Here is a 43,478-nt window from a genome sequence, read left to right as displayed (position 1 = left end):
CCTGTTTGTAAGTAAAGCCCACTTACGGCACAGGTCTAGGTTAGTGCTCGAGGCTTTCCCGCTCTAGTTCACGCTCTTTAATATTGAAAGGTGGTGAATTTTATGAGAAAGAATATTATTCGTGTGGTTTCAGTGATTATTGGTGCGGCTTTAGGGATTAATCTTTTACCGATTATTTGGCGCTTATTGAAGATACATTCTGGTTTTTTAATTGATACTGGTTTGTCTGGCGTTATTAATGCGGTGATTGGTGCTATTATTTTTTATTTTATTTCATTACTTGTTGACGACTGGATTGTGGCTCGAATTAATAAAATTGAGAATTATTTAAATAAGCAAACGCCGTCTTATTTATTGTTTGGGGCGTTGTTTACGATTCTTGGATTAGTTTTAGCGAATGTTTTGTCTATTCCGCTTTATCGGATGAATGTGGCGTTATTAAACACAGCTTTACCGATTGTTTTAATGATTACAATGGGTTATCTGGGGTTTCGGATTGGGACATTACGTCGAGATGACTGGCGGAAGCTGTTTCAATTACGCCGTAAAGAAAACAGTCTTTCAGAGGACAAAAACGGTACAGATGGACAAATTTTAAATCGTCGTGTAGATGATAATTTTAGAAAATATAAGATTTTGGATACGAGCGTTATTATTGATGGTCGTGTTCATGATATTGCCAAAACTGGCTTCATTGAAGGTACGTTGCTTGTGCCCGAATTTGTGGTCCATGAACTGCAGCTGATTTCGGATTCTTCAGATAGTTTGAAGCGGGCTAGAGGTCGTCGGGGCTTGGATATTTTGAATGAAATGAAGAGTGACGATACTATTTCAGTTAAAATGTACGATGGTGATTTTGAAGGCTTGACAGAAGTGGATACAAAATTAATCAAGTTAGCGAAGTTACTGGATGGTATTGTGGTCACTAATGATTTTAATTTAAATAAAGTCTGTGAATTTCAAAATGTGCCCGTGTTCAATATCAACGAATTGGCTAATGCGTTGAAACCAGAGATTTTGCCGGGAGAAAGCTTACATGTGACGGTGGTTAAATCCGGAACAGAGCGGCAGCAAGGGGTTGCTTATCAAGAGGATGGCACGATGGTAGTCGTAGAAGACGGCCAATTTTATTTGAATCAATCGATTGATGTGATTGTGACCAGTGCGTTACAAACGGCAGCGGGCCGAATGATTTTTGCCCAGCCGGCGCACCATAATCGTGGTATCAGTGATGGCAAATCAACAGAGAACCATCCCAAAAATAATAAGAATTCTAAAAAGAATGGTTAGTTTGATTAGAATGCTTGATAGCAATTGTTTTTTTCAGCGTTTAAAGTTACACTAATTTTGAGAAGTTTTAAAAGAATGAAAGAGGTTAGAAATTTGGCAGACGATAAGATACGTGTGCGCTATGCACCCAGTCCAACTGGACATTTGCATATTGGTAATGCTCGGACGGCATTATTCAACTATTTATTTGCAAGACATCACAAAGGGACTTTAGTATTACGAATCGAAGATACTGATACAAAACGGAATATGGCTGGTGGCGAAGAAAGTCAGATTCAAATGTTGCATTGGTTGGGGATCGATTGGGATGAAGGCCCAGATGTTGGTGGGGAATATGGCCCATACCGTCAATCTGAACGTAAAGATATTTATCAACCATTAATCCAAAAATTGGTGGCTGAAGGCTATGCCTATGAATCTTATAAAACCGAAGCAGAATTAGAAGCGCAACGGGAAGCTCAAAAGGCCCGTGGTGAAATGCCGCATTATGTTTATGAATATGCGGGGATGAGCGATGATGAAAAGGCACAAGCGATTGCAGATGCAAAAGCAAAAGGCTTGACACCAGTTATTCGTTTCCATGTTCCTGCAGACAAAGATTATGCTTGGAATGATATTGTCAAAGGTAAAATTGATATTGAAGCCAATACAATTGGCGGCGACTTTGTTATTCAAAAACGGGATGGCATGCCAACTTACAACTTTGCGGTTGTTGTTGATGACCATATGATGGCGATTACCCATGTTTTGCGTGGGGATGACCATATCGCAAACACACCAAAACAATTGATGATTTATGAAGCTTTTGGCTGGCAGGCACCAGAATTTGGTCATATGACTTTAATTATCAATTCTGAAACTGGCAAGAAGTTAAGTAAACGTGATGAAAGCGTCTTGCAATTTATTGAACAGTACCGTGAATTGGGTTATTTACCAGCCGCTATGTTTAACTTCATCACATTATTAGGTTGGTCACCGGTTGGCGAAGATGAAATCTTTACGCAAAAACAATTCATTAAGCAATTTGATGCCAATCGGTTGAGTAAATCACCAGCGGCTTTTGATCAAAAGAAATTGGAATGGATCAATAACCAGTATGTTAAAAAGACCAATCCAAGTGTGATTGCGGATTTAGCTTTGGACAACTTGATCGAAGCTGGCCGAATTGAAGCACATCCAGATACGAAGACCATTGAATGGGTGCGGCAGTTAGTTAATTTATTCATTGACCAATTGAGCTATGCCCAACAAGTTGTGTCATTATCTGAGATTTTCTTTGATGGAGCACCAGACTTAGACGAAGCAGCTATTGCAGAGTTGAAGATTGAGGGTGCAACAGCTGTTTTGAATGCTTTTAAAGCTAAGATTGAAGCATTAGAAGTATTTACAGCCAATCGTATTCAAAATATTATCTATGATGTTCAACATGAAACTGGCGTTAAAGGCCGGAAGTTATACATGCCAATTCGAATTGCAACAACTCGAGAAATGCATGGGCCACAACTAGCAGAATCAATTGAACTATTAGGTAAGGAAAAAGTATTAGCACATCTAAACGAAACTTTAGAACAAATGGCAAAATGGTAAAATTTAAACCAAGAAGCTACTCAAAAGGATAGGGATATACGAGATGGTCGTGTATAATGTATTTTGAGCAGTTCGTTCTTTAAAGTAGCAAAATGCTAGACCGTAAGGGGCCGGGACAGAACTTTTCGTTTTGTCACGGCTTTTTCTGATGTTTAGGCTGCATTTATTAACTGAAAGTACTAATAAAACTCGAAAGGAGTTGTTCGAATGTTACGTGTTTTTAATACCTTAACTCGTGAAAAAGAAGTCTTCAAATCTCAAAAACCTAATCTGGTGAATATGTATGTCTGTGGCCCCACAGTTTATAACTACATTCACATCGGCAACGCCCGGAGTATTGTGGCCTTTGACACGATTCGCCGTTACTTTGAATATCGAGGCTATCAGGTCAATTATGTATCCAATTTCACGGATGTGGATGACAAACTCATCAATGAAGCCCGCCGTGAACAGACAACCGTTCCAGAAATTGCAGCCCGTTATATTGACGCTTTTAAAGCAGACGTGGCCCAATTGAACGTGGAACCAGCAACGGTTAACCCTAAAGCTAGTGATAATATCCCAGAAATTATTGCGTTTATTCAAAATTTAATTGATAAAGGCTATGCTTATGAAGCGGCCGGTAATGTGTACTATCGCGCTCGTAAGTTTAAAAATTATGGCCAATTATCGGATCAAAATATTGATGAGCTTGAACAAGGGGCTAGCCAGCATGTCGAAACAGAAGAATTATCATTAAAGGAAGATCCAATTGATTTTGCCATGTGGAAAGCAGCAAAACCCGATGAAATTTTTTGGGAAGCACCTTGGGGCAAAGGTCGCCCAGGCTGGCATATTGAATGCTCGGTAATGTCGATCAAATATCTAGGCCAAACTTTAGATATTCACGGCGGTGGCCAAGATTTAGAATTTCCGCATCACGAAAACGAAATTGCCCAAAGTGAAGCTGAGACTGGGCAGAAATTTGCCAATTATTGGTTGCATAATGGTTTTGTAACCATTGGTTCTGAAGACGAAAAGATGTCTAAATCATTAGGCAATTTTGTCACAGTCCACGACTTCGTAGCCCAATCAGACCCACAAATTTTACGTTTCTTAATGGCGACAACGCAATATCGCCGGCCAATTCGGTATTGCCAAGAAAGTCTTGATGATGCCCAGGCTAATTTAAATAAATTAAGTCATGGCTTTATTAATTTGGACTATCGCTTTAAAGACGCCGTAGAAGGCCATGATACTGCAGTGGAAACTGACGCAGAGGCCATTCAAACCGCATTTATTGCTGCAATGGACGATGATTTTAATGCGCAAAATGGGATTATGCAAGTTTATGAACTCGTTAAACTGATGAATCAGTACACTAATCAAGCAGAGGTTAAACAAGAGACGTTAACCTTGTTAAAACAGCTATTTTTAGAAATGACCAATGTCTTTGGTTTGAAGTTCGCCACAGATAGTCTGCTGGACGATGAAATCGAAGCAATGATTCAAGCACGCAACGATGCGCGTAAAAACAAAGATTTTGCAAAAAGTGATGCCATTCGTGATGAATTAAAAACACAAGGTATTATTTTAGAAGATACTCCACAGGGGACAAGGTGGCATCGAGAATGAATCCAAATTTATTAAACGGTATTGACTTAGCCTTTCTCGGCGATTCAGTTTATGAAGTTTTTGTCCGGGAACATTTATTGTTAAAAGGCATTACAAAACCAAGCAAATTACAAAAAACAGCAAAAGAATATGTCTCTGCTAAAGCCCAAAGCGCCTTGATCCATCTTATGGAACAAGACGACTATTTGACAGAAGATGAGTGGGCTACTTTTAAACGTGGCCGAAATGCCAAAAGTTACACGAAGGCTAAAAATACAGATACGACAACTTATCGTCGATCAACAGGCTTTGAGGCAATCTTTGGCTATTTAAAATTAAGCCAGCAAGATGAACGTATTACAGCATTAGCCACTTGGTGCATTGCACAAGTAGAAGCGGGGCGAACACGTGAATAAAAAAGATAAGACTTATCCAGCTAAAAAAGAAAGACACCAAAAGCCACGACAAGGCCGAGAAGATAGAAAACCTCAAGAAGCAAGACCAACAAGCGATGAATTCGTTTATGGTCGTCATGCGGCCATTAGTCTATTGGAAAGTGAACAAAGCGACCGGATTAACAAAATTTTTATGGCAGATAATATTCAGCCAAACTTTGGGCGTCAAGTAGAGACTTTAGCGAAGGCACAGCATTTAATTTTACAAAAAGTGCCTAAAGCGAAGTTAGAACAATTAACACAAGAAAATCATCAAGGGATTATCGTCGCAGTTTCACCAATACCATATGCACAATTGGAAACAATTTTTGAAGCGGCTGAAGCTAAGTCTGAAGATCCGCTGATCGTTATTTTGGACAACTTAGAAGATCCCCATAACTTAGGTTCAATTTTACGAACTTGCGATGCTATGGGGGTTCATGGCGTGATTATTCCAAAGCGCCGGTCCGCTTCTTTGACAGATGTTGTGGCCAAAACCTCTACAGGTGCTGTGAATTATGTGCCCGTGGTACGGGTAACAAATTTAGCCCAGACGATCAATAAATTAAAAGACAAAGGCGTTTGGATTTTTGGCACAGCAATGGATGGTGCTGATTACCGTACTTGGGATAGTAAGGGGCCAACCGCTTTAGTAATTGGTAATGAGGGCAAAGGTATTTCTCCAGGTATTGCCAAATTAATGGATGTAACGTTGAGCATCCCGATGACGGGCCATGTTCAAAGCTTGAATGCCAGTGTGGCAGCTGGCGTATTGCTGTATCAAGCTTATAACGGCAGGCATCCACTGGAGGGATAGCTTATGAGACATGAAATCTTGATTGTGGATGGCTATAATATGATCGGCAACTGGCCGGAATTAAATAAGCTGAAAAAAGAAGACCATCTAAAAGATGCCAGAGACCGACTGTTGGATATTTTGTCAGAATATAAAAAATATGAACCCGATTTACGGATGATCTTAGTTTTTGATGCAATGTATGTACCAGGCATCAAAGAGAATTTTGAACGTTTTGATATTGAGATCGTTTATACACAAGAAGAACAAACAGCGGATAGTTACATTGAAGCGTTGGCAGAAGAACTAAATCTACCGTTGAACCAGGTGACTGTTGCCACAAGCGATCAGGCAGAACAATGGACGGTTTTTTCAAGAGGCGCCTTGCGGGTATCTGCTTATGAGCTGTACCGGCAATTAAAACGGACCCATCAAGAAATTAAGTCCGATGCCAAGCACTATGATGTTTCTAATCGGCGTAATTCTCCTTGGTCACGGCAGCAAATGATGATGCTGGAAAAGATCAGAGATAATATAAATCAAAAAAAGTGAAATATTTACTGAAAATTGACAACAATAATCCCTGCTGTTTACAAAAATGTGATATATTAGAAATCTAGTATTGTGTTTTGGGCAGAATTGGGGAAAACTTTGTCTAATTTTGACGATGAAAATAAGTTGGTGCTACGTGTTAAACTGGGAGATTCGGATGCTTTAACGATCCTGATAGAAAAATATAAGCCTTTAATTTTTAACATGGCAGGACAGTACCGACTTCATTTGTATGATGTGGATGATTGGTTGCAAGAAGCACGGCTAGAGTGTTTTCTAACCGCACAGAAATTTGATCCCAGTAAGGGGTCCAAATTCGGCAGCTTTTTCAAACTCCGCTTTCGAAATAGTACCCTTTCGAAAGTGAGATGGCAGTTGGCCAAGAAACGCAAAGAGAATTGTCAAGCGACATCGTTAGATGGATTATTGGAACATAGTTATGATTTTTTACCACGAGATTTACAATTACTGCAGGATATAGCTGGAGGATTAATGATAGATTTGCCAAGTTACACAGCAAAGCTTTCGATGGTTGAGCTACAAGCATTATTCGTAAGCATTGGGCACAAAGATGCCGAAACGGTTCAAACAGAATATCACATTTCAGCAAAAGCTTTAAAAAGCGCACAGCAACGTGTTCGAGCAAAGCTACGACAGTATTTACAAGCAGAATTCGGCCAATTAAAGTCTGAAAATTAAATTGACTTTGATGGTCGGAACATGTTAGGCTGAAATGTACGATTACAAGTTCCTTGATATTCGGGAGGGCCAGACATGGCAATCAGAAAAGCAGCATTAGCATGTACGGTTTGTGGTTCAAGAAATTACACGATTACGGTTAAGACGGAACGTACAACCCGTTTAGAAGTTAATAAGTTTTGTAAACATTGTGGCAAATATACGTTGCATAAAGAAACTCGATAAGTATTTTAAAGCAGAGGTATCGTAATGAAAAGATTTTCAAATTTTGTTAAAGGTGTTATCGCTGAAATGAAGTTGACGACTTGGCCAACAGCTAAGGAAAATCGTCATGATACATGGACTGTACTTATGACATCTTTTCTATTTGCTGTTTTCTTCGCAGCAGTAAGCTGGGGTTTGACGCGGTTATTGGATCTATTTATTTTAAAATAGATTTAAGCGTAGGTATTTCAGCAGTTATTTGTTATAATAGCACCAGAGAAAACTTCCATTGGTGGAGGTTTTTTATTTTGGATAGAAATTTAAAAGGAGTTCAAATTAAAATGGTTGAGTCAGCAGAAAAAAATTGGTATGTCCTACACACTTATTCTGGTTATGAAAACAAAGTCAAGGCAAACTTAGAATCTAGAGCACATACAATGGGGATGGAAGACTTTATTTTTCGGGTTGTTGTACCGGAAGAAGAAGAACATGAAATCAAAAACGGTAAAGATAAAGAAATCATGAAAAAGACATTCCCAGGCTATGTTCTTGTGGAAATGGTCATGACGGATCAATCTTGGTTTATCGTTCGGAATACACCAGGGGTCACAGGGTTTGTCGGCAGTCACGGGGCTGGTAGTAAACCGGCACCACTTTTAGATGATGAAATCCAAAATATTTTACATCAAATTGGGATGAGTCAACGCCACTCTGATCTTGATTTTGAAGTTGGCGAATCCGTGAAAATCTCTGAAGGAGCCTTCATGGGGATGGTCGGTAAAATTACAGAAGTTGACCATGAAAAGCTAAAATTAAAAGTTAATATTGATATGTTCGGTCGAGAAACAAGTGCTGAATTGGACTTTGAACAAGTGGACAAAATCTAAATTATCTCGCTGGTCGTGAGAATATGTACTTTTTTAATCAATTTTTCGTTATAGCGATTTTAATATTATTTGGTGGCCTAATTTGGGCTGCGCTCGATTTTTGGCGCTTAGGAAAAGCGATCACACGGCCAATTTCGCAGCAATCTGCCATAACCTATACGGGAATACCAACGATTTTTATTCATGGTTATCGCGGTAATCGTTATTCTTTTGGTAGAATGCTGCATCGGTTTTACAAGTTGGGTGCCGCTCAAAAAACACTAGTGATTAAAATTGCCGCAGATGGCACTTGGAAGACGAATGGTAATTGGGTTTTTGAACAGAATAATCCTTGTATTCAAGTATTGTTTTGTAAAAACACAGCCGACGTTTCTCAGCAAGTGCAGTGGCTGACACCGCTAATGGCGGCACTTAAAGCCAAAGGTGTGACAACGGTAAATTTAGTGGGCCATTCAATGGGGGCTGTCACAGCAGTAGCTTATTGTGCCCAGGCGCTGACGGCTAGCCAGCCTAAGATTGCAAAAGTCGTCACGATTGCAGGACCATTTAATGATTTGGAACTGGGCAAGGATACAGCAGAAATTTTGAGTTATCCGCTGACTAAAGATGGCCCGCAGCGCACGACACCGATTTATGAGTATTTGCAGCAGCATATGGCACAAGTACCTTATCCAATTAAGTTTTTAAATTTAGTGGGTAATATTTTGCCAAATAGCCGGGTACAGCATGACGGCAGTGTGGCAACTAGCAGCGGCTTATCCTTAAAATATATTTTGATGCAGACACCGCATATTTATCATCAAGCGGTCCTGCGTGGGGCCAATGCAGCCCATAGTTTATTACATGAAAATAGTTTAGTAGATTGGAATATTATTGAATTTTTATGGCGGCCATCGAAATAAAGTAGAGGGTTGATTAAAGTAAAAGTTCATGATATATTTATCCAGTATGTTTTTCGTACAATGTGGGAGGAGAAATTTTTATCTCCATTTATACCACAACACGGACTAAAGGAGGCAATGTCTCGTGGCAAAAAAAGTAGCAAACGTTGTTAAATTACAAATTCCTGCTGGTAAAGCAACACCAGCACCTCCAGTAGGTCCAGCTTTAGGTCAAGCTGGGATTAATATTATGGGTTTCACCAAGGATTTTAATGCACGTACTGCAGATCAAGCAGGCATGATTATCCCTGTTGTAATCACTGTATACGAAGATCGTTCATTCGATTTCATCACAAAAACTCCTCCAGCTGCTGTTCTTTTGAAGAAAGCTGCTGGCGTAGAACACGGCTCTGGCGAACCTAACACTAAAAAAGTTGCAACTGTAACTAAAGATCAAGTTCGTCAAATCGCTGAAACAAAAATGCAAGACCTAAACGCAGCAGACGTTGAAGCTGCTATGCGCATGGTTGAAGGTACAGCTAGAAGCATGGGCTTCACTGTTGAAGGCTAATCGCTTTTAGTATGACGGATTGACGGTAAAAACCGTTAAATCAAGTGGGAGGGCATTGCCCTGTGACCACATTTGCAAGGAGGAAAATTCAATGGCCAAAAAAGGCAAAAAATATATCGAAGCAGCTAAACAAGTCGAAGCTGGTAAAAACTACGCTGTCGATGAAGCTGTTGCTTTAGTAAAGAAAACAAACTACGCTAGTTTTGACGCAACTGTTGAAGTTGCCTATAACTTATCTGTAGACCCTAAACAAGCTGATCAACAAATTCGTGGCGCTATGGTTTTACCTAATGGTACTGGTAAAACTCAAAAAGTCGTCGTATTTGCTGAAGGCGATCAAGCAAAACAAGCTGAAGAAGCAGGCGCTGACGTTGTTGGCTCTGACGATTTAGTTGAAAAAATCCAAGGCGGCTGGTTAGACTTTGACGTTGCCGTTGCAACACCACCTATGATGGCTAAAGTTGGTCGTTTAGGCCGTGTCTTGGGCCCTAAAGGCTTAATGCCAAACCCTAAGACTGGTACTGTAACTATGGATGTTACAAAGGCAATCAATGATATTAAAGCTGGTCAAGTAACTTACCGTGTTGACAAGCAAGGTATTGTTCATGCGCCAATCGGTAAAGTATCATTTGAAGATGATAAATTAATCGAAAACTTCCGCAGCTTACACGAAACAATCGTTCGTGCAAGACCTGCTTCTACAAAAGGCAATTACATCAAGAGCTTAACATTAACTTCTACATTAGGCCCTGGTGTCAAAATTGACGTTGCTTCTTTCTAATTTGAAGTGTCTATGACGTTAGTTAATTAAAAATGTTGGGCCAGAAGATAACTTTTGGCCCAACATTTTTTGTTTTCTATTGACGCTAGTAGTAATTCATGATATTATATCTCTTGGTTGTTTTTCTGCCGAAGACTCAGGTGACGTAAGTCTTAATATCCTGCCGAGGAGACGTATTGTTTTAACCTCTCTATGTCTTGTGGCATGGAGTTTTTTTATTACTCCAAAGCCGAAAAAATTATTTGGAGGTGAATTCGTTTGGCTAACGCAAAAATTATTGCACAAAAAGCTACAGTTGTTGAGGCTATTGTTGAAAAATTTGGTAAGGCTAAATCTATCGTCGTTGTTGACTATTTAGGTTTAACTGTTGAACAAGTTACTGAATTACGGGCACAATTACGTGCTGAAGGCGTTGAACTAGAAGTTGTTAAAAACACTTACTTGCGTCGCGCTGCTGACAAGGCTGGCTATGAAGGTTTAGATGAAACATTCACTGGTCCTACAGCTATTGCTTTTTCTTATGATGATGTTGTTGCCCCAGCTCGTATTATCGCTAAATTTGCTAAAGACGCTGAAGCTTTAGAAATTAAAGGTGGTATGATCGAAGGTAATGTTGCAACATTAGAAGAAATCGACCAATTATCCAAGTTACCAAGTCGCGAAGGCTTGCTATCTATGTTGCTTTCTGTATTACAAGCTCCAGTTCGCAACGTGGCATACGCTGTTAAAGCAATTGCTGATAGTAAAGACGGCGATGATTCCGCTGCATAATTAAAAAAATAAAAACTGACTTATAAAATGGAGGATTTAAACATGGCATTAGATGTAAATGCAATTGTTGATCAATTAAAAGATGCTTCTGTCTTAGAATTGAGCGACTTAGTTAAAGCTATTGAAGAAGAATTTGGTGTTTCTGCTGCTGCTCCTGTAGCTGCTGCAGGTGCTGCTGCTGGTGACGCTGGCGCTGCTGAAAAAGACGAATTTGATGTTGAATTAACAGAAGTTGGTCAAGAAAAAGTTAAAGTTATCAAACAAGTACGTACAATTACTGACCTTGGCTTGAAAGATGCTAAAGGCTTAGTTGATAACGCTCCTTCAGTTCTTAAAGAAGGCGTAGCTAAAGCTGACGCTGAAAAGATGAAGGAAGACTTAGAAGCTGTTGGCGCTACTGTAACATTAAAATAGTTTCTATTTATAGAATTCAAAGAACCCTTTCGAGGGTTCTTTTTTTTTGCGTGCGTCCGGCATGGGTGCTAACTTGGTGGTGAAAGTCCACTGTGAGCCGTAGTAGTCGAAATCACCCGTGTTGGCTCGCGCTCTGGTTCTAAAACGCGCTCCAAGCTACTGACAATTTACATAACTACGCCTTACTCACAAGCCAAGACCGGGCTTATATCGTAAGTCTAGGTTATGTGCATTGTCAAAACGTAGCTTGTCGCGCTCTTATATAAGCTAACATTGTTGTCACACTGGTGTAATCTAGTATTGTTTCAATAATGCTTACGTTATAATAAGGCTACGAAAGTTGGAGGGATTATTAATGAGAGCCTTATATCAACAATTAAGTGCTGTTTTTGGTAAGCATAAGACAATTTTAAAGGCGATTTTTGTGTTGTCTGTTTTAATATTTGTCATTATTGAAATTGGCCGAATCATTCGAGATATTGATCAAAAAACGTTGTCTGCGAGTTTGCATAGTCAGACGGTGGGATCAATTATTCTATTAACAGTTCTAGGATTAATTTCGGTGTTACCAATGTTGAACTATGATTTTGAGATTCAAAGTTTTTTACCGGAACGGGCGCCTACTAAGTATATTTTAAAGGCGGGGTGGACGGTAAATACATTTAACAATCTAATTGGCTTTGGCGGTGTGTTAGGCGCAACGTTACGGGCTAATTTTTATGGGAAAAATGCGACGAAGAAGCAGATCCTATTTGCGATTTCAAAAATTGCACTATTTTTATTATCAGGTCTTTCTTTATGGAGCGCTGTGTCATTGATTTTAATTTTTACTTTTGGTATTGGGTCTATGTTTGGTAATTATTGGATTTGGCTCGTTGGTGGCGCTTTATATACACCGATTTTATTGTTAGTGACGCATTTACGTGAATCTGAATTTTTCAGTGATTTAACGATTCGTAAAGAGGTAAGTCTAGCCATTGGTTCTTGTTTTGAATGGGGCTTTGCAGGGGGCTTCTTTTTAATTATTGGTCATTTTTTAGGGATCACGCAATTGAGCCATATTCTACCTTTATTTATGATTGCCAATATTGTAGGGGTTGTTTCCATGGTGCCCGGGGCATTAGGCAGTTTTGATGTGTTTATGATTTTAGGGTTGAATGCGGTCGGTATTGATAGTGGGACAGCAGTTGTCTGGTTGCTATTTTATCGTATTTTTTATTATATTATTCCATTTATTATCGGCTTAATTTTCTTTGTTCATGATATGGGCCATAAGATTAATGTTTATTTCCAAGATATTCCACGGCAGGCTTTAACAAAAGCGGCCCATGTTTTTGTTGTATTTATCCTTTATTTCACAGCTATTGTCATGTTAATGGCGGCAACGATACCCAATTGGCTGCGGACAACGCATTTATTTTATGGTGTTTATCCTTATTTATTCGCCTTGATTGATCGAACTTATAATATTATTTTGGCCTTTTTATTGATTGGTTTTGCCAGAGGGGTTGCTGACCGGGTGAAAAAAGCTTATTGGCCGACGTTGATTTTATTAGGTATTGCCATTTTAAATAGTTTGTTACGAGATTTTTCGGTGCCACTGCTAATCATCTTTGGCTTGGCGTTATTGGCGATGCTATTTAGTAAAAAAGAACTTTACCGGGATCGCTTGGAATTGGCCTGGGGGGCACGGTTATTTGATGGTGGTGTTTATGCCTTAACTTTTCTGATGTATGCAATTGTTGGTATTTTGAATTCACCGCATATTCATCATCGTAAACCCGTGCCTGTAGCATTGTTATTCCCGTCTGAGCGACTGTGGTTCACGGGGTTAATTTTAGTATTGCTGGCAGCGTTAATTTTATTGATGATTCAGCATTATTTAAAACAAGGTGAAAAAAGCTTGGATATGGGATTTGATGCGGATCGCATTCGAGCCGTCATTGATCGTTTCGGTGGCAATGAAGTCAGCCATTTGGCATTTTTACGGGACAAGGCCGTTTTTTATTACCAAGCGGAGGACACAGATCAGGTTTTCTTTTTATTCCGTAAAAAAACGGATAAACTGATTGTCATGGGGGAACCTGTGGGGAATCCTAAATACTTGAATGCGGCAATCCAAGCATTTATTAATCAAGCTGATCAGCAAGACTTACATGTGGTTTTTTATGAAGTATCAGATGCCTTTACGATGCGGATGCATGAATTTGGTTTTGATTTCATCAAATTTGGTGAAGAAGGTTTTGTATCATTGCCGGACTTTAATATTTCGGGCAATAAGCATAAAGGACAGCGGGCATTAATGAATAAATTTAAGCGGGAAGGCTATACGTTTGAAGTATTGGCGCCACCGTTTTCGGATCAAGACTTCTTGCAGTTAAAACAAATTTCAGATAGCTGGTTAGATGGTAAAACGGAAAAAGGATTTTCGTTAGGCTTTTTTGACCGTTTTTATTTGGAGCAGACACCGATTGCGGTGATTCGCGATAAAACGGGTAAATTAATTGCTTTTGCCAATAGCATGCCTACTGGCGATCATGAAGTTACGAGTATTGACTTAATGCGCCATCGTCAAGATGCACCTTCCGGAATTATGGATCAAGTTTTTATTAACTTGCTTTACCAAGCTCAAGATCAAGGGTATCGTTATTTTAATATGGGTATGGCGCCGCTGGCTAATGTGGGCATATATAAAAATTCTTTCTTAGATGAACGGGTAGCCCATTTGATTTATCAATACGGCTATCGCTTTTATAGCTTTGAAGGGCTGCGTTCTTATAAGAATAAATATGTGACAAAATGGGTACCGCGATATATTGTTTACCCAAGACAGCAATCTTTAGTCTTTACCATGTTACAATTAATGTTAGTGGTTAATCATCGGATTGATCCAGAAATGTATCATGCCCATATTATGCGGCCGGACTTTTTCACGGATTTATCTGATAAAAATAATTTGTAGGAGTAGTTATGACGGAATATTATTATTCACAAAATCCAACAGCGGATCATCAAGAGTATCATTTTGATTTTGAATTGTTACAACAGACGTTTCATTTTACAACGGATAACGGTGTTTTTTGTAAACACACGATAGATTTTGGTTCAAGAACATTGATTGAGGCCACCGTTAAAACTGATTTTCCAAGTGGCAGCTTATTAGATGTGGGCTGCGGTTATGGCCCAATTGGCTTAGCGCTAGCCCATCATTTTCCTAATCGGCAAGTGACGATGACGGACGTTAATGAGCGGGCTTTAAAGTTAGCTCAGAAAAATGCGGCGGATAATCAAATTAAAAACGTCTCTATTTTTGCTTCTGATGGTTTTAAACAAATCTCTGGAGACTTTGCTGGAATTTATACAAATCCACCGATTCGAGCAGGCAAGGCGGTTGTCAGCCAAATATTAACGGATGCTAAAGATCATTTAGTGCCAGGCGGCAAGCTGTTAGCTGTTTTACAAAAGAAGCAAGGGGCACCTTCAGCTAAAAAACTAATGACGGCTGTTTATGGTAACTGTGAAGTGCTGAGTAAAGATGGCGGTTATTACATTTTACAAAGTGTAAAAAATGATTAAAGGTTTTTAAAGTGCAGTATTGGTCACGAGAAAAGATTATGCTAGAATTAACGTGTGTGTTTTTAAAGTAACTTAAAAAACGTAGAATTCTACAAATTATTGGGGTGGCTATTTATGCAACGAACCGCGAAGTTAGTACTAGGGACAACGGTAGCAGCCGTTAGTGGCGGTGTGCTTTTTGGAGTCAATAAACTTCTGAATACCACATTTGTCAAAAATAAGCGCTATATCCGAAATTTTGTACGTTTTAATTTAAATAATAATTATCATCTATTGACCTTAGTTGAACAGATGTCGCCAAGAGATGTTAAACAACTAAGCGCCATTGTTGCTAAATTTTATCAGGCTGAACCAGAGCCAACGCATTGTTGGAGTGCGTTTCAAGAAGCGATTCAGTGCTAGGAGGAATAACTCATCGTTACAGAACCACAAGCCATTGATTATTATATGTCTGAGGCGATTAACGAAGCTAAAAAAGCCCAGGCATTAGATGAAGTGCCCATTGGTGCAGTGATTGTTTACCAAGGTGAAATTGTTGCCCGGGGTTATAATCGCCGGGAATTAGATCAAAGTGCATTAGGACATGCAGAACTTTTAGCAATTGCTCAGGCCTGTACGGCTAAGAATAGCTGGCGGTTAACAGGCATGGATCTATTTGTGACGCTAGAACCTTGTGTGATGTGTGCCGGTGCAATCATTAATAGTCGCTTAGACAGCGTCTATTTTGGGGCCTTTGATCCTAAGGCCGGTGCAGCGGGTAGTGTGACGAATGTTTTTGCATTGGAAAAATTAAACCATCATCCCCATGTTCAAGGGGGAATTTGCGCTGAAGAAACCGGTCAGCTGCTAACAAATTTTTTTAAAACAATCCGAAAACGAAAAAAGATGCAGCGTAAGGCTGGTAATTTATCTCAAAACGGGTTATAATATTATACGCCGCAAGGCCATGAGACAATGCTCCACATGTGAATCGTGTCAGGTCCGGAAGGAAGCAGCACTAAGTGTGTTGGAACATGTGTCTTATGTTTATATAAAAATTAATTGGGACTGGTTAAAGCAAGTTTTGCCTTCAGTCCCATTTTTGTTAGGTTAAAAACCGAAATAGTTTCAATAAGGCTGTGCTTAACGGTGCAGTCTTACATACAAATCGATAACTTAAAGGGGGCAGAATTTTGAGTTATCAAGCTTTATATCGCGTTTGGCGACCACAACGATTTGACGAGATTGTTGGCCAAACAATGGTCACTAAAACTTTAAAAAATGCAATTATGACGCAACAAACGAGTCATGCGTATTTATTCGCCGGGCCACGGGGAACGGGTAAAACTTCAGCAGCAAAGATTTTTGCCAAAGCCATTAACTGCCCCAATCAAAAAGATGGCGAACCTTGTAACACGTGTGATATATGTAAGGCAATTACAGAAGGTACTTTGAATGACGTGATTGAAATTGATGCGGCTTCAAATAATGGGGTCGAAGAAATTCGTAATATCCGGGATAAAGCAAAGTACGCACCGACTTCTGCAGCTTACAAAATCTATATTATTGATGAAGTCCACATGTTATCTACCGGCGCTTTTAATGCGCTATTAAAGACTTTAGAAGAACCACCGGCTAATGTTGTTTTTATTTTAGCTACAACAGAGCCTTACAAGATTCCAGCGACAATTATTTCTAGAACACAGCGCTTTGATTTTAAACGGATTACGGCTCAAGACAGTTATCAGCGGATGCAGTATATTTTGGAGCAAAAGCAAATTGAATTTGAACCGGCAGCACTGAAATTAGTAGCCCGAGCCAGTGAAGGCGGGATGCGGGATGCGTTATCCATTTTAGATCAAGTTTTGTCTTTTAGTGATAATAAATTAACAGTCGACAATGTTTTAAATGTTACCGGGGATTTATCCCAAACCCAAGTGGACCGGTTGATGACTACTATTGCACAGCAAGATACCAGTAGTAGTTTGGCCACGTTACAAGAAGTTTTAACAGAAGGTAAAGACGAGCAGCAGTTTGTGGAAGACTTGATCGGTTACTGCCGAAATTTATTGGTTTATGCCTCAGCACCACAGATCATTGAGGAAGTAGAGCTAGGCAACGTTACAGAGACCTTCAAACAGCTCAGTACCACTTTTGAGGCGACACAGTTATATCAGATGATTGATATTTTGAATGATGTTCAGCAACAATTACGTTACACCAATCATCCAGATGTTTACTTAGAAGTGTTGTTGATTAAGTTGTGCCACGTCCCAGCTAAACCGGTGGCTGCAGCAGCACCGTCGGTTGAAGCCAGTGCTGAAGAAAATCAGCAGCTGGAAGCGTTAAAGGCGCAAGTTGCACAATTGAGTCAGCAAATTAAAACATTGCCGCAAAGCAGCGGTAAAACTACGGCTCACCGGACAAATTCCGTAAAGCCAAAAGCGCATAAAGTTCAAGTGAATAAAACGGCCATTTATCCGATTTTAGATACGGCAACACGACAAGATTTAAATCGGTATAAGGAAGTTTGGCCAGATTTAATGAGCATGCTGTCAATTACTAAGCGGGCAGTGATGAATGTTTCCCGGCCAGTAGCAGCTAATGCTAAGGGCGTGATTGTTGCTTTTGACTACCAGCTATTTTTTGAAAAAGTAATGAATGATCAAGAATTATTGGATGAGCTAAAGAATGGCTTAAATCGCTTGTTAGGCAGTCCAGCAGAAATCGTGCTAGTGCCTCAAGAAGACTGGCCAGTGATCCGTAAAGATTATTTAGCCACCAATCGTTTGGAGCAAAAAGAAGGCAAGGCCACAACTACTACGGCTCAGCCCTCAGCGACAGCAAAAGCTGAAGTGCCAAAAGTTGTAAAAGAAGCAGTAGCCTTGTTTGGTGAAGATATAGTAGAAGTTAAAAAAGATTAATTTAAAGGAGTGTTTTTTATGCGTGGTATGCCAGGCAATATGCAAAGTATGATGCGTCAAATGCAAAAAGTACAAAAAGAAATGGGTAAAGCTCAAGAACAATTAGCAGTGACGGAATTCACTGGTGCAGCACCAGATGATTTAGTAAAAGTTGTTGTTACTGGGGACAAAAAGGTTAAAGATATTCAAATTGACCCTAAGGCGATTGATCCAGATGATCCAGATATGTTACAAGATCTTGTGATCACTGCGGTAAATGCAGCAATGACTAACGTAGATCAGACTACAGAACAAACGATGGGTAAATTTACTAAGAATTTACCTAAATAATTTCCAGTCAGCTTATGTTCCTGAACATCGGGAGGTAAAAGTGTGCAGTATCCTGAACCAATTGCAAAACTAATTGACAGTTATATGAAACTACCTGGTATTGGCAGTAAAACAGCCACGCGTTTGGCGTTTTATACCATTGATATGCCAGAAGATGATGTCACAGATTTTTCTAAAAGTTTGATTGCTGCTAAAAAAGATCTGCATTATTGTAGCGTCTGCGGTAATATTACCGAAAATGATCCTTGCGATATTTGTCGAGATCAAAGCCGGGATCAAAATTCCGTCATTGTGGTGGAACAGCCTAAAGATGTGATGGCTTTGGATAAGATGGATGATTATCATGGGCTGTACCATGTTTTACATGGCGTATTGTCGCCAATGGAAGGCAAGGGACCAGATGATATTAATATCAAAACTTTGATTCAAAGACTGCAAAAACAGCCTATCAAAGAAGTGATTATTGCCACCAATGCCACGCCTGAAGGTGAAGCTACAGCAATGTACATTTCCCGGCTGATTAAACCAGCGGGCATTAAAGTCACACGTTTGGCCCATGGCTTGTCAGTAGGCAGTGACATTGAATATGCAGATGAAATGACCCTGCTAAAGGCTGTTGAAGGCCGGCAAGAAATGTGAGGACAAACGTGCGGAGCTCAAAAAAATCAAATTTACGGCAGCAAACTGACAGCGAGCTATTGGATTTAGCTTATGAACTGCGTGAAGCTATTTTAGCTTATCAAGAAGCGGATGCTTTGGCAGCTCAAGATCAAAATCCAGTGGATGGGGAACTGCTGCTGCAAAAAGCGAAGTATGATTTCATTTATCGCCAAATACGGATCCGTAAGGTGAAAAGTCAGCGTATTTCACCAGATATGTTTCAATAATTTAGATAACTTAGGGATGTTCAACTTCGACTATAAGCGTTTTCGGTTATCGTTGAAACTTGAACATTCTTTTTTTGTAGCTTTTTAATTGAAGCAATGCACGCATTAAAGTAAAATGAGATTAATGTAGAAAAGGAAGTTGAAGATGGCTGGTTTATTTATCACCTTAGAAGGCCCAGACGGCATGGGCAAAACAACGGTATTAAAGCAACTATTACCGTTGCTAGCGCAAAAAACAGCCCAACCGGTAATTGAAACAAGAGAACCTGGCGGCAGCCAGATTGCAGAACAGATTCGTCAAGTTTTATTAGACGTGAATAATACTAAAATGGATGATCGCACTGAGGCGTTATTATTCGCAGCAGCCCGGCGGCAACATTTAGTGGAGGTTGTTTTGCCAGCATTAGCAGCTGATAAAATTGTTTTATCGGATCGTTTTGTAGATAGTTCTGTGGCTTATCAAGGCGGCGGCCGAGAAATTGGCGAACAGGCTGTTTATGATTTAAATATGTTTGCCACAGCAGGTTTAACACCAGATTTGACGTTGCTGTTAGATGGGCCCGTTGAAGCAGGTTTAGCGCGAATTCAAAAATTTCGTCAAGATCAAAGTGATCGTTTGGATCAAGAAACACTGGCTTTTCATCAACGTGTTCGGACGTCTTATTTACATTTAGCAGCCGAATTTCCAAAACGAGTTATCAAAATAGATGCCATGCAACCCCTAGAACAAGTCGTCGCAGATTGTTTGCAGCAAGTGCAAAATCATCTGCCTGAAACTTTCCAAAGGAGTTAAAACTATGAAATTAATTTTAGCAATTGTTCAAGACAAAGATGCCGGTACATTGAGTAATAACTTGGTGGATGCCAACGTGCAAGCAACGAAGTTATCCACAACCGGGGGCTTTTTGAAATCTGGGAATACAACGTTTATCATTGGGATTGAGGACGAACGGGTTGATGATGTGCTAACCATCATTAAAGAAACCTCTCATGCTCGGGAACAATTCATGGCACCACCGGTCAATATTGATGTGACCGGGGACTCAGCTATGTCTTATCCAATCGAGGTTCAAATTGGCGGCGCCACTGTATTTGTTTTACCTGTCGACCAATTTCATCACTTTTAAGAATGGCTTTTTTAGTAGAACAATTACAGCCCCGCTTAATCCGGCAATTTGAAAATGTTTTAACCCATCAGCGATTAGCGCAAGGTTATCTATTTGCGGGGGCTAGCGGGACTGGCAAGCGAGAATTAGCTCAGTGGTTAGCGCTGAGTCAATTTTGCTTAGAGCCTAGTGCAACGCATCAACCTTGTGGAAAATGTGCAGAATGTCAGCGGATTTTGAGCGGCAATCATCCCGATGTGATCACGGTTGCGCCAGAAAATCAGACAATCAAAATTGAAGCCATTCGGCATTTAAAAAATGAACTTTATAAATCCGGTGTTGAAGGCACAAAACGGGTATTTATTATTGTGTCTGCTGAAAAGATGTCCGTTAATGCTAGTAACAGTTTGTTGAAATTTCTGGAAGAGCCGGTGAGTGATGCCCTCATTATTTTGACAACAACCTCTAAGTCACAGATTTTACCAACGATTCGCTCAAGAATGCAGATGATAGATTTTCACGAGATCAGTGCACCGGCGGCTTTTGAAAACTTCAAGGCACAAGGGCTTATGCCGGCAAATGCGCAGCTCATGAGTTTGCTGACAAGAGATAGCCAGCAAGCTGCTGCTTGGCAGACGGATAATAATTTTAAACCGCTGCTGCAAGGTGTTTTGCACTGGTTTAACAAACTATTCAAAGGTGATCCGGAAGCGTTTGTTTTTGTACAGACGCAATTGGTGCAGAATGCTAAAAATCAAGAACAACAGAGTTTAACTTTCCAAATAATTGTAAATTTTTATGATTTTTTACTGAGACTCAGGTATGATAAGGATAAGGAAATTATTAATCCTGATTTAATTAAATTAAATGAAACGTCTCAGCAAGTTACGGATCGGCAGCTGACGGAACAACTGTCACTGGTGTTGGCTGTTCAAAAGCAGTTACGGGTCAATGTTAGCTTTGAAAACGTGCTGGAAGCTTTAACTTTGAAGTTGCTGGCTGTTTAGCGTTTTAGAAGGTGAAAATTATGAATTTGTTTCAAATTAAGTTTCATGGCGATAATGCCAATAAATTATGTATGTCTGAAGATACTTTTAATATAGATGATCAAGTTGTTGTTTTATATGGCCATGCCAAAATGATCGCAACGGTAACAGAACTCATGGTTACGGATGCTAAGCATGGTGAAATTCCGGCCAATATTTTGTCAGTGAAACATCTGGCTACGCCGGAAGAAATTCAATTAGATAAGGACAATCAAAAACAAGCAGATAAGGCCTTGATTGTGGCCCAACAAAAGGCAGATGATCATCATCTTAAGATGAAGATGATTGCGTCGAGTTATGCGTTAGATTGTCAGAAGTTATTGTTTTATTTTACAGCAGACCAACGAGTAGATTTTCGCGAACTTGTCCGGGATTTAGCAGCGATTTATAAAACAAGAATTGAACTGCGGCAAATCGGGGTTCGTGATGAAGCCAAGATTCTTGGGGGTATCGGTCCTTGTGGCCGGCCACTTTGCTGCAATACGTTTTTAGGTGAATTTGTGCCGGTTTCAATCAAAATGGCTAAGGATCAAAACTTATCTTTAAATCCTACAAAGATTTCCGGTCTTTGCGGTCGTTTGATGTGCTGTTTACAATATGAAGATTCTGTTTACGAAGATGCGAAGGCTAACTTGCCAGACTACGGGGATAAAGTAATGACCAATGAAGGCAAGGGGCGTGTGGTCGGTTTAAACTTTATTTCTGACATTGTTAAAGTTCAGCTGGAAGGCCATAGTGTGCCGATGGATTATGCCAGTGCTGAATTAAAGAGCTTAGAATAGAAATGACAAGGGTCATTAAATCAAGAAGGTGCCGTGGTGGATAACAAGGATCTTTATGACCAGCTGCAAGAACTTGAAGTGAGTCAAACGGCGCAGTTGGCTAAGTTAAAGGGATTACAAGATCATTTAGCACAAATTCTTGAGCAAAATAGCGAACTAAAGATTGAAAATCAACATCTCCGAATTCGGCTGCAGGAATTAGAAGATACAGCGACGGATAAAGATGATCCGACTAAAGGACTGTCTAAATCCCGGAAACATTTGGAAAAGCTTTATGAAGAAGGCTTTCATGTATGTACGTATTTTTATGGTTCTAGACGGGAAAATAAGGAATCTTGTGCATTTTGCTTAGATGTTATTTATGGTGATCATCAATCCAGATAATTTTGATCAAAGGAATTTTTTATGTCAAATCAAACAAATGAAGCGGGGACACTGTATCTTGTACCTACGCCGATTGGAAACTTAGAAGATATTACGTTTCGGGCTTTGAATGTCATGAAGACCGTGGCAGTAATTGCTTCTGAAGATACACGAAATACACAGAAATTATTAAATCATTTTGAAATTACAACAAAACAAGTTTCATTTCATGAACATAATACCCAAGAACGGATTCCACAATTTATTAAGTGGCTAAAAGATGGGACGTCCATTGCTCAAGTTTCTGATGCAGGGATGCCTTCTATTAGTGACCCTGGTAAAGAGTTAGTGCAAGCTTGTATTGCGGCCGGGATTACAGTGGTACCGTTACCTGGTGCTAATGCGGCTTTGACGGGGTTAATTGCTTCTGGGCTAGCCCCGCAGCCGTTTTTCTTTTGGGGCTTTTTACCACGCAAGCCTAAAGAACAAAAGACGACGTTAACGCAGCTGAAGTCGTATTCGGCAACTTTAATTTTTTATGAAAGTCCTTATCGAATTGTGAAGACGTTGGAGAATTTAATTGCAGTGTTAGGCGGCGACCGCCAAGTTGTTTTGGCCCGAGAATTAACGAAGCGTTATGAAGAATTTATCCGAGGGTCATTAACAACGGTTTTAGCCGAAATGACCAGCCGGACGATTAAAGGCGAATTTGTCATTTTAGTGGCCGGTGCATCAGAGGTGGAAGCCCCTACTTTAGTGTTGACCGATGAACAAGTCCGTCAAGCGGTTGCTGAATTGATTCAGGCCGGGGCAAAACCTAATGCAGCCATTAAGACAGTGGCGCAGCAGACGAATCAAAAAAAACAAGAGGTTTATCGAATTTATCATGAATTATAAGTGATATGGGGGTTATTATGGCACGGCAAATTTATAAGATTGAAAGCAAGGTTCCGTTTTATGAAGTGAACACATTAAACGAATGGCATTTGTCATCATTATTAAATGGCTTGCTGACAGTGTCAGATGCGCAGCTGGATTTGTTAGAGGCCGGTGATGCGGTGATGCATGCCAAAGGGTTAGGTTGGGTTATTACGCAGTATCATTTTGATATCAAGCGTTTTCCAAAATCTAAAGAGCCCATTGTGATGTCTTCATGGGCCAATAGCTATAATAAGTTCTTTTCATATCGGGATTATCAACTAGATGATGCTCAAGGCAATGAGCTGGTACACTTAGATTCCAGCTGGGTCATGATGAGTTTTGAGACTCGAGGGATGGTTCGGGTGGATCCAGAAGTTGTGAAGAATGTTCAGGCAACAGAGATCCGCAGTATTAAGAAATTCAAACGGCTGCCTAAAAAAGATTATAGTCAGGCTAAGCATAAGCCTTATCGGGTGCGCTATTTTGATATTGATGGTAATCAGCATGTCAATAATGTCCATTATTTTGACTGGATGATTGATGTATTGGATTTGGCGTTTATTGAGAAATATGCGATTGATACAGTAGATATTCGCTACGAACGAGAAATTCATTATGGTCAGACGGCGGAGAGTTATGTGTTGACTGAGCCGGATGAAGATGGTCAAGGGGTAACTACGTATCATGCGATTAAAACCGGGGATGAAGTGCATACGGAATGTCAGATGCACTGGCATTTGAGATAGAATAGATGAATACAAGTAGTTTAGATGCGTTGAGCACATCGTAAACTACTTGTATTTTTTTATTATTTTCAGATATTTGCATTAATTAAAATAAAATTTGATATGATAAAACTAGTTCAATTATTTTAGGGAGGTTTTAAATGATGAAAGATTATAGCGTTGGCTTGGATATTGGGACAGGTTCAGTGGGTTTTGTTGCCATGGATCAACAGTATCGATTAATGCGGGCTAAAGGGAAAAATATTATTGGGGTGCGGCTATTTGAACCTTCAAAGACGGCTGAGAAACGGCGACGGTTTCGGACAACTCGAAGACGTTTATCCCGACGGCGGTGGCGACTGTCTTTGTTAAATGACTGCTTTGCGCCAGAACTTCAAAATCAGGGAGATCCTAATTTTTTACATAGATTAAAATATAGTTGGGTACATCCTAAAGATACATTGAATCAACAAAATTATTCAGCGGCACCGTTGTTTAATGATTCGGGGCAAGATAAAGCATTTTATAATAAATATCCGACCATTTATCATCTACGGCGGGCTTTGATGAATGATACGAAACAACATGATTTACGTGAAGTTTACTTAGCGATTCATCATATTGTAAAATACCGCGGTAATTTTTTGCTAGGAGACGGACAAATTGATCAAGAAGCTATCTTTGATATACATAGCTTTTTGGAGGCTATGCAAGATTTTTGTCAGCCAATTCTTTCAGATGAATCGACTTTGATTGACGTGGATGAAGCGCGCTTAGTGACAATATTATTTGATAAACAACTTTCACGGGCAAAAAGAGTTACTGAAGGGGTTAAAGTATTTGACGGACAAAAAAATAAAGCATTAAAGACTGTCATTAAACTTTCGTTAACCGGAATAGTGGGCAACCAGTTTAATTTAGCTACGATGCTGCAAAAAGAAGGTTTAAATCCGAAAGATAGCAAATGGAAGATCAAATTTACAGAGAGCGATTTAGAAGCAAAATTAGAAACAATTAACAGTGGGACAATTTTAAGTGATAGCGAAAAAGAATTTCTAACAGCCATTCAAAAAGCCTATAATGGCTTAACTCTAAAATTATTATTAGATGATGCTCACTCTTGGTCTGAAGCCATGATTAAGCTTTATGAAGCACATAAGGGTGATTGGAAGCTTATTAAAAAGGAATTAAGGACTTCAGAAAATAAAGCTGAGGTTAATCAAGCTTATCTGAATTTGCAAGCAGACAACGATGACGTACGACGCAAGGCAAACAAGTATTTTACAGGCCTTATTAAAAAAAGCACAACACTAACGAAAGAAAAACAAAATGAACTATTGTCAAAAATTGAAAATGAGATTTTCCTGCCAGTTCAACGTAGTAAAGCAAATGTCTCAATTCCCCATCAATTACATTTGAATGAATTAATAAAAATTATTGAGAATCAAAAGCAATATTATCCATTTTTAGCAGAAGTGGACAAAAAAGGTCGAAATAAATTACAGCAGCTTTTGAAATTCAGAGTACCTTATTACGTTGGGCCATTAGTAGAGCCGAAAACGGTTGATGGTGACAGCAGTAACCATTGGATGACCCGATTAGAAGCTGGGCCGATTACACCATGGAATATCGAAGAAAAAGTTGATACAGATCAAGCCGGTTTAGACTTCATTAAACGTATGACAGGTACGGATACTTATTTAATTGGGGAACCAGCGCTACCTAAAAACGCACTGATCTATCAATCATATAATGTTTTACAAGAATTAAACAATGTGCGCATCAATGTTAACCAGCGCTTAGAAGTTGCACAAAAACAGGAAATTTATGAAAATATTTTCAAAGGCCAAAAATCTGTATCGGTAATAGACATAAAAGACTATATTAAAACTAAATATGGGAAAGATGTCAACGTCTCAGGACTGTCGGATACTAAGGGTGGCCACTTTAATAGTAAACTAACAACGTATCATTATTTTTTAAATATATTTGATCGAGCTTACGTAGAAGATCATGATAATCAAGAGACTTTGGAAACAATTATAGAATTACAGACGATATTTGAAGATCGCAAAATTTTAAAGCGACAGCTGTCAAAATTATCAGTACTGACGAAAGATCAAGTCGAAAGCTTATCTAAACAGCATTTAACCGGTTGGGGCCGGCTATCTAAAAAGTTATTAACAACAAAATTTGTTCAACTGAGTACTAAGGCGGGTACCGATAAGAAAAGTATTTTAGAAACTCTCTATGAAACCAAAATGAATTTGATGGAAATCATTAGCGATAGTCGGGATCGTTATGGCGCACGAGCTTGGTTAGAAGAAGAAAATGCAATAGAGGACAAGGAAACTTCCTTAAAATCGGTGATCAATGAATTAGCTGGACCTAAGAATATTAAACGCGGTATTTTACAATCATTTTATATTTTAGATGAAATCACTCGAGTTTTAGGTCGGCCACCAAAGAATGTTTATTTAGAAGTTGCTCGAAATACACAAGCTTCTGAACTGACTAATAGCCGGTTGGCCTATTTGAAGACGGTGTATGGAAATAAATCTTTGTCTGCAGAATTTAAAGCTTTAAGTACTCAGCTTAACTCAGTAGAAGATGCCAAGATGAATGCGGCACTCAGAGATGATCGATTATATTTATATTATTTACAGCAAGGCAAAGATATGTATACCGGTGAACCAATTAATATTGATCTCATCTCTAGTAATTATCAGATTGATCATATTATTCCCCGTGCCTATGGAATTGATTGCTTGGATAATCGCGTTTTAGTTAAAAGTGAGCTGAATGCCCGTAAAGCGGATTCACCAACTTATTTACCAGAATTAATTTGCAGTCGATGTAATTGGTGGCGCAGTTTGAAAACGGCTGGTTTACTTAGTGAGCAGAAATTCAAGAATTTAACCCGTAAATCTGATGATTTTTCCGACTTACAAAAAGAACGCTTCATTGCTCGTTCTTTAGTGGAAACTCGGCAAATTACGCGAAATGTGGCAACGTTAATCGGCGAACATTTTAATGATGAAACAAAAGTTCGAGCCATTCGTTCAGAAATAACTACGGATATGCGCCACTACCTGGCAATTTATAAGAATCGTGATCTTAATGATTATCATCATGCTTTTGATGCTCTATTATTTACAACTGCCGGGTTATTTATGGATAATATTGGTTTCTTTAAAAAGGGTCAGTTGAGTGATTATGCAGGTCATATATATAATCGTTATACAAAACAGGCACTGGCTCAAGCACGTGCTAACGCAAAAGATAAACACCAGCAACGGATTCGTCCGTTAGGCTTCGTTGTAGGCTCCATGGCGAGTTCAAATAAGCAATTCCAAGTGAATCAGGCGACTGGTGAACTAGTTTGGACGATGGCGGATGAAGCTTATTTACGTAAAGTTATGGATTACAAGAAGATTTTGGTAACGAAGATGGTTTATGATCAAACGGGCGAATTGTACAAGCAAACAAGAATTCCAAGGGATGGTAAAGAATATGGTAAAAGAAAGATATATGGTAAAGTTGCTTTTGATAAGCGTAAAGATCTAGCGTTGTATGGTGGATTTGATTCTTTACAAACTGCTTACACTGCACTAGTTTTCTCTAAGAAGAAGTTTAAGTTAGTGAATGTACAGCGGCTTTGGCTCAGTGAAATAAAGGCGGATGCCAACTATCTGACTAAAATGGTTCAACAAAGTTTAAATGATCCTAAAGCCAAAATTATTTTGGATCATATTCCTTATGAACAGCTTTTAATTAAGGATCAGGCAAAAGTGACTATCGCTTCAGAAAACGAATTGCATAATTTCCAACAATTATATTTGTCAAAAACAGATAGTAAAGATCTGTTAATTTTGTTAAATGCAAGAAGTGAAGAGATGGCTGAAGCCCGTTTAAAGCAGTATAGTCATAGTCAAGACGCTAAGCAGCGGTTTACAGAATTATTAACACATATTATTGAACAAGCTCTGAAGTATTATAAACTCCAGACACATCAAACAGCTTTGCTCAAATTACAAGATAAGGTGATCGAATTTACGACACTTGAATTTGAAAAACAACAGGAAGTTGTACAACGCGTGTTACAAGCCTTGCATGCTAATGCAATTAGATCAAATTTAGAAATCTTAGGGTTATCAGAATCTTGGGGGCGATTGAATGCGATGGTAAACTTATCACCTTCAGACAAGTTCGTTTATACCTCTTATACTGGGCTTTATACAAGCACTGTTTCGGTACAAGAATTAGCTGATCAAGCAAAATTAGAGTAAAAAATATAAGCGCCGAGGAATTTTGAAATCCCCCGGCGCTTATTGTATGTAGCGGGCATAAGCCCCACTCAATGATTGAGCGAATTAAGCTTGGCACGAAGCCTTGCTTTATTTCAATGTTGTATGTCGTATCAAAGAGGTTAAACACCTCGTGTAAGTTGGTTAAGCTTACAAAATAATTATAGCATAATGCAGAGGTGAATCAAATGGCTTTTAGAACAGTTGTCATTACAAAGCATTGTAAAATTAATTACAAATTAGGGCAGGTTGTAATTCGTACGGATGAAGATGTTTTTCAAGTGCCTATTGACGATATCCGAATTTTGATGATTGCAACGACACAATCGGTAATCACAAGTTATTGCGTGATGGCTTTGTTGCAGGCAAATATCAAAATTATTTTTGGCGATGATAAAGGTTTTCCCATCGGTGAAATAAACGGTTACGGCGGGAATAACGCCCGTAACCGTAACATTAATATCCAGATTGGTTGGCCGGATACTCGTAAAAATCAAATTTGGCAAAAGATTGTTAAGTGCAAAATCACACAACAACAAGCGGTATTGGATAACTTTAATTTGAAGACTGAAGGTTTTGCAGAATTAGTGGCGAGTGTCGATCTTGGAGATGCCAACAATAGAGAAGCTGTTGCTGCCAAAATGTACTTTCCTCGACTTTTTGGAAAAGGTTTTGCGCGAAAAGATGCAGATAATTTAATTAATGGCCATTTAAACTATGGTTATCAGATTTTATTGGCAGAGATGGCCCGCAATATCCATGAAATGGGCTATTTGACCGAGTTGGGCATTCATCATATTAGTTTGACTAATGAGTATAATTTAGCTTGCGATCTAGTTGAGATTTTTCGACCGTTGGTGGATTACCAAGTTTATCAGCAGCAAGAATCAGCTCTGGAACTAGAGCAAAAGCTAAACTTAGTGGATCTTTTAAACAAAACTATTACGTTTAATGGCCACGAGGCTTTAGTAACCAGTGCAATGATGGAGTGTTTACGCAACACATTGGATTTTTTAAGTGGTAAAGTAGACGTTTTGCCAGAATGGGGTATGAAACAATGAGGTATCGAGTGATGAGATTAATAGTTATGTTTGATTTACCAACGTTAACCGAAGAGAATCGACGCGATTATCGCCAATTTCGAAAAGCATTAATTAGTAGTGGCTTTATTATGATGCAGGAATCCATTTATGTTCGTATAACGACCAATAAGCAATCAGCGAAGTTACTGGAAAATCAATTACAAAAAATTGCACCTAGCGCAGGCGTTATTCAGACGTTAATGGTGACAGAAAAACAATATGCAAGTATGAATTTCTTAGTTGGGGAATCTAAAAAAGATATTCGAAACTCTGCGGGGCGGTTGATTGTGATATGAAAAGTTTAGCCATGTACAGCACTAGAAAATTTGATTTCCTGGATGATGGGATTACCATTTTTCAAATTGGTAATCGCCAACTTTTTTGGGAATTACAACGTTTTTGGCAGTCAGAAGAACATCCTAATATGGCTTTTAGTGAGGATGGCAAAGTTTTGAAACCTAGTAAATCAGCTTTGTTTATTGGGGATGTTGGTCAATGTATTGATTTTAATAAATTATTCGGTCGTCAAATTATTACGATGATTATGCACGAACTTGACGAGACTCAAAATCATCGACTTTATGATGCAAATTGTGTTATAAAGGACGTTGTAAATGAGGCTATTTTTGAAGCAAATTTACCAATTGATTTACCAACAGACTGGGATCTTCAAGCAATGTTAAAATATTTAAAACCACAATTAGAGTTGACAAATTTTAGATCTGCTTATGATATAATAGGATCATTGACAGATATTACCCAACGATTATCAGATAAACGATTGTTGATTTTTACGAATATCGGTCAGTATTTGACATCTGAACAAATTAAATTATTAGCACTTGATCTTAAAAGCCAGCACCAATCAGTTTTATTTTTAGAAAAAGTTAACACTAAGATCGAGGTATATCAAGGAAGTGAAGGTATTAAAATTGTTTATATCGACAATGATTTTGTTGAATTTGAAAATGGTTAGTCAGATTCAGATAATTTCTAGTCGTGATACGAACATGCTTTCTGTTTCAGGCGTATGTCGTATCAAATAGGTTAAGCACCTCTGCAATGGATAATCAACACATTTGAAAGTTTCAGGCGTATGTCGTATCAAATAGGTTAAGCACGTGATGTCAACAAAGACAAATTTAAACGGCGTTTCAGGCGTATGTCGTATCAAATAGGTTAAGCACTCGGAAAGATGTACATGACGGAAGTTCTCAGGTTTCAGGCGTATGTCGTATCAAATAGGTTAAGCACAAGTACTCCACAGATTAATCGCGCAATCAAGTTTCAGGCGTATGTCGTATCAAATAGGTTAAGCACCAACATCTCGGATAAAGATGAAGACCCAGAGTTTCAGGCGTATGTCGTATCAAATAGGTTAAGCACTTAGCGAGCTACCCACAGAATTGGAAATGAGTTTCAGGCGTATGTCGTATCAAATAGGTTAAGCACTACTAGATCCATCTAGCTCACCGACCATTGGTTTCAGGCGTATGTCGTATCAAATAGGTTAAGCACTAACAACGCTAAGGAAGATGCAACTAAGAGGTTTCAGGCGTATGTCGTATCAAATAGGTTAAGCACTTGATTTTTTGATAAAGATAATCAGCTAGCGTTTCAGGCGTATGTCGTATCAAATAGGTTAAGCACAAAAAGGCAAGAAGATATTATTAGTCGTCCGTTTCAGGCGTATGTCGTATCAAATAGGTTAAGCACAGCGTTGACCGCTTCTTACAGCGCAAATTAGGTTTCAGGCGTATGTCGTATCAAATAGGTTAAGCACTACTATGAGTACCATTTCGATCTTAGCCATGTTTCAGGCGTATGTCGTATCAAATAGGTTAAGCACGCTACCGTCTTCTTCAGCTGCTACTTTTTCGTTTCAGGCGTATGTCGTATCAAATAGGTTAAGCACTGAACGTGTCTAGGTCTTCACCGCCATAGTGTTTCAGGCGTATGTCGTATCAAATAGGTTAAGCACTCGGCGGCGAGCTAAGACGAAACTGGGAGTGTTTCAGGCGTATGTCGTATCAAATAGGTTAAGCACCTAAAATTAAGGGCCTAAAACAAGAATATAGTTTCAGGCGTATGTCGTATCAAATAGGTTAAGCACTGTTTTTAGATCACCAACAATCGTTGCCATGTTTCAGGCGTATGTCGTATCAAATAGGTTAAGCACCGCCCGTCAGACTACTACTACTGTTTAGTTGTTTCAGGCGTATGTCGTATCAAATAGGTTAAGCACGGTCTTGCGGTTGTTGGTGGAAAGTTTGTGGTTTCAGACGTATGTCGTATCAAATAGGTTAAGCGCACCATCACATCAATTAATGGTGGGTTAGTGTTCCAATGAACCAGTCTAAAAGATTAAATCACAGCTAAAATAAAGAAGAGAAGCCCAAATATAGGTTTCTCTTTTTTCACAACTAACAGTATTTTTAGTGGAGGAGATTAAAAATGAAGGTTTACGTTCAAAGTGCCACTAATTTTGAGTTACCCTATAGCACAAATGGGTTTATTGCAATGCGAGGCTTTCACGATATGGGCTTTGAAGTAAACACCTTTAAAAATATCGCTGAACTTGATAGTCAGTTGCATTCAGAGGATATTGTGGTTGGTGGTGTGGGTACTGTTCGGCAAAGATTATTTCAGCTTGGTTTCCCAGCAGAAGAGATTAATTATCCAGAAGAAATACAAAGTTATCTTGGTCGAAAACTATGGTTCAGCCATATTGACGAGGTGAATAGACATCCCGAATGGTGGCCGCTGTTTGTAAAACCAGTCACCGGTAAGAAATTCACTGGAAAGGTTATTAGAACGCCGAAAGATATGATCGGCTTAGGCAGTTACTATGATAACGCCCCAGTTATTTGTAGCGAAGTAGTCAATTTTGTCACAGAATGGCGGGTTTACGTTCGCTATGGCCAAATTTTAGATGTTCGAAAATATACAGGGGATTGGCGCAGTCAATTTGATGCGCAAGTTATTGAACAGTGTATTGCTGATTATACAACGCAAAAAGCTGGCTATAGTATAGATTTTGGTGTAACCGACACAGGTAAAACACTGCTCATTGAAGTAAACGAAGGCTATTCATTAGGGGCTTACGGCCTGCAAGAGAATGCCTATGCCAAATTATTAGCGGCACGCTGGGCAGAAATGACCCAGACTACCGATGAGTGTGCTTTTGATCTAGAATAATCAACAAAAAAACTGAAAACCAGGATAACCGGCTTCCAGTTCTTGATGGCTATGAAAGATCGTCTTTCAAATAAGCTGCTAATTCGGCACCTATTTTACCAGCACTCAAGCCCACCAGCAGCTTAATGCGTGCTTTAGGACCGTTTAACCCTTGGCAGAAAACAAGACCCATCTTCTGCAAGTTAACCCCACCGCTTTCAAAATCATAAATTGCTTGGGCTGTGCCGCTAAAGCAACGGGACACCAAAATAATAGGGATTTTCAGGTGTAACAGCGCTTGTAAAGCAGGTAGTGTAGTGACAGGCAAATTACCTGCACCTAAGGCTTCAATAACTAAGCCCTTTGTATCAGCATTAGCCACCGCCTGCAATAAAGTATTATCCATACCCGCATAGGCTTTAAGCAAATGAACCGGTTCAACAATATGATCGATTGGTGTTGTCTGCGTCGTTAGACATTGCCCAAAAAAGCGGGGTGTGTCGCCTTCAATTGCCCCAATTGGCCCAAAATTAGGCGACTTAAACGTTGCCACATCGGTAGTATGGGTTTTGGTCACATAGCGGGCTGTGTGCAACTCATCATTGAGTGCCACTAAAACGCCCTTATCGGCAGCTTGATCACTGCAAGCCGTCCAAACGGCATTAATAAAGTTATGCTCACCGTCAGCGCCAATTTCATTAGACGAGCGCATTGCCCCGGTGATGACAACTGGAATTTTGTGGGGTAACGTTAAATCCAAAAAATAAGCGGTTTCTTCCAAAGTATCGGTACCGTGGGTAATAACAACCCCATCAATACCCGTGTCAATGGCTGTCAAAATGCGTTGATAAAGCGTTAGCATTTGGACTGGTGTCATATACGCCGAAGGTAAATTGAGAATTTCTTCAGCGATTAACTGGACTTTTCCTTCAAAAAGAGCGTCATAAGTATCATTAACTAAAGGATTCTTTTGATTTAAGCCGACACCGCCTTCATCGTCTTGAGACATGGAGATGGTGCCGCCGGTATGTAAGGCTAATATTTTTTTCATAGTTAAGCTCCTTTCTCTTGGTATTTTAACGAATGTCGTGGAATAATTCCACACAACATTAAGAATTTGCGGTAAAATAATTTCAGATAGAAATTGTTGGAGGAGATAACATGCGGATTGCATTAATTGCCCACGATAGCAAAAAGGATTTGATGGTTAAATTAGCTACGGCTTATGAACCTATTTTAGCAGAACATAAATTATATGCCACAGGAACCACTGGCAAGCGGATTATGGCTGAAACAGATTTGAAAATCACGCGCATGAAATCCGGGCCTTTAGGGGGCGACCAACAAATTGGTGCTTTAATCTCAGAAAATAATTTAGATATGGTTATTTTCTTACGGGATCCGTTGACCGCCCAACCCCATGAACCAGATGTTAACGCTTTAATTCGTTTGAGTGATGTCTATGAAATCCCGCTCGCTACGAATATTGGGACCGCTGAAATGCTGCTGCGGGGTTTAAAGGCCGGCTTTTTGGATTGGCGGGATATGATTGGTGCAATGAAGGAACGGCCAATCAATCTATAAGCTTTCAATTTGTATGTTTTAATGATAAATTAAGTGTAATTATATAATAAAATGTTTGGATGATGGCAATGTATGTATTGGCAATAGATACGTCTAGCCGCCCATTGAGTGTGGCGGTTGTGACAGAACACGAAGTACTCAGCGAAATTACAATTAATAAAAAAATGACCCACAGCCAAACGTTAATGCCGGCAATAGATGCGGTTTTAAAAAATAGTGGTGTGACAATTCAAGATATTGATCGTTTTGCGGTGGCGCAAGGCCCTGGCTCTTACACCGGTATTCGGATAGGCGTGACAACCGCCAAAACATTAGCTTGGACATTAAATAAACCTTTAGTAGGTCTATCAAGTTTGGCATTACTAGCAAGCAATGTGACGCAAACCCCTAAGTTATTAGTGCCAATTATGGATGCTCGGCGTAATAATGTGTTTGCAGGAGCTTATCAATGGCGGATGAAATCAGAACGTCATTTTTTGAACGTTTTAAAAGATCGGCATCTCTCATTGCCGCAATTATTGGCGGAAGTTAAAATATTACAGCTGCCAACGGTTTTTATTGGCGAAGTGACGCCGTTTAAGGAAGAAATTTTTGAAACACTGGGCCAGCAGGCAGAATTTACAACGGCTTTTAACAATTTACCTCACAGTGCAAACTTGGGGCAGCTGGCGTTGCAGACGGCACCGGTGGCAGATGTGGCCCATTTTACACCAAACTATTTGAGAATGACAGAAGCAGAAGCTAATTGGCTGAAAGACCATGAAGGTGAAGGACATGACCCTTATGTTCAAGAAGTTTAAGGCGCTATTTCAAAAGAAAAATGATAATACTATGATGATTCATTATGAAGATCAAACCCTGATGATTAATCAGCGGCCCTACACACTGGCGCGGGCGAAATATAGCGATATTGATGAGATGTTAGTTTTGGAACGCGCGTTATATGATGGCGAAACACCTTGGGATAAAATGGCTTTTATGAGTGAAATTCGTAAAACCGAGCTGTCCCTTTATTTAGTGTTGCGTGAACAAGATGAATTGGTCGCCTTTATTGGCTGCTGGTTTACTAAAAATGAAAGTCATATCACAAATATTGCGGTGTCTCAAGCCTATCAAAACCAAGGGATTGGCCGTTTTTTGATGGTGTATATGATCAATCTTGTTCGAGAACAGGGCAGTGAACAAATGACGCTGGAAGTTCGAACGAATAATGAACCGGCGAAGCATTTATATCATAGTTTAGGTTTTGAAGATGGCCATATTAAAGTGGGCTATTATGTATTGGATCACGCAGATGCAATGGATATGCGTCTGAATTTAAAAGACAGTGCTTGGACTAAGGAGAATGATTTTTGAGTTTAGATAGAGAGTTAATTTTAGCGATTGAATCCAGCTGTGACGAGACGAGTGTTGCGGTTATTGAAGATGGCAAACATATTTTAAGCAATATTATTGCCACTCAGATCAATTCACATAAGCGTTTTGGTGGGGTTGTTCCAGAAGTTGCCAGCCGGCATCATGTGGAGGCAATTACCATTTGTGCCCAGGATGCTTTAGATGAGGCGCAAGTGACTTACGAGGATTTGACAGCGGTGGCAGTAACGATGGGGCCTGGTTTAGTGGGTGCTTTATTAATCGGTATTTCAGCAGCTAAGGCGATTAGTTTTGCTCATAATCTGCCGTTAATTCCAGTGAATCATATGGCTGGTCACATTTATGCGGCTAACTTAGTAGCAGATCTGCAGTATCCTTTGCTGGCGCTGCTAGTTTCTGGCGGCCATACGGAAATTGTTTATATGAAAGCAGCTGGCGTGTTTGAAATCATTGGAGATACCCGAGATGATGCCGTGGGTGAAGCTTATGATAAGATCGGTCGGGTATTAGGTGTGCCATACCCTGCGGGGAAGACGATTGATACGATGGCTCATCAAGGGCAAGATACGTTTAATTTCCCCCGGGCAATGCTGCAAGAAGAAAATTTAGATTTCAGTTTCAGCGGTTTAAAGAGTGCGTTTATCAATACGGTACATCATGCAGACCAAAAGCATGAAACACTAAACAAAAATGATTTGGCTGCAAGTTTTCAAGCGAGCGTAACGGATATTTTGGTTGGCAAAATTATCAGAGCCCTAAAAGCTTATCCGGTAAAACAATTAGTTGTTGCCGGTGGCGTGGCAGCCAATCAGGGTTTGCGGGAACAGTTACAATTAGCGCTACAGGCTGAACAATTAACGGATGTGACGTTGATTTTCCCACCATTGCGCTTATGCGGCGACAATGGGGCAATGATTGGGGCTGCCGCTCATGTCCAGTGGGTGAAGCAACAGCCGTTAGCAGGATTAGATTTGAATGCGGATCCTAGTTTGTCTTTTGACTACGCTGCGGATTATAGTGGTTTGTAAGTTGTGAAGGCAAAGAGAAAAACCTAATTTTCTAGATGATTTTAGTTAGATCATTTAGAAAATTAGGTTTTTTAGTTTGTAATCAGATAATTAAAATAGCTATCTAGTCAACGACTTCTCCAGGAATCATTGTGTCTTTAGGACGTTTAGGATTGGCTGGTAAAGGTTCATGTTGACTTTTTAGTGGAACACCAGGGACAGCAATAGGTACAACATCTTCCAATGGCAGTGGTTTATCTGCATCTTGACCACAAGATTTGTAGTTATCCAATAAACCAAGTTTTTGGAAAATAGCTTGCTGATAAGCTACTTTTGCATTCCATTCTAAAGTTTCCATAATACGGACAGCTATGTGTAATTCCGTTGCAGTAATTAAAATACCGTGGCTATTTAGTAAAAAGACATTTTCCATTGCCTTGTCGCCAATAGCTTGCAAGTTTTCACGTACGATATCTGCTAAAGCTTTAGAGGTTGCCGGTGCGAAAGGCAAGACTTTTATTTTGCCTAATTCTCGAGTGGCTTCTGTAACATTTGGCATGTCTAAGCCAGAAGTTGCCCAAAACATAGATTCTTCAGCATGAGAATGATAAACACAACGGATACCGGGATGAACAGTATAGGCCTCAAAATGCATATTAATTTCGCGGGTAATATCGCCAACACCATCCACTTTTTGTTGTGTTGCTTCATCAACGACTAAAATTTGAGCAGGTGTCAATTCAGCATAATAAGTTTCAGACATGAAGGTTGGTGTAATTAAGATATAGAACTTGCCATCGGTACCTTTGACTTTAATGGACATATTGCCACCAGCAATATTTGTATCTTTACGGTCAAACATTTTTCTAACCGTATAAGCTAAATCTTTTCTTTCTTCATAAAACATCATTTCCATGATTGTATAACCTCACTTTTGTATTAATATGTGAATTATTAAACTCCGTGATCAGTATATAACGTTAACCAAAAAATCTAAATAATTACTAGATAAATTGAAATAACGTCTATAAAAGGTAGTTAAACTGTTCATTTTAATTCATAAATGTTCAGTTCAAAAAAGAATGACTAATTTTTATAATCTATAGTTAAATCAGTTGCTTTTGCTCAAATTATGCCAATCAATTGAAATCAGACTACATAATTAATATTTTCTACAAGCCATAATTATTATAGAAAATCTAAATAAATATACAGTTTAACAATGTTGTAAATAACTATAAATTTAATTTAAATCGAATTATAATTATTTAATTTTAGATAATGTATTAATATTATTATTCAGGCCTAGTCATATATGTAATGCTAAAAGTTACAATTAAGTTGATAGTTTTGAAACTGTTAAATGACGTAAATAATAAGGTTATAAGATAAAAATGAATTATGTTGAATAATTTAGCGGCTCTTTTTTGTAAGTTATTCAAAAGCGACACCACCTATTTTCTTAATCAAAATTTTGACCTATGATAATCACTGTAGTAAATAATTCACAATCACTTGTAGGAGGTATTGTAATGTTAGATGTAGAATTTCCAAAGATTGGTATCAGACCCACTATTGATGGTAGACGTAGAGGTGTCCGTGAATCATTAGAAGAACAAACAATGGCTATGGCACAATCAGTAGCTGATTTAATTCACAATACTTTAAAATATCCAGACGGTTCCCCAGTTGAAACAGTCATCGCTGATACGACTATTGGTGGTGTTCATGAGGCTGCAATGGCCAAAACTAAATTTGATAAAGCAGGTATCTGCGGCACAATCACAGTAACACCTTGCTGGTGCTATGGTTCAGAAACAATGGACATGTCTAAAGACTTACCGCATGCTATTTGGGGCTTTAATGGTACAGAACGTCCAGGTGCCGTTTACTTAGCAGCAGTTTTGGCAGCGCACACACAAAAGGGTATTCCTGCTTTTGGTATCTATGGGAAAGATGTCCAAGATGCTGATGATACAGATATTCCTGAAGATGTTAAAGCGAAATTAATCCGCTTTGCTAAAGGGGCTTTGGCAGCTGGCTTAATGAGAAATAAATCTTACTTATCTATTGGTAACGTAGCAATGGGTATTGCCGGATCAATGGTCAATGCAGATTTCTTCCAAGAATATCTAGGGATGCGTAATGAATATGTAGATATGTCTGAAATTGTCCGTCGTTGGGATGAAGGTATCTACGACGAAGCAGAATTCAAGAAGGCTAAAGCTTGGGCCAAAGATAATATGAAACTTGGCAAAGATGTCTATAATGACGGCAAACCAATTCAATTTGATGATGCTGCTAAAGAAGAACAGTTTGATAACTGCTTGAAGATGTTCATTATTGCTAGAGATTTAATGCAAGGCAATAAGAAGTTAGAAGAAATGGGCTTCAAAGAAGAATCTGAAGGACATTTTGCAATTGCCGGTGGTTTCCAAGGTCAACGTCAATGGACAGATCATTTCCCAAATGGGGATGTCATGGAAGCAATGCTAAATTCTCAATTTGATTGGAACGGCAAACGCGCACCATTCATCTTTGCTACTGAAAATGATTCAATGAATGGCGCTTCAATGCTATTTAACTACTTATTAACAAATACACCACAAATTTTTGCGGACGTTCGGACTTATTGGAGTCCTGAAGCAGTTGAACGCGTGACTGGTACAAAACTAACTGGTTTGGCAGCTAACGGCTTCTTGCACTTAAGTAATTCAGGTGCACAAACATTAGATGCAACCGGTGCTGAAAAGATTGATGGACAGCCAGCAATGAAACCATTCTGGGAATTAACAGATAAAGAAGTTCAAGATAATTTGGATCAAACAGATTGGGTACCTGCAAACGTTGAATACTTCCGTGGTGGTGGTTTCTCAAGCCATTATCTAACTAAGGGCGGCGAAAAAGGTATGCCAGTTACTATGACTCGGATTAACTGGGTTAAAGGCGTTGGCCCTGTTTTACAATTAGCAGAAGGTTATGCCGTAGACTTACCACAAAATGTTTTTGACACAATTAATGTTCGGACAGACCAAGGTTGGCCTTCAACATTCTTTGCACCTACTTTGACAGGTCATGGTGCATTCAAGTCTGTTTATGATGTTATGAATAACTGGGGTGCAAACCATGGTGCGATCAGTTATGGACACATTGGTGCAGACATCTTGACATTAGCTTCTATCTTACGTATTCCAGTGAATATGCATAACGTTCCAGAAGAAGATATTTTCCGGCCTCGGGCTTGGTCTTCAATTGGAACAGAAAACTTAGAAGCTGCAGATTTCAATGCTTGTAAGAACTTCGGTCCTCTATATAAATAATAAGTATTAGAAAAGGTGTTATTCATGAATTCAACAAATGCGATTGCCGTTGATTTAGGTGCCAGTTCAGGGCGCTTGATTTCAGGAACATATAATGGTGAAAAAGTAGACTTAAAAGAACAATTTCGATTTTCAAATTTACCGGTTCAAGTTATTAATGATTTGAATTGGGACTATATGAAGATTTTTCAAGAAATTAAATACGGTCTGAGTATTGCTGAAAAAGATTTGGGTTTATTAGACAGTATTAGTGTGGATACTTGGGGTGTAGATTATGGTTTGATTAATGATCACGGCCAGTTATTGTTGGCCCCACACAGTTATCGAGATACTCGTGTAAATGCTTATGAGACTCAGTTGTATCAAAAGATCAATAAGTTTGACTTATTTCAACAGACCGGAAATCAACCCGATAAAATCAATAGTATTTTACAATTATTTGCTGATCTGCAGATGAATCCATATCTTAAGGATCAAATTAAGCATGTTTTATTTATGCCGAATTTAATCGCCTATTTCTTAAGTGGACAGGCAAAAAATGAATTTACGATCAGCAGTACTAGTGGATTGTTAGATACTCAGACGCGAGATTTCTCGCAATCAGTTATTGATGAACTAGGATTTAAACGCGCTTGGTTTGGTGAATTATCTAAAGGTGGTGCGACTTTAGGTAATTTGTCCTCAGCAATTAGTAATGAGATCAATTTGAAATCTCCATTACAGGTAATCACAGGCGTTGGTCATGATACGGCATCTGCGCTATTAGCATTACCTATTGCCAGCGAAGATCGAGAAGACGTAGCTTTTATCAGCTGCGGTACTTGGTCTATCATTGGTCGGCAGACACCTAAACCAGTCGTAACTGAAGCAGCATTTAAGGCTGGACTGACAAATGAAGGTTGTTTTGATGGCAGCAATCGATTGCTATCTAATTTAACCGGACTTTGGATTATTCAAGAATTACAACGCGAGTGGTCTTTTAAAGGCGAAGTTGTAACTTTTGGCGACATGGTTAAGGAAGCCTTGGCTGAAACTTCAATTGATAGTTATATTGATCCTAATAACGAGTTGTTCTCATCGCCTAACCAAATGGAAGAAAAAATTGAAGCTTTCTTGAAACAAACAAATCAGAAACTGCCTAAAAATAGAGGCGAATTGATTTTAATTGTCATTGAAAGTTTGGCATTTGCCTATCGGAGAGTTATTGATAATTTAGTAGCTGTATCCGATAAGAAGATAAAAGAGATTTATATGTTTGGTGGCGGGATTCAAAATGAATTATTAGTGCAGTTAACAGCTGATTTCACTGAAAAATCAGTAATTGCTGGGCCAGTGGAAGCCAGCGTTATGGGCAATATTGTTTCACAACTTCAAGTACGTAATTTATTATCCGCTGACGATACCAAACGTGTTATGGAACACTCCTACACTGTTAAACATATCAAACCAGCCAACGTACCAGATCTAGATAAGAAGTATGAATTATTCCAAAAGGCATCACAGGTTCAAAGGGTTGATTTCTAATCAGCGTAGGAGGCGAGATTATGGCATCAAATACAAATAGTACACAAGTTACAACAGAAACAGATATTTCCGAAACAAAAATTAAACCGATTGTCTATGTTTTTGCGATCTTAGGTGGCTTAGCCGGCCTACTTTACGGTTATGATTCCGGTGCAATCTCATTAGCATTACCTGGTGTTACAACATCATTTGGTTTAAATGCTGCACAAAAAGGTTTAGTTGTAAGTTTCCTATTATTCGGTGCATTGCCATCAATTGTAGTATTTACAGCTTTAGAAAAGAAAATTGAACGGCGTAACACGTTAATTATTGGTGGACTTGTATTCATTGTTGGGAGCATCTTAAGTGCGGTTGCTACAGGAATGTATTTCATCATGGCTGCACGGTTTATTCTAGGGATTGCTGCTGGGATTGCTAATATGTTTGGCCTGATTTACCTATCAGAATTAGCACCGGCAAAAATTAGAGGGCTCATGTCTTCACTTTATCAATTAAGTGTTAACGTTGGGATCTTAGTAGCTTATGGTATTGGGGCAACCAATTTGGGTGCAGGTGAATGGCGCTGGACATTAGGTATTGGGATTGTTCCAGCTGCTATTTTTACAATTGGTATGTTAGCAAGTCCACAAAGTCCACGTTGGTTGATTCGTGATGGTCAAGTTGCTAAAGCACGTCAAGTCTTAAAACGTGTCAGAAGTTCACAGGCAGAGATTGATAAAGAAGTTTCAGATATTGAAAATAGCCTAAAGACACAAGAAGCCGGCCTTCATGAATTATTCACTAGATTTCGGCCAGTATTATTAATGCTGATTGTTTTAACAACTTTCCAAGTATTTACGGGGATTAACGCTGCTGTTTATTATGCGCCTGAGATTTTTCATAATCTAGGATTAGCAAACTCCGCCATCATTGCTGACTTTGGTGTTGGGACAGCATTGGTCGTTTCAACTTTGATTTCATTGCCATTTATTGATCGTTTGGGCCGTAAACGTTTGTTAGAAATCAGTTTAGGCGGACAAGTATTGCCGGCAATTGCGTTATGTATTTGGTCTAACAATGCAACAATTGCAGTTATCTCAATCTTCCTATATGTCTTCATGTTTGGTTTTGGCTTAGGTCCAGTGTTCTGGTCCTATGTACCGGAAATCCTACCACTGAAAGCTAGAGCCTTAGGGATGGGTGTTATCACATTTACACAGTATTTAATGAACGCTGTGTTCTCATTAGTTTTCCCTATCATTTTGGAACAAATTGGAATTAATATTTTCTATTTCTTCGCTGCTTTATCCGCATTCGCTGTCTGGTATATTCATAAATATGTACTCGAAACTAAGGGTAAAACTTTGGAAGAAATCGAAACTTATTGGGAAACAAAATAAATTATAGTTGTGAATAGGTGATTTTAAATGTTAAAAAAGATACCAAAAAGACTTTCACCAGAACTCGTTAAAACGTTAATGGAGATGGGACATGGTGATGAAATTCTTTTAGCTGATGCCAATTATCCAGCTGTGACAAATAATCAACGTGTTTTGAGAACAGATGGTATTTTGATGCCAGAGCTGTTAACGGATATTTTAGAATTGCTACCGTTAGATACGTATTCTGATTATCAAGCTGCTCTGATGGAAGTTGTTCCAGGAGATGCGTCTGTACCAAATGGTAGACCACCAATCTGGGATAAGTATGAAAGTGCAATCAAGAATGTATTTCCCAATTATCAATTGAAGACGATTGAACGTCAATCATTTTATAAGTATTCAAAAGACTGTTTTGCTATTGTTCAAACCGGTGAAACAGCACTTTATGGGAACTTAATTTTGAAAAAGGGCGTTGTCGAATAAATGATTATTTGAGATTTTGCCCGTCAGGCCATCGTGTCGTACGGGCAAAATTTTGTTAATACGATAATTTCATTAAAGGAGTATTTTAGATATGAAAATTAAAGCTGCAGTTGTTGAAAAAAAAGGGGCCCCATTCGTCATTAAAAATGACATCGAACTC

At 39.0% G+C, this 43,478-nt stretch carries 45 protein-coding genes, 1 other RNA gene, 1 CRISPR repeat array and 1 other annotated feature; of the genes, 44 read left to right on the top strand and 2 right to left on the bottom strand.

Features of this window, described 5'->3' with window-relative positions; all coding sequences use genetic code 11:
• Positions 1-102: 102 nt before the first annotated feature.
• The 36 genes from EKM93_RS12495 (at position 103) to EKM93_RS12320 (ending at position 32,686) form a co-directional block, all read left to right on the top strand.
• Positions 103-1,290 carry a PIN/TRAM domain-containing protein gene (locus EKM93_RS12495; RefSeq protein WP_125715914.1) on the top strand — a complete coding sequence of 396 codons (1,188 nt, stop codon included), beginning with the start codon at positions 103-105 and terminating at the stop codon, positions 1,288-1,290.
• Between the two features lie 93 nt (positions 1,291-1,383).
• Positions 1,384-2,877 (top strand): glutamate--tRNA ligase, encoded by a 1,494-nt coding sequence (gltX, locus tag EKM93_RS12490; protein WP_164507094.1) that lies wholly within the window; start codon positions 1,384-1,386, stop codon positions 2,875-2,877.
• A gap of 207 nt (positions 2,878-3,084) precedes the next feature.
• The gene (gene cysS / locus EKM93_RS12485; protein ID WP_125715912.1) at positions 3,085-4,491 is read left to right on the top strand and encodes a cysteine--tRNA ligase; all 1,407 of its coding nucleotides are present in this window, start codon (positions 3,085-3,087) and stop codon (positions 4,489-4,491) included.
• Positions 4,488-4,886, top strand: a complete 399-nt coding sequence (locus tag EKM93_RS12480) for a Mini-ribonuclease 3 (protein WP_125715911.1) — start codon at positions 4,488-4,490, stop codon at positions 4,884-4,886. The genes cysS and EKM93_RS12480 overlap by 4 nt, the downstream gene beginning before the upstream one ends.
• The gene (gene rlmB / locus EKM93_RS12475) at positions 4,879-5,721 is read left to right on the top strand and encodes a 23S rRNA (guanosine(2251)-2'-O)-methyltransferase RlmB (protein WP_125715910.1); all 843 of its coding nucleotides are present in this window, start codon (positions 4,879-4,881) and stop codon (positions 5,719-5,721) included. Before EKM93_RS12480 ends, rlmB begins: the two co-directional genes overlap by 8 nt.
• A 3-nt stretch (positions 5,722-5,724) precedes the next feature.
• Positions 5,725-6,252 carry an NYN domain-containing protein gene (locus EKM93_RS12470; RefSeq protein WP_125715909.1) on the top strand — a complete coding sequence of 176 codons (528 nt, stop codon included), beginning with the start codon at positions 5,725-5,727 and terminating at the stop codon, positions 6,250-6,252.
• Between the two features lie 99 nt (positions 6,253-6,351).
• Positions 6,352-6,951, top strand: a complete 600-nt coding sequence (locus EKM93_RS12465; RefSeq protein ID WP_164507093.1) for a sigma factor — start codon at positions 6,352-6,354, stop codon at positions 6,949-6,951.
• A 75-nt stretch (positions 6,952-7,026) separates the two neighbouring features.
• The gene (gene rpmG, locus EKM93_RS12460; RefSeq protein WP_125715907.1) at positions 7,027-7,176 is read left to right on the top strand and encodes a 50S ribosomal protein L33; all 150 of its coding nucleotides are present in this window, start codon (positions 7,027-7,029) and stop codon (positions 7,174-7,176) included.
• Positions 7,177-7,200: 24 nt separating this feature from the next.
• Positions 7,201-7,386: a preprotein translocase subunit SecE gene (secE, locus tag EKM93_RS12455; protein WP_125715906.1), complete on the top strand. Its 186-nt coding sequence runs from the start codon at positions 7,201-7,203 to the stop codon at positions 7,384-7,386.
• A 110-nt stretch (positions 7,387-7,496) separates the two neighbouring features.
• Entirely contained in the window at positions 7,497-8,042 is a 546-nt protein-coding gene (gene nusG, locus EKM93_RS12450) for a transcription termination/antitermination protein NusG (RefSeq protein ID WP_125715905.1), read from the top strand.
• A 23-nt stretch (positions 8,043-8,065) separates the two neighbouring features.
• Entirely contained in the window at positions 8,066-8,944 is an 879-nt protein-coding gene (locus EKM93_RS12445) for an alpha/beta fold hydrolase (RefSeq protein ID WP_125715904.1), read from the top strand.
• Between the two features lie 124 nt (positions 8,945-9,068).
• On the top strand, positions 9,069-9,494 hold the full coding sequence (rplK, locus tag EKM93_RS12440; RefSeq protein WP_125715903.1) for a 50S ribosomal protein L11: 426 nt from the start codon (positions 9,069-9,071) through the stop codon (positions 9,492-9,494).
• Positions 9,495-9,585: 91 nt separating this feature from the next.
• Positions 9,586-10,275: a 50S ribosomal protein L1 gene (gene rplA, locus EKM93_RS12435; protein WP_125715902.1), complete on the top strand. Its 690-nt coding sequence runs from the start codon at positions 9,586-9,588 to the stop codon at positions 10,273-10,275.
• A gap of 110 nt (positions 10,276-10,385) precedes the next feature.
• Positions 10,386-10,501, top strand: a sequence feature (ribosomal protein L10 leader region).
• Between the two features lie 32 nt (positions 10,502-10,533).
• Entirely contained in the window at positions 10,534-11,046 is a 513-nt protein-coding gene (rplJ, locus tag EKM93_RS12430; protein WP_318530803.1) for a 50S ribosomal protein L10, read from the top strand.
• Between the two features lie 42 nt (positions 11,047-11,088).
• Positions 11,089-11,460 (top strand): 50S ribosomal protein L7/L12, encoded by a 372-nt coding sequence (rplL, locus tag EKM93_RS12425; protein WP_125715900.1) that lies wholly within the window; start codon positions 11,089-11,091, stop codon positions 11,458-11,460.
• A 355-nt stretch (positions 11,461-11,815) separates the two neighbouring features.
• Positions 11,816-14,422, top strand: coding sequence for a bifunctional lysylphosphatidylglycerol flippase/synthetase MprF (mprF, locus tag EKM93_RS12420; protein WP_125715899.1), 2,607 nt, complete (start codon positions 11,816-11,818; stop codon positions 14,420-14,422).
• Between the two features lie 8 nt (positions 14,423-14,430).
• Positions 14,431-15,036 carry a class I SAM-dependent methyltransferase gene (locus EKM93_RS12415; protein ID WP_125715898.1) on the top strand — a complete coding sequence of 202 codons (606 nt, stop codon included), beginning with the start codon at positions 14,431-14,433 and terminating at the stop codon, positions 15,034-15,036.
• A 114-nt stretch (positions 15,037-15,150) separates the two neighbouring features.
• Positions 15,151-15,438 (top strand): hypothetical protein, encoded by a 288-nt coding sequence (locus EKM93_RS12410; RefSeq protein WP_125715897.1) that lies wholly within the window; start codon positions 15,151-15,153, stop codon positions 15,436-15,438.
• Positions 15,439-15,483: 45 nt separating this feature from the next.
• Positions 15,484-15,963 (top strand): nucleoside deaminase, encoded by a 480-nt coding sequence (locus EKM93_RS12405; RefSeq protein ID WP_125715896.1) that lies wholly within the window; start codon positions 15,484-15,486, stop codon positions 15,961-15,963.
• 16 nt (positions 15,964-15,979) lie between these two features.
• Positions 15,980-16,066: signal recognition particle sRNA small type (ffs, locus tag EKM93_RS12400), an RNA gene on the top strand.
• 142 nt (positions 16,067-16,208) lie between these two features.
• A complete protein-coding gene (gene dnaX / locus EKM93_RS12395) occupies positions 16,209-17,939 on the top strand; it encodes a DNA polymerase III subunit gamma/tau (protein WP_125715895.1) in 1,731 nt (576 codons plus the stop codon).
• Between the two features lie 18 nt (positions 17,940-17,957).
• Positions 17,958-18,269 (top strand): YbaB/EbfC family nucleoid-associated protein, encoded by a 312-nt coding sequence (locus EKM93_RS12390; protein ID WP_125715894.1) that lies wholly within the window; start codon positions 17,958-17,960, stop codon positions 18,267-18,269.
• Positions 18,270-18,311: 42 nt separating this feature from the next.
• A complete protein-coding gene (gene recR, locus EKM93_RS12385; RefSeq protein WP_125715893.1) occupies positions 18,312-18,908 on the top strand; it encodes a recombination mediator RecR in 597 nt (198 codons plus the stop codon).
• 8 nt (positions 18,909-18,916) lie between these two features.
• The gene (locus tag EKM93_RS12380) at positions 18,917-19,156 is read left to right on the top strand and encodes a DUF2508 family protein (RefSeq protein WP_164507092.1); all 240 of its coding nucleotides are present in this window, start codon (positions 18,917-18,919) and stop codon (positions 19,154-19,156) included.
• A 145-nt stretch (positions 19,157-19,301) separates the two neighbouring features.
• Positions 19,302-19,949, top strand: coding sequence for a dTMP kinase (gene tmk / locus EKM93_RS12375; RefSeq protein WP_125715891.1), 648 nt, complete (start codon positions 19,302-19,304; stop codon positions 19,947-19,949).
• 4 nt (positions 19,950-19,953) lie between these two features.
• Positions 19,954-20,283 carry a cyclic-di-AMP receptor gene (locus tag EKM93_RS12370; RefSeq protein ID WP_125715890.1) on the top strand — a complete coding sequence of 110 codons (330 nt, stop codon included), beginning with the start codon at positions 19,954-19,956 and terminating at the stop codon, positions 20,281-20,283.
• 2 nt (positions 20,284-20,285) lie between these two features.
• Complete coding sequence (gene holB / locus EKM93_RS12365; protein WP_125715889.1) at positions 20,286-21,269, top strand: DNA polymerase III subunit delta'; 984 nt, start codon at positions 20,286-20,288, stop codon at positions 21,267-21,269.
• A gap of 20 nt (positions 21,270-21,289) precedes the next feature.
• Positions 21,290-22,090, top strand: coding sequence for a PSP1 domain-containing protein (locus EKM93_RS12360; protein ID WP_125715888.1), 801 nt, complete (start codon positions 21,290-21,292; stop codon positions 22,088-22,090).
• A gap of 36 nt (positions 22,091-22,126) precedes the next feature.
• Entirely contained in the window at positions 22,127-22,474 is a 348-nt protein-coding gene (locus tag EKM93_RS12355; RefSeq protein ID WP_125715887.1) for a DNA replication initiation control protein YabA, read from the top strand.
• Between the two features lie 21 nt (positions 22,475-22,495).
• The gene (gene rsmI, locus EKM93_RS12350) at positions 22,496-23,350 is read left to right on the top strand and encodes a 16S rRNA (cytidine(1402)-2'-O)-methyltransferase (protein ID WP_125715886.1); all 855 of its coding nucleotides are present in this window, start codon (positions 22,496-22,498) and stop codon (positions 23,348-23,350) included.
• Between the two features lie 17 nt (positions 23,351-23,367).
• Entirely contained in the window at positions 23,368-24,120 is a 753-nt protein-coding gene (locus tag EKM93_RS12345; protein WP_164507091.1) for an acyl-[acyl-carrier-protein] thioesterase, read from the top strand.
• Positions 24,121-24,260: 140 nt separating this feature from the next.
• The gene (gene cas9 / locus EKM93_RS12340) at positions 24,261-28,388 is read left to right on the top strand and encodes a type II CRISPR RNA-guided endonuclease Cas9 (protein ID WP_125715884.1); all 4,128 of its coding nucleotides are present in this window, start codon (positions 24,261-24,263) and stop codon (positions 28,386-28,388) included.
• A gap of 206 nt (positions 28,389-28,594) precedes the next feature.
• Positions 28,595-29,467 (top strand): type II CRISPR-associated endonuclease Cas1, encoded by an 873-nt coding sequence (cas1, locus tag EKM93_RS12335; protein WP_125715883.1) that lies wholly within the window; start codon positions 28,595-28,597, stop codon positions 29,465-29,467.
• Between the two features lie 11 nt (positions 29,468-29,478).
• A complete protein-coding gene (gene cas2 / locus EKM93_RS12330; RefSeq protein WP_125715917.1) occupies positions 29,479-29,784 on the top strand; it encodes a CRISPR-associated endonuclease Cas2 in 306 nt (101 codons plus the stop codon).
• Positions 29,781-30,464 carry a type II-A CRISPR-associated protein Csn2 gene (gene csn2 / locus EKM93_RS12325; RefSeq protein ID WP_125715882.1) on the top strand — a complete coding sequence of 228 codons (684 nt, stop codon included), beginning with the start codon at positions 29,781-29,783 and terminating at the stop codon, positions 30,462-30,464. The genes cas2 and csn2 overlap by 4 nt, the downstream gene beginning before the upstream one ends.
• 43 nt (positions 30,465-30,507) lie before the next feature.
• A CRISPR array of direct repeats spans positions 30,508-31,799; the repeat unit is 36 nt; unit sequence GTTTCAGGCGTATGTCGTATCAAATAGGTTAAGCAC.
• 143 nt (positions 31,800-31,942) lie between these two features.
• Positions 31,943-32,686 (top strand): ATP-grasp domain-containing protein, encoded by a 744-nt coding sequence (locus EKM93_RS12320; protein ID WP_125715881.1) that lies wholly within the window; start codon positions 31,943-31,945, stop codon positions 32,684-32,686.
• Between the two features lie 49 nt (positions 32,687-32,735).
• Here the strand turns inward: EKM93_RS12320 and EKM93_RS12315 are convergent, their stop codons facing one another.
• Positions 32,736-33,716 (bottom strand): asparaginase, encoded by a 981-nt coding sequence (locus EKM93_RS12315; protein ID WP_125715880.1) that lies wholly within the window; start codon positions 33,714-33,716, stop codon positions 32,736-32,738.
• Positions 33,717-33,826: 110 nt separating this feature from the next.
• Here EKM93_RS12315 and mgsA point away from each other — a divergent pair, with 110 nt between their 5' ends.
• The 4 genes from mgsA (at position 33,827) to tsaD (ending at position 36,651) form a co-directional block, all read left to right on the top strand.
• The gene (gene mgsA, locus EKM93_RS12310) at positions 33,827-34,249 is read left to right on the top strand and encodes a methylglyoxal synthase (protein WP_125715879.1); all 423 of its coding nucleotides are present in this window, start codon (positions 33,827-33,829) and stop codon (positions 34,247-34,249) included.
• 68 nt (positions 34,250-34,317) lie between these two features.
• Positions 34,318-35,049 carry a tRNA (adenosine(37)-N6)-threonylcarbamoyltransferase complex dimerization subunit type 1 TsaB gene (gene tsaB, locus EKM93_RS12305; protein ID WP_125715916.1) on the top strand — a complete coding sequence of 244 codons (732 nt, stop codon included), beginning with the start codon at positions 34,318-34,320 and terminating at the stop codon, positions 35,047-35,049.
• Positions 35,033-35,605, top strand: a complete 573-nt coding sequence (gene rimI / locus EKM93_RS12300; RefSeq protein ID WP_125715915.1) for a ribosomal protein S18-alanine N-acetyltransferase — start codon at positions 35,033-35,035, stop codon at positions 35,603-35,605. The genes tsaB and rimI overlap by 17 nt, the downstream gene beginning before the upstream one ends.
• Positions 35,602-36,651 carry a tRNA (adenosine(37)-N6)-threonylcarbamoyltransferase complex transferase subunit TsaD gene (gene tsaD / locus EKM93_RS12295; protein WP_125715878.1) on the top strand — a complete coding sequence of 350 codons (1,050 nt, stop codon included), beginning with the start codon at positions 35,602-35,604 and terminating at the stop codon, positions 36,649-36,651. The genes rimI and tsaD overlap by 4 nt, the downstream gene beginning before the upstream one ends.
• 103 nt (positions 36,652-36,754) lie before the next feature.
• Here the strand turns inward: tsaD and EKM93_RS12290 are convergent, their stop codons facing one another.
• Positions 36,755-37,546 (bottom strand): class II aldolase/adducin family protein, encoded by a 792-nt coding sequence (locus tag EKM93_RS12290; RefSeq protein WP_125715877.1) that lies wholly within the window; start codon positions 37,544-37,546, stop codon positions 36,755-36,757.
• A gap of 616 nt (positions 37,547-38,162) precedes the next feature.
• On the opposite strand from EKM93_RS12290, the gene EKM93_RS12285 reads away from it, so the two are divergent.
• The 4 genes from EKM93_RS12285 to EKM93_RS12270 are packed head-to-tail and all read left to right on the top strand — an operon-like array spanning position 38,163 to position 43,318.
• Positions 38,163-39,950 carry an L-fucose isomerase gene (locus EKM93_RS12285; RefSeq protein ID WP_125715876.1) on the top strand — a complete coding sequence of 596 codons (1,788 nt, stop codon included), beginning with the start codon at positions 38,163-38,165 and terminating at the stop codon, positions 39,948-39,950.
• A 24-nt stretch (positions 39,951-39,974) separates the two neighbouring features.
• Entirely contained in the window at positions 39,975-41,474 is a 1,500-nt protein-coding gene (locus tag EKM93_RS12280; protein ID WP_125715875.1) for a rhamnulokinase, read from the top strand.
• A 20-nt stretch (positions 41,475-41,494) separates the two neighbouring features.
• Positions 41,495-42,853, top strand: a complete 1,359-nt coding sequence (locus EKM93_RS12275) for a sugar porter family MFS transporter (RefSeq protein WP_125715874.1) — start codon at positions 41,495-41,497, stop codon at positions 42,851-42,853.
• A gap of 27 nt (positions 42,854-42,880) precedes the next feature.
• Entirely contained in the window at positions 42,881-43,318 is a 438-nt protein-coding gene (locus tag EKM93_RS12270; protein ID WP_125715873.1) for an RbsD/FucU family protein, read from the top strand.
• Positions 43,319-43,478 lie beyond the last annotated feature (160 nt).

The organism is Agrilactobacillus yilanensis (assembly GCF_003946725.1).
GTDB classification, from domain to species: Bacteria; Bacillota; Bacilli; order Lactobacillales; family Lactobacillaceae; genus Agrilactobacillus; species Agrilactobacillus yilanensis.
Note: the sequence above shows the minus strand (reverse complement) of the source record. Positions and strands in the feature narration are given on the sequence as shown.

Bases quoted from the DNA above. Each gene is read 5' to 3' on its own strand.
- rplL (WP_125715900.1), top strand. From the start codon at position 11,089: ATGGCATTAGATGTAAATGCAATTGTTGATCAATTAAAAGATGCTTCT.
- EKM93_RS12410 (WP_125715897.1), top strand. From the start codon at position 15,151: ATGCAACGAACCGCGAAGTTAGTACTAGGGACAACGGTAGCAGCCGTT.
- EKM93_RS12315 (WP_125715880.1), bottom strand. From the start codon at position 33,716: ATGAAAAAAATATTAGCCTTACATACCGGCGGCACCATCTCCATGTCT.
- mgsA (WP_125715879.1), top strand. From the start codon at position 33,827: ATGCGGATTGCATTAATTGCCCACGATAGCAAAAAGGATTTGATGGTT.
- mprF (WP_125715899.1), top strand. From the start codon at position 11,816: ATGAGAGCCTTATATCAACAATTAAGTGCTGTTTTTGGTAAGCATAAG.
- EKM93_RS12270 (WP_125715873.1), top strand. From the start codon at position 42,881: ATGTTAAAAAAGATACCAAAAAGACTTTCACCAGAACTCGTTAAAACG.
- rpmG (WP_125715907.1), top strand. From the start codon at position 7,027: ATGGCAATCAGAAAAGCAGCATTAGCATGTACGGTTTGTGGTTCAAGA.
- EKM93_RS12285 (WP_125715876.1), top strand. From the start codon at position 38,163: ATGTTAGATGTAGAATTTCCAAAGATTGGTATCAGACCCACTATTGAT.
- rimI (WP_125715915.1), top strand. From the start codon at position 35,033: ATGTTCAAGAAGTTTAAGGCGCTATTTCAAAAGAAAAATGATAATACT.
- EKM93_RS12275 (WP_125715874.1), top strand. From the start codon at position 41,495: ATGGCATCAAATACAAATAGTACACAAGTTACAACAGAAACAGATATT.
- EKM93_RS12470 (WP_125715909.1), top strand. From the start codon at position 5,725: ATGAGACATGAAATCTTGATTGTGGATGGCTATAATATGATCGGCAAC.
- EKM93_RS12320 (WP_125715881.1), top strand. From the start codon at position 31,943: ATGAAGGTTTACGTTCAAAGTGCCACTAATTTTGAGTTACCCTATAGC.
- cas1 (WP_125715883.1), top strand. From the start codon at position 28,595: ATGGCTTTTAGAACAGTTGTCATTACAAAGCATTGTAAAATTAATTAC.
- cysS (WP_125715912.1), top strand. From the start codon at position 3,085: ATGTTACGTGTTTTTAATACCTTAACTCGTGAAAAAGAAGTCTTCAAA.
- secE (WP_125715906.1), top strand. From the start codon at position 7,201: ATGAAAAGATTTTCAAATTTTGTTAAAGGTGTTATCGCTGAAATGAAG.
- EKM93_RS12290 (WP_125715877.1), bottom strand. From the start codon at position 37,546: ATGGAAATGATGTTTTATGAAGAAAGAAAAGATTTAGCTTATACGGTT.
- rplA (WP_125715902.1), top strand. From the start codon at position 9,586: ATGGCCAAAAAAGGCAAAAAATATATCGAAGCAGCTAAACAAGTCGAA.
- cas2 (WP_125715917.1), top strand. From the start codon at position 29,479: ATGAGATTAATAGTTATGTTTGATTTACCAACGTTAACCGAAGAGAAT.
- EKM93_RS12360 (WP_125715888.1), top strand. From the start codon at position 21,290: ATGAATTTGTTTCAAATTAAGTTTCATGGCGATAATGCCAATAAATTA.
- tmk (WP_125715891.1), top strand. From the start codon at position 19,302: ATGGCTGGTTTATTTATCACCTTAGAAGGCCCAGACGGCATGGGCAAA.
- EKM93_RS12495 (WP_125715914.1), top strand. From the start codon at position 103: ATGAGAAAGAATATTATTCGTGTGGTTTCAGTGATTATTGGTGCGGCT.
- cas9 (WP_125715884.1), top strand. From the start codon at position 24,261: ATGATGAAAGATTATAGCGTTGGCTTGGATATTGGGACAGGTTCAGTG.
- csn2 (WP_125715882.1), top strand. From the start codon at position 29,781: ATGAAAAGTTTAGCCATGTACAGCACTAGAAAATTTGATTTCCTGGAT.
- EKM93_RS12280 (WP_125715875.1), top strand. From the start codon at position 39,975: ATGAATTCAACAAATGCGATTGCCGTTGATTTAGGTGCCAGTTCAGGG.
- rsmI (WP_125715886.1), top strand. From the start codon at position 22,496: ATGTCAAATCAAACAAATGAAGCGGGGACACTGTATCTTGTACCTACG.
- holB (WP_125715889.1), top strand. From the start codon at position 20,286: ATGGCTTTTTTAGTAGAACAATTACAGCCCCGCTTAATCCGGCAATTT.
- tsaB (WP_125715916.1), top strand. From the start codon at position 34,318: ATGTATGTATTGGCAATAGATACGTCTAGCCGCCCATTGAGTGTGGCG.
- EKM93_RS12480 (WP_125715911.1), top strand. From the start codon at position 4,488: ATGAATCCAAATTTATTAAACGGTATTGACTTAGCCTTTCTCGGCGAT.
- EKM93_RS12370 (WP_125715890.1), top strand. From the start codon at position 19,954: ATGAAATTAATTTTAGCAATTGTTCAAGACAAAGATGCCGGTACATTG.
- nusG (WP_125715905.1), top strand. From the start codon at position 7,497: ATGGTTGAGTCAGCAGAAAAAAATTGGTATGTCCTACACACTTATTCT.
- EKM93_RS12390 (WP_125715894.1), top strand. From the start codon at position 17,958: ATGCGTGGTATGCCAGGCAATATGCAAAGTATGATGCGTCAAATGCAA.
- EKM93_RS12345 (WP_164507091.1), top strand. From the start codon at position 23,368: ATGGCACGGCAAATTTATAAGATTGAAAGCAAGGTTCCGTTTTATGAA.
- EKM93_RS12445 (WP_125715904.1), top strand. From the start codon at position 8,066: ATGTACTTTTTTAATCAATTTTTCGTTATAGCGATTTTAATATTATTT.
- EKM93_RS12415 (WP_125715898.1), top strand. From the start codon at position 14,431: ATGACGGAATATTATTATTCACAAAATCCAACAGCGGATCATCAAGAG.
- EKM93_RS12405 (WP_125715896.1), top strand. From the start codon at position 15,484: ATGTCTGAGGCGATTAACGAAGCTAAAAAAGCCCAGGCATTAGATGAA.